The organism is Hydrocarboniphaga daqingensis, from assembly GCF_900129825.1.
Taxonomy (GTDB): domain Bacteria; phylum Pseudomonadota; class Gammaproteobacteria; order Nevskiales; family Nevskiaceae; genus Hydrocarboniphaga; species Hydrocarboniphaga daqingensis.
The window spans coordinates 115,344-171,317 of record NZ_FQWZ01000007.1 but is presented as its reverse complement, the minus strand read 5'-3'; the positions used below and the strand labels follow the sequence as shown (position 1 = coordinate 171,317).

At 66.1% G+C, this 55,974-nt stretch carries 54 protein-coding genes and 1 other RNA gene (1 of these 55 cut by a window edge); 11 read left to right on the top strand and 44 right to left on the bottom strand.

Annotation, left to right across the window (positions count from 1 at the left end):
• Together BUB09_RS14450 and BUB09_RS14445 are read right to left on the bottom strand one after the other, a co-directional pair.
• Window positions 1-262, bottom strand: partial view of a YybH family protein gene (locus BUB09_RS14450; protein ID WP_084083466.1) — the 5' portion only. It extends 194 nt beyond the left edge of the window; only the first 262 of its 456 coding nucleotides appear in the window; its start codon is at window positions 260-262; its stop codon lies beyond the left edge, outside the window.
• On the bottom strand, window positions 259-795 hold the full coding sequence (locus tag BUB09_RS14445; RefSeq protein WP_072898653.1) for a protease complex subunit PrcB family protein: 537 nt from the start codon (window positions 793-795) through the stop codon (window positions 259-261). Before BUB09_RS14445 ends, BUB09_RS14450 begins: the two co-directional genes overlap by 4 nt.
• Before the next feature lie 45 nt (window positions 796-840).
• Here BUB09_RS14445 and tfpB point away from each other — a divergent pair, with 45 nt between their 5' ends.
• From tfpB to BUB09_RS14415, 6 genes are all read left to right on the top strand, one after another.
• Window positions 841-2,667, top strand: a complete 1,827-nt coding sequence (tfpB, locus tag BUB09_RS14440) for a type IV pilus assembly ATPase TfpB (protein WP_072898651.1) — start codon at window positions 841-843, stop codon at window positions 2,665-2,667.
• Between the two features lie 48 nt (window positions 2,668-2,715).
• Entirely contained in the window at window positions 2,716-3,438 is a 723-nt protein-coding gene (locus BUB09_RS14435; RefSeq protein ID WP_072898650.1) for a response regulator, read from the top strand.
• Between the two features lie 28 nt (window positions 3,439-3,466).
• Window positions 3,467-4,639, top strand: coding sequence for an ATP-binding protein (locus tag BUB09_RS14430; protein ID WP_072898648.1), 1,173 nt, complete (start codon window positions 3,467-3,469; stop codon window positions 4,637-4,639).
• A gap of 168 nt (window positions 4,640-4,807) precedes the next feature.
• Complete coding sequence (locus BUB09_RS14425; RefSeq protein ID WP_084083465.1) at window positions 4,808-6,004, top strand: NHL repeat-containing protein; 1,197 nt, start codon at window positions 4,808-4,810, stop codon at window positions 6,002-6,004.
• A 59-nt stretch (window positions 6,005-6,063) separates the two neighbouring features.
• Complete coding sequence (locus tag BUB09_RS14420; RefSeq protein WP_139250301.1) at window positions 6,064-7,314, top strand: hypothetical protein; 1,251 nt, start codon at window positions 6,064-6,066, stop codon at window positions 7,312-7,314.
• Window positions 7,298-8,182, top strand: coding sequence for a DUF4382 domain-containing protein (locus tag BUB09_RS14415; protein ID WP_175550214.1), 885 nt, complete (start codon window positions 7,298-7,300; stop codon window positions 8,180-8,182). The genes BUB09_RS14420 and BUB09_RS14415 overlap by 17 nt, the downstream gene beginning before the upstream one ends.
• A gap of 3 nt (window positions 8,183-8,185) precedes the next feature.
• Here BUB09_RS14415 and BUB09_RS14410 read toward each other — a convergent pair whose 3' ends face one another.
• Window positions 8,186-9,238, bottom strand: a complete 1,053-nt coding sequence (locus BUB09_RS14410) for a Leu/Phe/Val dehydrogenase (RefSeq protein WP_072898642.1) — start codon at window positions 9,236-9,238, stop codon at window positions 8,186-8,188.
• A 195-nt stretch (window positions 9,239-9,433) separates the two neighbouring features.
• On the opposite strand from BUB09_RS14410, the gene BUB09_RS14405 reads away from it, so the two are divergent.
• Together BUB09_RS14405 and BUB09_RS14400 are read left to right on the top strand one after the other, a co-directional pair.
• Entirely contained in the window at window positions 9,434-12,787 is a 3,354-nt protein-coding gene (locus BUB09_RS14405; RefSeq protein ID WP_072898640.1) for a transglutaminase family protein, read from the top strand.
• A 150-nt stretch (window positions 12,788-12,937) separates the two neighbouring features.
• The gene (locus tag BUB09_RS14400; protein WP_072898638.1) at window positions 12,938-13,099 is read left to right on the top strand and encodes a YqaE/Pmp3 family membrane protein; all 162 of its coding nucleotides are present in this window, start codon (window positions 12,938-12,940) and stop codon (window positions 13,097-13,099) included.
• Window positions 13,100-13,138: 39 nt separating this feature from the next.
• On the opposite strand, the gene BUB09_RS14395 is transcribed toward BUB09_RS14400, so the two are convergent.
• From BUB09_RS14395 to BUB09_RS14380, 4 genes are all read right to left on the bottom strand, one after another.
• Window positions 13,139-13,516 carry a hypothetical protein gene (locus BUB09_RS14395; RefSeq protein ID WP_072898636.1) on the bottom strand — a complete coding sequence of 126 codons (378 nt, stop codon included), beginning with the start codon at window positions 13,514-13,516 and terminating at the stop codon, window positions 13,139-13,141.
• A 137-nt stretch (window positions 13,517-13,653) separates the two neighbouring features.
• A complete protein-coding gene (locus BUB09_RS14390; RefSeq protein WP_072898634.1) occupies window positions 13,654-14,448 on the bottom strand; it encodes an MOSC domain-containing protein in 795 nt (264 codons plus the stop codon).
• A gap of 53 nt (window positions 14,449-14,501) precedes the next feature.
• Window positions 14,502-17,264, bottom strand: a complete 2,763-nt coding sequence (secA, locus tag BUB09_RS14385) for a preprotein translocase subunit SecA (RefSeq protein WP_072898632.1) — start codon at window positions 17,262-17,264, stop codon at window positions 14,502-14,504.
• 159 nt (window positions 17,265-17,423) lie between these two features.
• A complete protein-coding gene (locus BUB09_RS14380) occupies window positions 17,424-18,359 on the bottom strand; it encodes a M23 family metallopeptidase (RefSeq protein WP_072898630.1) in 936 nt (311 codons plus the stop codon).
• 16 nt (window positions 18,360-18,375) lie between these two features.
• On the opposite strand from BUB09_RS14380, the gene BUB09_RS14375 reads away from it, so the two are divergent.
• Complete coding sequence (locus BUB09_RS14375) at window positions 18,376-18,690, top strand: hypothetical protein (RefSeq protein ID WP_072898628.1); 315 nt, start codon at window positions 18,376-18,378, stop codon at window positions 18,688-18,690.
• 110 nt (window positions 18,691-18,800) lie between these two features.
• On the opposite strand, the gene lpxC is transcribed toward BUB09_RS14375, so the two are convergent.
• From lpxC to rsmI, 19 genes are all read right to left on the bottom strand, one after another.
• Window positions 18,801-19,718: a UDP-3-O-acyl-N-acetylglucosamine deacetylase gene (gene lpxC / locus BUB09_RS14370; RefSeq protein ID WP_072898626.1), complete on the bottom strand. Its 918-nt coding sequence runs from the start codon at window positions 19,716-19,718 to the stop codon at window positions 18,801-18,803.
• A 163-nt stretch (window positions 19,719-19,881) separates the two neighbouring features.
• Window positions 19,882-21,105 (bottom strand): cell division protein FtsZ, encoded by a 1,224-nt coding sequence (gene ftsZ / locus BUB09_RS14365; RefSeq protein WP_084083463.1) that lies wholly within the window; start codon window positions 21,103-21,105, stop codon window positions 19,882-19,884.
• Window positions 21,106-21,301: 196 nt separating this feature from the next.
• Window positions 21,302-22,531, bottom strand: coding sequence for a cell division protein FtsA (ftsA, locus tag BUB09_RS14360; RefSeq protein ID WP_072898624.1), 1,230 nt, complete (start codon window positions 22,529-22,531; stop codon window positions 21,302-21,304).
• 1 nt (window position 22,532) lies between these two features.
• Window positions 22,533-23,378 (bottom strand): cell division protein FtsQ/DivIB, encoded by an 846-nt coding sequence (locus BUB09_RS14355; protein ID WP_072898623.1) that lies wholly within the window; start codon window positions 23,376-23,378, stop codon window positions 22,533-22,535.
• Window positions 23,359-24,348: a D-alanine--D-alanine ligase gene (locus BUB09_RS14350; RefSeq protein ID WP_072898621.1), complete on the bottom strand. Its 990-nt coding sequence runs from the start codon at window positions 24,346-24,348 to the stop codon at window positions 23,359-23,361. Before BUB09_RS14350 ends, BUB09_RS14355 begins: the two co-directional genes overlap by 20 nt.
• A complete protein-coding gene (gene murB / locus BUB09_RS14345; RefSeq protein WP_072898619.1) occupies window positions 24,345-25,247 on the bottom strand; it encodes a UDP-N-acetylmuramate dehydrogenase in 903 nt (300 codons plus the stop codon). Before murB ends, BUB09_RS14350 begins: the two co-directional genes overlap by 4 nt.
• On the bottom strand, window positions 25,244-26,710 hold the full coding sequence (gene murC, locus BUB09_RS14340) for a UDP-N-acetylmuramate--L-alanine ligase (protein WP_366486485.1): 1,467 nt from the start codon (window positions 26,708-26,710) through the stop codon (window positions 25,244-25,246). Before murC ends, murB begins: the two co-directional genes overlap by 4 nt.
• The gene (murG, locus tag BUB09_RS14335) at window positions 26,704-27,783 is read right to left on the bottom strand and encodes an undecaprenyldiphospho-muramoylpentapeptide beta-N-acetylglucosaminyltransferase (RefSeq protein WP_072898617.1); all 1,080 of its coding nucleotides are present in this window, start codon (window positions 27,781-27,783) and stop codon (window positions 26,704-26,706) included. The genes murC and murG overlap by 7 nt, the downstream gene beginning before the upstream one ends.
• Window positions 27,780-28,997: a putative lipid II flippase FtsW gene (ftsW, locus tag BUB09_RS14330; RefSeq protein ID WP_072898615.1), complete on the bottom strand. Its 1,218-nt coding sequence runs from the start codon at window positions 28,995-28,997 to the stop codon at window positions 27,780-27,782. Before ftsW ends, murG begins: the two co-directional genes overlap by 4 nt.
• Window positions 28,994-30,334: a UDP-N-acetylmuramoyl-L-alanine--D-glutamate ligase gene (gene murD, locus BUB09_RS14325; protein WP_072898614.1), complete on the bottom strand. Its 1,341-nt coding sequence runs from the start codon at window positions 30,332-30,334 to the stop codon at window positions 28,994-28,996. Before murD ends, ftsW begins: the two co-directional genes overlap by 4 nt.
• A 5-nt stretch (window positions 30,335-30,339) precedes the next feature.
• Entirely contained in the window at window positions 30,340-31,425 is a 1,086-nt protein-coding gene (mraY, locus tag BUB09_RS14320) for a phospho-N-acetylmuramoyl-pentapeptide-transferase (RefSeq protein ID WP_072898613.1), read from the bottom strand.
• Entirely contained in the window at window positions 31,425-32,843 is a 1,419-nt protein-coding gene (locus BUB09_RS14315) for a UDP-N-acetylmuramoyl-tripeptide--D-alanyl-D-alanine ligase (protein ID WP_175550213.1), read from the bottom strand. Before BUB09_RS14315 ends, mraY begins: the two co-directional genes overlap by 1 nt.
• The gene (locus BUB09_RS14310; protein WP_072898612.1) at window positions 32,840-34,321 is read right to left on the bottom strand and encodes a UDP-N-acetylmuramoyl-L-alanyl-D-glutamate--2,6-diaminopimelate ligase; all 1,482 of its coding nucleotides are present in this window, start codon (window positions 34,319-34,321) and stop codon (window positions 32,840-32,842) included. The genes BUB09_RS14315 and BUB09_RS14310 overlap by 4 nt, the downstream gene beginning before the upstream one ends.
• Window positions 34,322-34,338: 17 nt before the next feature.
• Window positions 34,339-36,189 (bottom strand): peptidoglycan D,D-transpeptidase FtsI family protein, encoded by a 1,851-nt coding sequence (locus BUB09_RS14305; protein ID WP_084083462.1) that lies wholly within the window; start codon window positions 36,187-36,189, stop codon window positions 34,339-34,341.
• Window positions 36,189-36,530, bottom strand: a complete 342-nt coding sequence (gene ftsL / locus BUB09_RS14300; protein WP_084083461.1) for a cell division protein FtsL — start codon at window positions 36,528-36,530, stop codon at window positions 36,189-36,191. The genes BUB09_RS14305 and ftsL overlap by 1 nt, the downstream gene beginning before the upstream one ends.
• Complete coding sequence (gene rsmH / locus BUB09_RS14295) at window positions 36,527-37,492, bottom strand: 16S rRNA (cytosine(1402)-N(4))-methyltransferase RsmH (RefSeq protein ID WP_175550212.1); 966 nt, start codon at window positions 37,490-37,492, stop codon at window positions 36,527-36,529. The genes ftsL and rsmH overlap by 4 nt, the downstream gene beginning before the upstream one ends.
• 18 nt (window positions 37,493-37,510) lie before the next feature.
• Entirely contained in the window at window positions 37,511-37,951 is a 441-nt protein-coding gene (locus BUB09_RS14290) for a division/cell wall cluster transcriptional repressor MraZ (protein WP_072898611.1), read from the bottom strand.
• A gap of 325 nt (window positions 37,952-38,276) precedes the next feature.
• Window positions 38,277-38,668, bottom strand: an RNA gene (rnpB, locus tag BUB09_RS14285) — RNase P RNA component class A.
• 4 nt (window positions 38,669-38,672) lie between these two features.
• Window positions 38,673-39,581, bottom strand: coding sequence for a 16S rRNA (cytidine(1402)-2'-O)-methyltransferase (gene rsmI / locus BUB09_RS14280; RefSeq protein WP_084083486.1), 909 nt, complete (start codon window positions 39,579-39,581; stop codon window positions 38,673-38,675).
• 63 nt (window positions 39,582-39,644) lie between these two features.
• On the opposite strand from rsmI, the gene BUB09_RS14275 reads away from it, so the two are divergent.
• Window positions 39,645-41,489, top strand: coding sequence for a penicillin-binding protein activator (locus BUB09_RS14275; protein ID WP_084083459.1), 1,845 nt, complete (start codon window positions 39,645-39,647; stop codon window positions 41,487-41,489).
• A gap of 2 nt (window positions 41,490-41,491) precedes the next feature.
• Complete coding sequence (locus BUB09_RS14270) at window positions 41,492-41,836, top strand: YraN family protein (protein WP_072898607.1); 345 nt, start codon at window positions 41,492-41,494, stop codon at window positions 41,834-41,836.
• Window positions 41,837-41,848: 12 nt separating this feature from the next.
• Here the strand turns inward: BUB09_RS14270 and BUB09_RS14265 are convergent, their stop codons facing one another.
• The 18 genes from BUB09_RS14265 to BUB09_RS14180 form a co-directional block, all read right to left on the bottom strand.
• Window positions 41,849-42,274, bottom strand: coding sequence for a ClpXP protease specificity-enhancing factor (locus BUB09_RS14265; protein WP_072898605.1), 426 nt, complete (start codon window positions 42,272-42,274; stop codon window positions 41,849-41,851).
• A gap of 47 nt (window positions 42,275-42,321) precedes the next feature.
• Window positions 42,322-42,903 (bottom strand): glutathione S-transferase N-terminal domain-containing protein, encoded by a 582-nt coding sequence (locus BUB09_RS14260; RefSeq protein WP_072898603.1) that lies wholly within the window; start codon window positions 42,901-42,903, stop codon window positions 42,322-42,324.
• A 187-nt stretch (window positions 42,904-43,090) separates the two neighbouring features.
• Window positions 43,091-43,834: a cytochrome c1 gene (locus BUB09_RS14255; protein WP_072898601.1), complete on the bottom strand. Its 744-nt coding sequence runs from the start codon at window positions 43,832-43,834 to the stop codon at window positions 43,091-43,093.
• Window positions 43,831-45,084, bottom strand: coding sequence for a cytochrome b (locus BUB09_RS14250; RefSeq protein WP_072898599.1), 1,254 nt, complete (start codon window positions 45,082-45,084; stop codon window positions 43,831-43,833). The genes BUB09_RS14255 and BUB09_RS14250 overlap by 4 nt, the downstream gene beginning before the upstream one ends.
• Window positions 45,085-45,097: 13 nt before the next feature.
• A complete protein-coding gene (petA, locus tag BUB09_RS14245; RefSeq protein ID WP_072898597.1) occupies window positions 45,098-45,739 on the bottom strand; it encodes a ubiquinol-cytochrome c reductase iron-sulfur subunit in 642 nt (213 codons plus the stop codon).
• Between the two features lie 159 nt (window positions 45,740-45,898).
• A complete protein-coding gene (gene ptsP, locus BUB09_RS14240) occupies window positions 45,899-47,644 on the bottom strand; it encodes a phosphoenolpyruvate--protein phosphotransferase (RefSeq protein WP_072898595.1) in 1,746 nt (581 codons plus the stop codon).
• 47 nt (window positions 47,645-47,691) lie between these two features.
• Window positions 47,692-47,958, bottom strand: coding sequence for an HPr family phosphocarrier protein (locus BUB09_RS14235; RefSeq protein WP_139250300.1), 267 nt, complete (start codon window positions 47,956-47,958; stop codon window positions 47,692-47,694).
• Window positions 47,959-47,968: 10 nt separating this feature from the next.
• A complete protein-coding gene (locus BUB09_RS14230; RefSeq protein ID WP_072898593.1) occupies window positions 47,969-48,382 on the bottom strand; it encodes a PTS sugar transporter subunit IIA in 414 nt (137 codons plus the stop codon).
• A complete protein-coding gene (gene rapZ / locus BUB09_RS14225; RefSeq protein WP_072898591.1) occupies window positions 48,379-49,242 on the bottom strand; it encodes an RNase adapter RapZ in 864 nt (287 codons plus the stop codon). The genes BUB09_RS14230 and rapZ overlap by 4 nt, the downstream gene beginning before the upstream one ends.
• Window positions 49,239-49,820, bottom strand: a complete 582-nt coding sequence (locus BUB09_RS14220) for a hypothetical protein (protein ID WP_072898589.1) — start codon at window positions 49,818-49,820, stop codon at window positions 49,239-49,241. Before BUB09_RS14220 ends, rapZ begins: the two co-directional genes overlap by 4 nt.
• Before the next feature lie 17 nt (window positions 49,821-49,837).
• Window positions 49,838-50,296: a PTS IIA-like nitrogen regulatory protein PtsN gene (gene ptsN, locus BUB09_RS14215; RefSeq protein WP_072898587.1), complete on the bottom strand. Its 459-nt coding sequence runs from the start codon at window positions 50,294-50,296 to the stop codon at window positions 49,838-49,840.
• Window positions 50,297-50,461: 165 nt separating this feature from the next.
• The gene (gene hpf, locus BUB09_RS14210; protein ID WP_072898585.1) at window positions 50,462-50,788 is read right to left on the bottom strand and encodes a ribosome hibernation-promoting factor, HPF/YfiA family; all 327 of its coding nucleotides are present in this window, start codon (window positions 50,786-50,788) and stop codon (window positions 50,462-50,464) included.
• A gap of 89 nt (window positions 50,789-50,877) precedes the next feature.
• Window positions 50,878-52,332: an RNA polymerase factor sigma-54 gene (locus BUB09_RS14205; protein ID WP_072898583.1), complete on the bottom strand. Its 1,455-nt coding sequence runs from the start codon at window positions 52,330-52,332 to the stop codon at window positions 50,878-50,880.
• Window positions 52,333-52,547: 215 nt separating this feature from the next.
• Complete coding sequence (lptB, locus tag BUB09_RS14200) at window positions 52,548-53,291, bottom strand: LPS export ABC transporter ATP-binding protein (protein ID WP_072898581.1); 744 nt, start codon at window positions 53,289-53,291, stop codon at window positions 52,548-52,550.
• Window positions 53,288-53,869 carry a lipopolysaccharide transport periplasmic protein LptA gene (gene lptA, locus BUB09_RS14195; RefSeq protein ID WP_072898579.1) on the bottom strand — a complete coding sequence of 194 codons (582 nt, stop codon included), beginning with the start codon at window positions 53,867-53,869 and terminating at the stop codon, window positions 53,288-53,290. Before lptA ends, lptB begins: the two co-directional genes overlap by 4 nt.
• Entirely contained in the window at window positions 53,850-54,419 is a 570-nt protein-coding gene (gene lptC / locus BUB09_RS14190; RefSeq protein WP_072898578.1) for an LPS export ABC transporter periplasmic protein LptC, read from the bottom strand. The genes lptA and lptC overlap by 20 nt, the downstream gene beginning before the upstream one ends.
• Before the next feature lie 3 nt (window positions 54,420-54,422).
• A complete protein-coding gene (locus BUB09_RS14185) occupies window positions 54,423-54,959 on the bottom strand; it encodes a KdsC family phosphatase (RefSeq protein ID WP_084083457.1) in 537 nt (178 codons plus the stop codon).
• On the bottom strand, window positions 54,959-55,906 hold the full coding sequence (locus tag BUB09_RS14180) for a KpsF/GutQ family sugar-phosphate isomerase (protein WP_072898576.1): 948 nt from the start codon (window positions 55,904-55,906) through the stop codon (window positions 54,959-54,961). Before BUB09_RS14180 ends, BUB09_RS14185 begins: the two co-directional genes overlap by 1 nt.
• Window positions 55,907-55,974: the final 68 nt, after the last annotated feature.

The window sequence follows — 55,974 nt, the reverse complement described above, 5'->3', positions numbered from 1 at the left end:
GCTCGGTCTGCCGGGCGAACTGGTTGGCGTCCGCCAGTTGGCGGCTGCCCCAGTCGTCGCGGCTGTTGTCGGTGAAGCCCTGCTCGTAGATCGTGACGTCCGGCAGCAGAAACGCCAGCGCCGCACGGCCATCACCGACCTTCAGTGCCTTGTGAAAGGCTTCGACGGTGTCCGACGGCGTGCTCGGCGCTTCGGCGGCGGCCGGCATGGCCACGCCCAGCGCCAGCATCACGGCCGCCAGTCCGCGCAGCAGGCGGCTCACGGGGTAACGCCGGTGCTGGCGCGGACCTTGCCGGTCTGGTCGACCAAGCGCAGCGACTTGAACTCCACCGCCGGCAGACGCACCAGCGCGCAGGGGCTGGTGATGACCTGGGCGCTCATCGCATCGGGGCGCGGCGCAAACGTGGTCGCCTTCAGCAGCAGCACGCCGTCGCGCAAGCCGCCCTGGCGGCTGACGGCCAGGCCGTGGCCGGCGGTGCTGCGCTGGCCCAGATCGACCACGACGTAGCGCGCTGGCGTCAGCGCGGCCTGCGATATCAGCGCAACGCCGCGGCTGGACTGCCACTGCATGACCGCATCGGCGCTGGCCAGCAACTGCAGGCGCGTTTCGCCGTCGGGCGCATTGCACTGGCTGTCGTTACCGACTTCGACGACGGCAACGGCGTTTTCGCGCGTGAACCAGCTGGACACGTCGGGCGCCGAAACCTGGGGAACCCAGCTCTTGGACGACGCGCAAGCAGAGCCGAGCAACGCGGCGGCCAGCACGATCGGCAGGCCGGTATTTCGTAGGATCATGTCGAGGCAGGCATCGAAATTCGTCGCCGATGCTAACGTAACGCGATGAACAAGTCCCCGAGCCCCACCGCCGCCGGCGTCATCCGCGATCAGCGGCTGACGCTGACCGAGGCGCTCGACGCGCTGATCCGCGACCAGCGGATCACGCGGGAACAAGCGCAGCTGCTGCTCGGCCGCAGCGCGGGTGATCCGCGTCATCCGCTGGTCGTGATCGCCGACTGCGAATGGGACGACGCCCGGACGCCGGGCCAGCGGCTGACGCTGGACACCCTGGTGCAGTGGCAGGCGCAGCAGGCCGGTCTGCCCTATCACCGGATCGACCCGCTGGGGCTGGACGTGGCGCGGATCACGCAGCTGATCCCGTATGCCTACGCGGCGCGGGCGCGCATCCTGCCGGTCAAGGTCACGCCGACCGAAATCGTGATCGCCACCGCCGAGCCGTGGTTGCGCGACTGGGAACGCGACCTGGCACCGGCGCTGAAGCGCGACGTGCACCGCGTCTTGGCCAGCCCGGCCGATCTGGACCGCTACATCGTCGAGTTCTATGCGCTGGCGCGCTCGGTCAAGGCGTCGAGCGAGCAGCGCGGACGTCAGCCCGGCGGTGGCGTGCAGAGTGGCATCCAGAATCTGGAGCAGCTGACCGAACTCGGCCGCAGCGGCAAGCTGACCGCCGACGACCAGCACGTGATCGCGATCGTCGACTGGCTGCTCAGCTACGCCTTCGAACAGCGCGCCAGCGACATCCACATCGAGCCGCGCCGTGAACGCGGCAATGTGCGCTTCCGGATCGATGGCGTGCTGCACGAGGTCTATCAGATCCCGGCGACGGTGATGCCGTCGGTGACCAGCCGGATCAAGATCCTGGCGCGGATGGACCTGGCCGAAAAGCGCAAACCCCAAGACGGCCGCATCAAGACGCGCTCGCCGTCGGGCAAGGAAGTCGAGCTGCGCGTGTCCAGCCTGCCGACGGCGTTCGGCGAAAAGCTGGTGCTGCGGATCTTCGACCCCGCCGTGCTGCTAAAGGACTTCAACGAACTGGGCCTGACCGCCGACGAGGCCGCGCTGTGGCGACAGATGATCGGCGCGCCCAACGGCATCATTCTGGTCACCGGCCCAACCGGCTCGGGCAAGACCACGACGCTGTATTCGACGCTGCGCCATCTGGCCACGCCCGACGTCAACGTCTGCACGATTGAAGACCCGATCGAGCTCGTCGAACCCGCGTTCAACCAGATGCAGGTGCAGGCCAACATCGACCTGAGCTTTGCCAGCGGCGTGCGCGCGCTGCTGCGCCAGGACCCGGACATCATCATGGTCGGCGAAATCCGCGACCTGGAAACCGCTGAGAATGCGATCCAGGCCGCGCTGACCGGCCACCTGGTGCTGAGCACGCTGCATACCAACGACGCGCCCAGCGCGATCACCCGGCTGCTCGACCTGGGCGTGCCGCCGTATCTGATCAAGGCCACCGTCGTCGGCGTCGTCGCGCAGCGACTGGTGCGCACGCTGTGCCCGCACTGCAAGCAGCCGGCTGCCGTCGATGCGAAGCGCTGGCAGGAGATGGTCGCGCCATGGCCGCTCGCGCTGCCGACGACGGCGCAGCAGGCCAGCGGCTGCCTGGAATGCCGCGAAACCGGCTACTTGGGCCGCGCCGGCGTCTACGAGATTCTGCGAATGACGCCCGCGCTGCGCGCCGGCATCCACGCCAGCGCCGACCCGGCCGAGCTGCGCACGCTGGCCGTCGCCGACGGCATGCGGCCGCTGCGGATTGCCGGCGCCAGCAAGATCGCCGAGGGCCTGACGACGATCGACGAAGTGCTGCGCTGCTCACCGGACGCGCCCCCACCCGCCGGCACCGAGGCGCGCAACTGATTGGCGTCAGCGTTGTCAGACGCTGACTCCCGGCCCGCCCCTCGCCTCATGACCGCCACGCCACGCCCGCATATCGTCGTCGTCGACGACGACCAGCAGATCCGCGAACTGCTCAGCCAGGTCCTCGACCAATATGGCTTTGCGACACGCGCCGTCGCCGACGGCGCTGCGCTGCGCCGCGCGTTGGCCGAGCAACCTGCCGACCTGATCGTGCTCGACCTGATGCTGCCCGGCGAGGATGGGCTGGCGATCTGCCGCGATCTACGCACTCGCTCGAACACACCGGTGATCATGCTGACCGCGCGCGGCGAATCGATCGACCGCATCGTCGGCCTTGAAGTCGGCGCCGACGACTACGTCGCCAAGCCGTTCGACCCGCGCGAGCTGATCGCGCGCATCCGCACTGTGCTCCGGCGTGCCAGCGCGATGCCGGGCGCCACGCCGACGCGCTTGCGCGGCTGGACCTTCGACGGCTGGACCTTCGACGCCGTGCGCCGCGAACTGCGCGATCCCGACGGCGCGATCGTCGCGCTGTCGAGCCTGGAATTCCGGCTGCTGGAACTGCTGCTGCAAAACGCCAATCAAGTGCTGACGCGCGACCGCATCATGGAAGCCACGGCCGGACGGCCGGCCGATCCGTTCGAGCGCCGCATCGACATCGCGATCTCGCGACTGCGTGCGCGGCTGCGCGACGACGGCCGCGAGCCCCGGCTGATCAAGACCGTGCGCAATCGCGGCTACGTGCTGACCGCCGACATCGGCAGCAGCTGAGTCCTCCACCGACCGGGCGCCGGCGCTGATGACGACCTTGATGGCGCGCCTGCGCGCCGTGCTCCATCACACCTACGGCCGCATTCCGCTGTCGCTGCGCGTGGCGCTGCTGATCTCGCCGGTGATCGTCGTCGGCCAGTATCTGACGATGCGGCTGCTGTGGGAGATGCAGCCAGTGTCGGTGTTGCAGGCCAGCAGCGACTTCGGCATGCCGCGACCGCCGCCGCGTTTCATGCCCGAGCCCGGCTTCCGGCTGCCGATGCGGGATTACGATCGGGGTCCGCCAGTCCCCTGGGACAATCCGCCGCCGATCGACAGCAGCGGCAAGAAGCTCACGTTCGCCCGGCGCAACTTCATTCCCCCATGGCAGAGCTTGGGCGGAATCTTCCTGATCACGACGCTGATCGTCTGGTTCGCGGCCTGGTGGGTCATGCGGCCGTTGCAACGACTGTCGCGCGCCGCCGAAGCCTTGGGCCGCGACGTCGGTAGCGAGCCGCTGGCCGAGCGCGGGCCGCCCGAAGTGCGCCGCGCCGCAGCGGCGTTCAACCGCATGCAGGACCGGCTGCTGCGCTTTCTGCGCGGACGCAGCGATGCGCTGCTGGCGATGTCGCACGACCTGAAAACGCCGATCACGCGGTTGCAGCTGCGCTTGGCGCTGCTGCCCGAAGCGCTGCAGGCGCCGATCGCCGACGACATCGGCACGCTGCAGAAGCGCGTCGAAGAAGCGCTGACGTTCATGCGCGGCGTTCATGGCGGCGAGCCGATGCAGGACGTCGACGTCAACGCGCTGGTCGCGATCATCGTCGAGCGCTTGCAGGACACCGGTGCCGACATCGAGTTGCGCGGCAGCGCGCGCACGCTGGCCTGCCGCCCAGGGCAACTGGAGCGCGCGATCGCCAATGTGCTCGAAAATGCGGTGCGCTACGGCGGTAGCGCCGTGCTGACGATCCGCGACCGCAGCGACGCGCTGACGATCCGCATCCGCGACCGCGGCCCCGGCATCCCCGAATCGCTGCTGCCACGCGTCACCGAGCCGTTCTTCCGCGTCGAGTCGTCGCGCAACCGCGACAGCGGCGGAACGGGCCTGGGGCTGGCGATCACCAAGGACTTGGTCGAGTCGATGGGCGGGCATCTGCTGCTGCGCAACCATCCCGACGGCGGCTTGGACGTGCAGATCACGGTGCCGCGCCAGACGCGCTGACGCAGGCGCAACCAACACAGCGCGTTCCAGCGCGTTACATCAAACCGCTACGGCGTTACCGGCGGTTGCAATACCGCAAAGCTGGTCAACACGATGGGCCCCTATCGTCTCGGCTCGACAGCGCCGCCGCAACGGCGCTGATTTTTCGACCCGTTACGAGAGATCTTCATGCCCGTGTTCCCCTCGACGCCGCTGCGCCGCGCCACTTCCATCCTGTGCCTGTCGACGCTGATGTTGTGGGGCTTGAGCGCCTGCGGCGGCAACAGCAGCGACGACGACGATGTCGACATGCCCGAAGCGTTTGCGCTGCTGGGTCAAGACAGCTTCACCGGGTCGCAATCCAACCGCGGCAACAGCGTCAACGCGCTGGGCTTGGCGCAACCACTGGGCGGCGTCGCCACCAATGGCAGCCTGTTCTACTTGGCCGACTACAGCAATCACCGCATCCTGGGCTGGAACAGCATTCCGAGTAGTAGCGCGGTGGCGCCCGACTTCGTGATCGGCCAGAGCGATTTCACCAGCAATAGCTCGGGCACCTCGTCGTCCAAGTTGGCGCTGCCGGCCAGCGTGTCGATCACCGACAGCCGCCTGGTCGTGGCCGACGCCGGCAACAATCGCGTGCTGATCTGGAACAACCTGCCGACCGCCAATACGCCGGCCGACGTCGTCGTCGGCCAGAGCGATTTCAGCGGCAACGATCCGGGCACCGGCAGCGGCGCGCTGAACTTTCCGATCGCCGCGACGATCGCCAACAACAAGCTGTTCGTCGTCGACCAGTACAACAATCGCGTGCTGATCTGGAACAGCGTGCCCGACGCATCGGGCAGCGACGCCAGCGTCGTACTCGGACAACCGGATTTCACGACGGCGACCGCGGCCGACGAAGAAGACGGTCTGACCAATCCCGCCAGCTTGTGGACCGACGGGCTGCGGCTGCTGGTGTCCGACAGCGGCAACAACCGCGTGATGTATTGGTCGTCGATTCCACGCAGCAGCGGTAGCGACGCGACCTACGTGATCGGCCAGACCGACTTTTCGCGCACAGCAGCCGGCGTCGGACAAGCCGCGCTGCGGACGCCGTACGGCGTGACCTCGGACGGCACCCGCATCTACATCGCCGACGCCGAAAACAACCGCGTGATCAAGTTCGACTCGTTCCCGATCGCCAACGGCGCCTCGGCCGTCGACACCTATGGCCAGGACAGCTACAGCGCACGCACGCCCAACGACGACGATCAGGACGGCGCCAGCGACGACGAGCCGTCGTCGCGCACGCTCAGCTCGCCGACCGGCGCGACCTATTTCAACGGCGTGCTTTACGTCACCGATCGCAGCAATCACCGCGTGCTGTTTTTCCCGGATTGATCACCGACGCTCGTCTTGCCGTCGTCACCCACCCCACGATCAAACCGGGCTTTTTATTCATGAGGTTTTCCCGTTTGCTATCGGGCAGTACGGCGCTGCTGTGCGCCTGCTCGGTCAATGTCGGTGAAGGCAGCCGGCCGACGCAGCTGTATCTCGGCCTCGATGGCGAGCAGGCGTCGGCCAACATGTCGGAGTGCACGACGGTGCAGCTCAACGCCTACGTCGTGTTCACCTCCGACAGTGGTACCAACACCGGCACCTACAACGACCGCGTGCAATGGACGTCGCAGAACCCGTCGATCGTCGTGGTCAGCGACGGCGTCACGCCCAGCCCCGATGGCCATCAGTACAGCGCCGGCACGCTGATCGCGCTACGCCCCGGCGCGGCGACGATTTCAGCGGCGTATCTGGACTTCCAGGCGTCGATCACCGTCGATGTCGAGCCCTTGTACGACTTGCGTATCGACAACCCGCTGACCGATATCGGCGCCGGGCTGGACCAAGCCTTCGCGCTGAAAGCCGTGATCCGCCAAGGCCAGCCGGAGCAGGACATCAGCAGCAGCGGCGTCTGGCGATTCGACCCGGCAACGGCCCAGGCTTACGTCGACGACGCCAGCGGCCTGGTGCACGCCAATTCGAGCACCGACGGCGCGGCGCTGCGCTTGGTCACGCGGCTGCCGGAATGCGATCGCGAAGTCTCGACCCAGTTTCGTATCTCGCCGGTCACGACGCTGCAGATGGACTACGTCGAGCGCGGTGACGCTACGGAACTGCCCTATGGTTTCTCCGAAGCGTTTCAGGTGACGGCTGGATTTGCCGATACCAGCGCGCCGCGGCAGAACATCACCACGCAGACCTCGCTCGATGCGATCGACGACGACTACCTGAGCGCAACACTCGGCGAGGATGCGTGGTACGTCACCGCTCAAGACCGCGCTGGCAGCGGTGCGCTGCGGCTGTCGATCGACGCGCTCGACCGGAAGCTCGACAGCAAGCAATGGCAGGTGCGTAACACGCCGCTGCGCGCGATCACGCTGACGCCCGACGACCTGTCGATCACCTATCCCGATACCGGTCAGCTGCAGGTGCTCGGACGATTCGAAGACGGCCTGGAGATGCCGGTGACCCGCCACGTCAGCTGGAGCAGCAGCGACAGCAGCCTGGGCACCGTCAATGGCGGCAGCGACGATGCCGGTGAAGTGACGACGTTCGATATCGACGGCGATTTCGAAGTCACCGCGTCGATCGTCATCGACGACGAAACCCTGGACGAAACGGTCATGGTGCATGCGTATGCCAACCGCGATTGAGCGTTTGCGAGACAGCGCCCTGGCCGCCGCGCTGCTGGCACTGCTGACTGGCTGCGAGGCGCGCGTCAGCGTCGATCTGGCCGCGTCGGGCCACGGCAGCACCGACGAAGTGAATCTGGCGATCGACGGCGTGGATCTGCTCGACGAGGACGGCAGCAATCATGAGTTGGATCGCGACGGCGATGACGATACCGTCGACGTGCTCGACTACATCGACGGCGATTCGGTACGGCTGGTCGACGAGGCCCGTCTGGCGCAGGGACGCTATACCGGGCTGCGACTGCGCTTTGCCGACAGCGGCTCGACGCTGGTCACCGCCAGCGGCGCGAGCTACCCGATCGACGTGATCGGCAACGCCAGCTTTGCCGACATCGACATCGAACTGGGCGAAGACGACAGCGCCGAGCAGCAAGTGATCCTCGAAACGCGCTTCTCGCTGTATCCGTCGACCACGGTGAACGGCCATTACAGCCTGCAACCTGTCATGCGGGTGGTCGACACGCAGCGCAGCGGCAGCATCACCGGCAGCGTCGACGCCGAGCTGATGCGCAGCAGCAACTGCCGCCAAGGCCGCGCACTGGGCGAAGGCGCAGCGGTATACGCCTACAGCGGCGCCAACGTATCCCCACGCGATTACTTGCAGGACACCGGCGGCAGCCCGGTGGCGTCGGCCGATATCGTCGTCAACGACGACGCCGCGTCGTTCTCGTATCAGTTCGCTGCGCTGAAGGCGGGGCGCTATACGCTGGCGCTGACCTGCAACGCCGACGGCGACAATCCGACCGTCAGCGATGCGATCAGCTTCTTGGCGACCGCAAGCGTGCAGCTGTCCGAGCAGGATTCGGAGTCGGTGACGCTGTCGCAGTAGCGCTCAGCGGCGGCGGAAGATCTCTTCGGCCATCTTGTCGGCGATGCTGCCGGTCGGACGATGCTCGGCGGCGCTGCGCTGGAAGATCGCGGCCAGCGTCGTGCCGATCCGCTGCAGATGCGCGTCGACGACCGCTGCATCGTAGTGCTCGCCTTCGTAGTAGATGTCGATGATGCCGCCGGCATTGATCACGTAGTCCGGCGCATACAGGATGCCGCGCTCCATCAGCACATGATCGTGCCGCGGCTCGGCCAGCTGGTTGTTCGCGGCACCGGCGATCACGCGCGCCTGCAGCAGCGGGATCGTGCGGTCGTTGAGCACGGCGCCGAGCGCACACGGCGCAAACACGTCGACATCCAAGCCGTAGATTTCGTTCATCGCCACCGCGCGCGCGCCATAGGCCGCGACGCAGCGGTCCACCGACGGTGCATACGCGTCGGTGACCCATAGCTCGGCGCCAGCTGCATGCAGATGCCCGGCGAGCCGATGGCCGACGTTGCCGACGCCCTGGATCGCCACGCGCAAGCCGCGCAGATCGTCGCGGCCGAGCTGATGGCGCACTGCGGCGCGCAAGCCGTAGAACACGCCGAGCGCGGTTGCAGGCGATGGATCGCCGGTACGGCCGGCAGCGGTCGATGCGGCATCGGCCAGCCCGCCGACGTGGCGTGTGAACGCGGCCATGCGACGGATGTCGGCAACGCTGGTGCCCGAATCTTCGGCGACGACGTACTGGCCGCCGAGGCGCTCGACGAAGCGGCCCATCGCGTCGATCAGCTCCGGTGTCTTGGCGGCGCGCGGGTCGCCGATGATCACGCTCTTGCCGCCGCCCTGGCGCAGACCGGCCAGCGCGGCCTTGTAGGTCATGCCGCGCGACAGCCGCAGCACGTCGGTCAGCGCATCGTCGTCGGTGGCGTACGGGAACATCCGGCAGCCGCCCAGGCCCTGGCCAAGCTGGGTGTCATGGACGGCGATGATCGCCTTCAGGCCGCTGGCGCGGTCGTGGTGGAAGGCGACGATTTCGTGGGCGTCGAACTCGGGGTGCGCAAATACCGACATGGCGGGCTCGCTGGGCGCGCCGATGACGGCGCCGGGTGGCCGCTAGTCTAGCCACCGGCCGGCGCCGCTCCCTGAGGGATATCCGGTCGGGGCGCCTTCGATCTGCGACAATTCTTGCTTACGCTTCTGCGCACATCAGCGAACCCCGCGGCAGGGCACGTCCCCGCCGCCTGCCTCAAGGCCGACCGCGACCCTATGACCCTCCACGCTGCGCTGTTTCACCAGACGTTCTATCGCTACGACCGTCAGGTCACGTTGTCCCCGCAGATCATCCGTCTGCGCCCGGCGCCGCATTCGCGCACCCGCGTCATGAGCTACTCGCTGAAGATCGAGCCCGAGCCGCACTTCCTGAACTGGCAGCAGGACGCGTTCTCGAACTGGCTGGCGCGCGTGGTGTTTCCGGACACGGTCGACCAGTTCAAGGTTACGGTTGACCTGGTGGCCGACATGGCCGTCTACAACCCGTTCGACTTCTTCGTCGAGCCCGAGGCCGAAGAGTTTCCATTCGCGTATTCCGACACGCTGAAGGACGAACTCAAGCCGTACTTGCGCAAAGACGAGCTGACGCCGCGCTTCAAGGCGTTTGTCGAGTCGATCGATCTGTCGCCGCTGCGCACGGTCGACTTCATCGTCGGCCTGAACACGCGCATCCAGCAGACCGTGAAGTACCTGATCCGGATGGAGCCGGGCGTGCAGACGCCCGAAGAAACGCTGGACCTGGGGTCGGGATCGTGTCGCGACTCGGCTTGGCTGCTGGTGCAGACGATGCGCCACCTGGGCCTGGCCGCGCGCTTCTGCTCGGGCTATTTGGTGCAGCTGACGCCCGACGTCAAATCGCTGGACGGCCCCAGCGGCACCGAAGTCGACTTCACCGACCTGCACGCCTGGTGCGAGGTGTATCTGCCGGGCGCCGGCTGGATCGGCCTGGACCCGACGTCCGGCCTGCTGACCGGCGAAGGCCACATTCCGCTGTGCGCCACGCCCGAACCGAGCAGCGCAGCGCCGATCTCGGGCTCGATGAGCTTCCTGAAAAAGGACGAAGACGACGAGCTCGACACCGAGTTCGGCCACGAGATGAAAGTGACCCGGCTGGTTGAGACCGCGCGCGTCACCAAGCCGTACACCGAAGACCAGTGGGCCGCGATCGACACGCTGGGCCAGGCCGTCGATCAGACGCTGGTCAGCGGCGACGTGCGTCTGACGATGGGCGGCGAGCCGACGTTCATCTCGATCGACGATCGCCAGGGCGCCGAATGGAACACCGCTGCGGTCGGGCCGATGAAGCAGGGCTTGGCCAATACACTGATCCGGCGTCTGCGTGACCGCTTTGCGCCCAACGGCCTGCTGACCTACGGCCAGGGCAAGTGGTACCCCGGCGAGCAGCTGCCGCGCTGGGCGTATGCGCTGTACTGGCGCGGCGACGGCAAGCCGATCGTCCGCACCGACCTGTCCGAGGGCTCGGCCAAGGCCACGCCGCTGCTGGCGCGGGAGCTGATCCGCGGGCTGGCGCAGCGGCTCGAAGTCGACCCGGACAACGCGCTGCCCGCCTACGAGGACGCGTTCTACTACCTGCACCGCGAAGGCCGGCTGCCCGACAACGTCAGCGCCGACGACAACAAGCTCAAAGACCCGGAAGAGCGCGCCCGCATCGCGCGCACGTTCTCGCGCGGGCTCGACCAGCCCAAGGGCTACGTGCTGCCGGTGCAGCGCTGGCAAAGCCGCGCCTGGATCAGCGAGCGCTGGAGTTTTCGCGGCGGCCGCATGTACCTGATCCCCGGCGATTCGCCGGTCGGCTTCCGCTTGCCGCTCGATTCACTGCCCTGGATCCCGGCCTCGCAGTATCCGCACGTGATTCCGTACGACCCGATGCGTCAGGTCGACCCGCTCGACGACGTCGACATCCGCCGTCAGCCGTTCCTGCAAGCGCCGATCACCGAGCAGGAAAAGCGTCGCCGCGAACGCCAGCAAAAGCTGATCGCCGAGCGCGACCAGCCCGAGCCCGCGCGGCGCGGCGCCTATCTGCAAGGCGGCAACGTGCGTACCGCGCTGACGGTGGAGCCGCGTGACGGCTTCCTGTGCGTGTTCATGCCGCCGACGTCCGGCGTCGAGGACTATCTGGAGATCATCACCGCCGTCGAAGACGTGGCCGCCGAACTCGATGCGCCGGTGCGTATCGAAGGCTACTCACCGCCGGCCGACAGCCGCATCAACGTGCTCAAGGTCACGCCCGACCCCGGCGTGATCGAGGTCAACATCCATCCAGCGCACAGCTGGCAGGAGCTGCGCGAGATCACGCTGACGGTCTACGAAGAAGCGCGACTGGCGCGGTTGGCCACCGAGAAATACCTGATCGACGGCCGCGCAGTCGGCAGCGGCGGCGGCAATCACTTTGTCGTCGGCGGCGCCACGCCGGCCGACTCGCCGTTCCTGCGCCGTCCCGACCTGCTCGGCTCGCTGGTGCGCTACTGGCAGAACCACCCGGCGCTGAGCTACTTCTTCAGCGGCTTGTTCATCGGCAGCACGTCGCAGCATCCGCGCGTCGACGAAGCGCAGGACAACATCCTGTACGAGCTGGAGATCGCGCTGTCGCAGCTGCCGCCGCCGGGCCAGCAAGTACCGCTGTGGCTGATCGACCGCATCATGCGCAACCTGCTGGTCGACGTGACCGGCAACACGCACCGCACCGAAATCTCGATCGACAAGCTGTACTCGCCCGACGGCCCGACCGGCCGCCTCGGCCTGGTCGAATTCCGCGCGTTCGAAATGCCGCCGCATCCGCGGATGAGCCTCACGCAGCAGCTGATGCTGCGCGCGCTGATCGCCTGGTTCTGGAACAAGCCGTACACGCGCCCGCTGACGCGCTGGGGCACACGCCTGCATGACCAGTTCATGCTGCCGCATTACTGCTGGCAGGACCTGAAGGAAGTGCTCGGCGATCTGCGCGGTGCCGGCTTTGCGTTCAAGGACGAATGGTTCCTGCCGCACTTTGAATTCCGCTTCCCGCTGCACGGCGTGCTGCTGCACGAAGGCATCGAGCTGGAACTGCGCCACGCGCTGGAGCCGTGGCCGGTGCTCGGCGAAGAAGCCGCTATCGGCGGCACGTCGCGCTACGTCGACTCGTCACTCGAGCGGATGCAGATCAAGGCACGCGGCCTGACCCCGGGCCGCCACTTCGTGACCGTCGGCGGCCGCAAGCTGCCGCTGCGCGAAACCGGCGTCCGCGACGAATTCGTCGCCGGCCTGCGCTACCGCGCCTGGCAGCCCGCGTCTTGCCTGCACCCGACGATCGGCGTGCACACGCCGCTGGTGTTCGACCTGTACGACGACTGGAACAAGCGCGCGCTGGCCGGCTGCACCTACCACGTGATGCACCCCGCCGGCCGCAGCTACGAAACCTTCCCGGTCAACAGCTACGAAGCCGAAGCCCGCCGCCTGTCGCGCTTCGCCCCTTACGGCCACACCCCGCAAACGTACTGGCCGCAAGACGAAGCCCCGAACCCGGACTACCCGTACACACTGGACCTGCGCCGTCCGCCGATGGGGCGGTAGCGGCGGCAGCTTCATGCGGTGCGCGGGCGGCGAAAGTCGAGCCGCGCAAGCCGGCGAGCTGAGCGATCGAAAGGCAGCCGGATCGATCGTCCAGCACGCGGTTTCGCGTTACCTTGTCAGCCTGACCACAAGCCGAGAACGTGAACGACCATGGACGTCATCCGCATCCTGCTGGCGATTCTGCTGCCCCCGCTGGGCGTGTTTCTGCAGGTCGGCATCGGCCTGCAGTTCTGGATCAACATTCTGCTGACGCTGCTGGGCTACATCCCCGGCATCATCCACGCGGTGTACATCATCCTGTCGCGGGAATAGCCGCAACACGGTCCGCTGCGTCAGCAGCGGATCGCTCGGCTACATGTGGATCACAAAGCCTGCGTGGCTTTCGTGGTTGATCGTCACGTCGACGCGATAGTCGCCAGCCTGCAGCGCCACGGCGGTGTCGAAATGGCCGCGCAGGTCGGCGCGGTGGTGCGGCGCCAGCACCAGCTCGCTCAGCGAATACACCGGCTGCGCCGCTTGTGCGTGCAGCGGATGGAAGCCGACGGCGACATCGGCGTCGTCGACCGGGCGGCCGTCGCGCAGCAGCTCGACGCTGACGCGATGCAGCGCCTTGCGCGACGGCTTGACCGGCTGTTCGGCGATCGCCAGCTTGACCGTGTAGGGCGAGCCGCTGTCGGTACGGGTTTCGAGATTCAGTTCGTTGAGCGGGGCATGCAGCAGCGTGTTCATGGTCGACTCCGTGTTGCGTCGTTCACTTAGGACTTCAGTGATTACGAACAGCTTGTCGGCTTGGACGCTGCATAACTTGAATCGACGACTGAAGGCGCAGTCACTGGCGACGGAGGGCGCCGTCGAGGCCGTGTACCTCAGCGCAGCAACTCGACCGGGTCGCCGATGCGCAAGCGGCCGGCGCTGCGCGCGATCACGTTCATGCCAAAGGTGACGCCGCGCGTGCTTCGGCGATAGCCCGCCAGCGTGCGCAGGGGTTCACCGCTGGGGTCGAAGGCGCCGGTTTCGGGCACGACGGTCGTAAAACCGCAGCGGACGCAGGGCTTGACCAGTTCGAACTCGACGGCGCCGATGCGCAGCCGCCGCCAGCCGTCCTCGGCATGCGGCGGGGCGCCGTCGATGACCAGGTTCGGACGGAAGCGCAGCATCGGCACCGGCATCACCAGCCGGGCATTGAGCGCGTCGAGCGACGCCTGGCCGATCAGCAGCAGCGGGTAGGCGTCGGCAAAGCTGACTTCGTCGCCGGGCTGGGCGTGGTCCGGGTCGACGGCGCGCGCGGCCGCGGCGTCCATGTAGACCAGGCGGCAATCGGAGCGCAGGAAGCGCGACACCCAGCGATGCGCGTCATCGGGCGCCAGTGCGGCGCTGACGCGGCTGCGCCAGATGTCGACGGTCAGTCGTTCGCCGCCCTGCGGCGGCATCACGAACAGGTCGGGCATGCCGGGCGCGCGCAGCAGCAGGCCTTGCGGCGTCGGCTCGGCGCGGATCAGCACCAAGCGCGGTTGTTCGCGTCCGGTGATGAAGCGGGCGCCGGCATCGACGATCAGCCAGCGCCGGTCATGAGCCAGCCCGCGCCGCTCGACATCAGCCTGCTGCGGATACAGCGGTGCGCAGGATTTGACCGGATAGATCAGCAGCGAGGTCAGCTGCATGGCGATCGATGCGTCGAGCGGCGCCGGCCTGCGTCAGCAGCAGCGCCGGCTCATCAGGCCAGCGCGCCGTGGCAGTTCTTGAACTTCTTGCCCGATCCGCAGGGGCAAGGGTCGTTGCGGCCGACTTTCTGCTGGTCGCGGATGAACGTCTCGGGGCGCGGCGCCGCCGGTGCGGCGGGCGGCAACGGCCGAGGGGCAGCGGCAGCCGGTGGTGGCGGCGGCGGTGCGACCGGCTCTTCGGCCAGCGCCTCGGGCGCCGCGTCATGCTGGAACTGCAGCGGACGCGCTTCCTGCTGGCGGCGCTGCTCTTCCATCGCGGCCACTTCGGCCTCTGTCTGGATCTGCACGCGCGCCAGCATCGAGATCACTTCGTGCTTGAAGCGCGCCAGCATGTCGTTGAACATCGTGAACGCTTCGCGCTTGTACTCCTGCTTCGGATCCTTCTGCGCATAGCCGCGCAAGTGGATGCCCTGGCGCAGGTAGTCCATCGACGCCAGATGCTCGCGCCAAAAGTTGTCGAGCACCTGCAGCGACACGGCCTTCTCGAAGTGCTCGAGCACGTTGGCGCCGATGCGTTCCTTCTTGTCGGCGTAGGCCTTGGCCAGCTCGTCGGCGATGCGCCGGCGCAGCCCTTTCTCGTCGAGGTCCTTCTCGTTTTCGAGCCAGTCCTTAACCGGCAGCGACAGCGCAAAGTCGCGGCGCAGCGCTTCTTCAAGGCCGGGCACGTTCCACATGTCTTCGATCGACTGCGGCGGGATGTGCGCATCGATGACCGCCTGCACGACGTCGCCACGGATGTCGTCGATCATCGGCGTGACGCGCTCGGCGCTCATCAGCTCGTCGCGCAGTTCGTAGACCGCCTTGCGCTGGTCGTTGGCGACGTTGTCGTATTCGAGCAGGTTTTTGCGGATGTCGAAGTTGTGCGCTTCAACCTTGCGCTGCGCGGTTTCGATCGCGCGCGTCACCCAGCGATGCTCGATCGCCTCGCCCTTTTCCATGCCCATGCTCTTGAGCATGTTGCGCATCCGCTGCGGCGTGAAGATGCGCATCAGCTGGTCGTCGAGCGACAGATAGAAGCGCGTCGCACCCGGATCGCCCTGGCGGCCCGAACGGCCGCGCAGCTGGTTGTCGATGCGCCGTGATTCGTGACGCTCGGAGCCGATCACCAGCAAACCGCCCGACTTGAGCACCTCTTCGTGGCGCTGCTGCCACTCGGCCTTGGCCGCTGCGCGCGCATCGACGTCATCGGCCGGAATCGCATGCAGCGTGGCTTCCAGCGAACCGCCGAGGACGATGTCGGTACCACGGCCGGCCATGTTGGTGGCGATCGTGACCGCGCCTTTGCGACCGGCCTGCGCCACGATGTCAGCTTCGCGCTCGTGCTGCTTGGCGTTGAGCACTTCGTGGACGATGCCTTCCTTCTTCAGCAAACCCGACAACAGCTCGCTGGTTTCGATGCTCGCCGTACCGACCAGCACCGGCTGACCCTTGGCGTGCGCTTCCTTGATGTCGTGGATCACCGCGTCGAACTTTTCTTCGGCGGTCATGAACACCTGGTCGCCGCGATCGACGCGGATCATCGGCCGATTGGTCGGGATCACGACGACTTCGAGGTTGTAGATGTTCTGGAATTCGTAGGCTTCGGTATCGGCCGTGCCGGTCATGCCGGACAGCTTTTCGTAGAGCCGGAAGTAGTTCTGGAACGTGATCGACGCCAGCGTCTGGTTTTCCTGCTGGATCGTCACCCCTTCCTTGGCCTCGATCGCCTGATGCAGGCCGTCGCTCCAACGGCGCCCGGCCATCATGCGCCCGGTGAACTCGTCGATGATGACGACCTGGCCGCCGCGGACGATGTACTCGACGTCGCGCCGATACAGGTTGTGAGCGCGCAACAGCGCGTTCAAGTGATGCATCAGCACGATGTTCGACGCGTCGTACAGACTGTCGTCGTCGCCGAGCAGGCCGGCTGCGCGCATCGCATTCTCGACGCTCTCGTGGCCCTGCTCGGACAGGTGGACTTGCTTGGACTTTTCGTCTGCCCAGAAGTCGCCTTCGCCTTCTTCGTCCTGCTGCCGCTTCAAGCGCGGAATGATCGCGTTGATCTTGCGGTACAGCTCGGGGTCGTCGTCGGTGGGGCCGCTGATGATCAGCGGCGTGCGCGCTTCGTCGATCAGGATCGAGTCGACTTCGTCGATGATCGCGTAATGCTGGCCGCGCTGGACCTTGTCGCCGCGCGAGAACGCCATGTTGTCGCGCAGGTAATCGAAGCCCAGCTCGTTGTTCGTGGCGTAGGTGATGTCGGCCGCGTAGGCCGCCCGCTTTTCGGCAGGACTCTGCCCCGGCACGACGACACCGACGCTCATGCCCAGGAAGCGGAAGATGCGCCCCATCCATTCCGAGTCACGGCGGGCCAGGTAGTCGTTGACGGTGACCACGTGGACGCCCTTGCCGGTCAGCGCGTTCAAGTACGCCGGCAGCGTCGCCATCAGCGTCTTGCCTTCGCCAGTGCGCATTTCGGCGATCTTGCCGTCGTTGAGCACGGCGCCACCGATCAACTGCACGTCGAAGTGGCGCATGCCCATGACGCGCTTGCCGGCTTCGCGCACGGTGGCGAATGCTTCGGCACGGATCGCGTTGAGCGACTCGCCCTTGGCCAGGCGCTCACGCAAGCGGTCGGTCTGCGCCGCCAGCGCCTCGTCACTGAGGGCCGCCATTTTCGGCTCCAGTGCGGCCACCGATTTCACCACCGACTGCAAGCCGCTGATGATGCGTTGATTCCGGCTCCCGAAAACGCGAGCAAGCCAGGTATTCAGCATAGGGTTTCTTGATCCATGTGGCTGCGGACGCGGCAGCGAGAAGGCAGGGGCAGCAAACGGGCGTCAAAACAGCGATCCAGCTGCCCTAGCTCCCTATTATGCACTGGCAATGGGGCCGTTCGTGCGGCCGTTCAAGGGCCGATGCCGGGCGCGCGGGTGTCAGCGCGCTGCTTCGATGTAGCGCGACGGATTGACCACCTGGCCGTTCAGCAGCACTTCGAAATGCACGTGTGGGCCAGTGGACCGGCCGGTGCTCCCGATCTTGGCGATCGGCTGCCCCTTGATCACCCGGTCGCCCACTTTGACCGCGATGCTCGAATTGTGGCCGTAGCGGGTCACGTAACCGTTGCCGTGATTGATCTCGACCAGCTTGCCGTAGCCCTCATGCTCACGATCGCCGGCATCGGTGACGATGCCCGCTGCGACGGCCACGACTTCGGCGCCGACCGGCCCGGCAAAGTCGATGCCCTGATGCATCGCGACGCGACCGTCGAACGGGTCGCTACGTGCGCCGAACACCGACGAGATGTAACCGTTTTCGATCGGCCAGCCGGATGGCCGCACCTGCTTCTGCAGCCGACTGGCGAGCAGCAGATCTTCAAGAACCTGCATTTGGCGCTCGCGCGCTGCGAGACGACGCTCGAACAGGTCGAGGGATTGCATCACCGGGTCGCCAGAAAACGCTTGCGCGGCCAGCGGGATTTCCGGGCCACCCATCGGCGGTGCCGAGCTGAAGTCGAATTCGCCGGCCTCAAGGCCCGCGATTTCGGTGAGCCGCTGCCCGGCCGCATCGAGACGGATGATGTGGGACTGCAGCCGCGCGATGCGGCGCGAAAAAGCCTGGGCGTTTTCCTGAACCGTGGTGCGAGCTTGGGCCAGCTCGGCCTTCTGGGCTTGAACCTCGCGCGACCACGTCTTGACCAGGCTGGCCGGCATCACCGAGCCCTCGTCGCGGCTGGCGTAGCCGGCCAGAAACGACACCGAGCAGACCGCGGCCACGACCAATACGACGGGCAACCATGCGAGGATATTCTCTGGCGCCAGCTTCAGGCGCCAGGTTCGTCCCCGTTTGTAGCTGACCACAATAATATCCATTGAAGCTTCAACCCTCATGCAAGACGACGCCCGGCCCCTGCTGACGCAGTTGCGAGCGCAAGCCAGTCCCTTGCGCGACCTGATTGGTCACGCCGAGCGGATCGCCGCTCTGGATGTCGCTTTAAGGCGGTGGACGTCAGAGCCTTGGTTCCAGTCGATCCGGCTCGCCAACATCCGGGGCGACACGGCGGTGCTGTTCGCCACGAATGCGGCGGCTCTGGTCCCACTGCGATATCGACAGCAAGCGCTTTTGGACTACATGCGCGAACAGCTTCGACTTCCGTGCACGAAGCTGGAGACGAAGGTGCGGCCGAAACTGACTGGCCGCTGAAGCCTTCAGCCCGAATATACGCAGGGGGAACAACGCTAGGCAACCGGGAAAAACCCGGTGCCTTGTGACGATTGCTTCAATAAAGAAGTTTAAATAAGGCTTTTATCGCATCAAGCGTGCGCGAGCGCGCCGCGGACGTAGGCGATCGGCGGCTCGGCGCGGTCGCTGTCGAAGCTGACGAATTCCCAGGCCGACTCGTCGGCGAGCAAGGCGCGAAGCAGCTTGTTGTTCAGCGCATGGCCCGACTTGTATGCGGTATACGCGCCGATCAGGCTGTGGCCGCACAGATACAGATCGCCGACCGCGTCGAGAATCTTGTGACGGACGAACTCGTCCTCGAAGCGCAGGCCTTCCTGATTCATGACGCGGTATTCGTCGAGGGCGACGACGTTGTCCAGGCTCGCGCCCAAGCCGAGGTTGTGCGCGCGAAGCTGGTCAAGTTCGCGCATGAACCCGAACGTGCGCGCTCGCGACACTTCGCGCACATACGACGTCGTCGAAAAATCGACCACCGCGCTCTGCCGGGCCGTCTTGAACACCGGGTGCTTGAACTCGATCGAGAAGCTCAGGCGGAAGCCGTCGAACGGCTCGAAGCGGGCGAACTTGTCGCCGTCCTGAACTTGGACCGGCTGCTTGATCCGGATGAAGCGCTTGGCCGCGTCCTGCTCGTGGATGCCGGCCGACTGGATCAGGTACACGAACGGGCTGGAACTGCCGTCCATGATCGGAATTTCGGGCGACGACAGCTCGATATAGCAGTTGTCGATGCCCATGCCGGCCAGCGCCGACATCAGATGCTCGACCGTGGCGACACGCGTCTCACCTTGAACCAGCGTGCTCGACAGCGTGGTTTCGCGGATCAGGTCGGCTTGGGCGCGGACCTCGACGGGAGGCGACAGATCGATGCGGCGGAATACGATGCCGGTATCGGGAGCGGCCGGCAGCATCGACATAAAGACTTTCTGCCCGGAGTGCAGACCGATGCCGGTGGCGCGCACGGCTTTCTGCAGGGTACGTTGCTTGACCATTCTGTTCATGCTTCCCGACCAGGCGGAGGCACTCGAGCAAAGCGAACGGGCACGACCGCATCAGAAACTGTAGTAGCCGGCAGCTTATCACGCGGCCCCGGCACGCCGTACCGCGGCGTAGGTTGGGCGCCGATGCCGCACGCCCAACCTCACGAGTGCGTCGTCAGTCGGCCTGCTGGCGCAGGAACGTCGGGATGTCGAGCAGGTCTTCGTTGTAGTCCAGCGACTGCAGGTACGACGGCATCGGCTTAGCGGCAGCGGCGGCGCTACCACCGATACCGCCCATCGTCGGCTCGGCGCGGCTGCGCTGCGGCACGCCGGTCAGCGTCGGCACGCTGCTGGTGTCGGGACGCACGAACGGCGCGACCTTCGGCGACGCATGGACCGCCGGCTGCAGCGCGGCGGCCGGACGCATCGTCAAGCCGGTGGCGACGACGGTGACGCGCAGCTCGTCGCCCATCGCCGGGTCGATCGACACGCCGAACTTCATGTCGGCATCGTCACTGCCGATCGTCGAGACGCGCTCGTTGACCAACTGCAGTTCCTTGCGCGTCAGCGAGCCGCCGTGGGTCAGCGTGACCAGGATGCCGCGGGCACCGTTGAGCTCGATGTCGTCGAGCAGCGGGCAGGACAGCGCCGCTTCGACCGCACGCTCGGCACGGCCTTCGCCGCTGGCGGTGCCCAGACCCATCATTGCCATACCGCGATTGCTCATCACGGTCTGCACGTCGGCGAAGTCGACGTTGATTTCACCCGGGTTGGTGATCAGGCCGCTGATGCCCTGGACCGCGTTCATCAGCACTTCGTCGGCCTTCTTGTGGCACTCGGTGACGGTCATGTCTTCCGGCAGCACCAGCTGGAGCTTTTCGTTGGGGATGACGATCAGCGAGTCGACATGCTTCTGCAGCTCTTCGATGCCGCGCCGGGCGACTTCCATCCGCTTGCCGGACTCAAAGCTGTAGGGCTTGGTCACGACGGCGACGGTCAGGATGCCCATTTCCTTGGCGATCTCGGCGATCACCGGAGCGGCGCCGGTGCCGGTGCCGCCGCCCATGCCGGCGGTCAGGAACAGCAGGTCGGTGCCTTCGAGCAGCTCGCGGATCAGGTCCTTGCTTTCGAGTGCAGCGGCACGGCCCTTCTCAGGATTGGAGCCGGCGCCAAGTCCACGCGTCAGGCTGGCGCCGAGCTGGACGATATTGGTCGTCTTGCACTTTTCCAGGTGCTTGCGATCGGTGTTGGCGGCAAACAGCTCGATGCCGTCGATCTTGGCCGCGACCATTTCGTTGACGGAGTTGCAACCACCGCCGCCGACCCCGATGACGCGGATCACGGCATCCATCGGCTGGCCGTCAACAATCTCGTACAGCTCGTTCATTCTTCCTGCCATGGTGAACCTCCATCGCTTTGCAACAATCCAAAAAAACCAATGCAGGTTGTGACGATAAATCGACAAATATGCAGTGTTTGCTGTTATTTAGTCTGCCCAGAAGCAGCACCGAATGCAACACTTAATAACACTTCGCGCGACTTCGCCGGAACCGTCCCAACCTTCCTGTTTTACCTAGAGTTTTCTATTGATCGGGCTAAAAATTGCCCTTAAACCACTGACTTACACGTTCAATCCAGTAACCCGCACCGCCTTCGCTACGTGACTCGCGCGGCGGCTGGAACTGGCGGCCATAGGCCAGCAGGCCGACCGCACTGGCGTAGGCGGGGTTACGGGTCACGTCGCGCACGCCGCTGATGTTCTGCGGCAGGCCCAGACGCACCGGCAGCTCGAACACCTCTTCGGCCAGTTCCTGCACGCCCGGCAGGTAGCAACCGCCGCCAGTGAGCACGACGCCGCCGGCGATCTGGTCGTACCAGTCGCTGCGGTGCAGCTCCTTGCGCAGCAGCCGGAACAGCTCCTCGTAGCGCGGGCGGATCACTTCCGACAGCGTCAGCCGCGACAGCCGCCGCGGCGGGTTCTCGCCGACGCTGGGGACTTCGATCTCCTCGTCGAACGCAATCAGCTGCGGCAGCGCGCAGCCGTACTTGAGCTTGATGTCCTCAGCGGCCTGGGTCGGGGTGCGGAAGGCCACGCTGATGTCGTTGGTGACCTGTTCGCCGGCCACCGGCAACACGGCGGTGTGCCGCACCGAGCCGCCCTTGAACACGGCGATGTCGCTGGTGCCGCCGCCGATGTCGATCATCGCGATGCCCAGCTCGCGCTCGTCCTGCTGCAGCACCGCGTAGGCGCTGGCGAGGTGGTTCAGGCACAGCTTGTCGACGTGCAAGCCGCAGCTCTCAACGCATTTCTGCAGGTTCTGGGCTGCCGACACCGAGCCGGTGACGATGTGGACGCGGGCTTCGAGCCGTACGCCGAACATGCCGACCGGCTCCTGGATGCCTTCCTGTCCGTCGACGACGAATTCCTGCGGCACGACGTGCAGCACTTTCTGGTCGGCTGGAATGGCCATCGCACGGCCGCCTTCGATGACCGACTCGACGTCCTTCTCGCTGACCTCGCGATTGCGTACCGGCACGACGCCGACCGAGTTATGGCTCTTGATGTGCGTGCCGGAGATGCCGACGTAGACCGACTGCGCGCGGCAGCCGGCCATCAGTTCGGCCTCTTCCACGGCGCGGCGGATCGACTGCGTGGTGGCGTCGATGTTGACGACGACACCGCGCTTGAGACCGCGCGACGGGTGCGTACCCAGCCCGACGATCTCGATATGGCCCTCGGGCATCACCTCGCCGACGACGCAGACGATCTTGGACGTGCCGATGTCCAGACCGACGAGCAGATTGCGCGCTTCGCGCTTGACCATCCTAAAGTCCTCCGTTGTCAGTCGCGGAACGTGCCGATGCACGCCCCGGTGACGATGCGGCCGATCCTGCCGCGTCGGTGCGGTTGCGCGCCGCCCAGCCGATCGCAAAACCATTGGTGTAGCGAAGGTCGACGTAGGCGACTTCGCCCAGCCGTTCGCCGAGCGCTGCCGGCAGCGCGCCGCGCAGCACCGGCAGCTTGTCGGCCGCGTTGCCCGGCCCAAGCCGCAGCTCGATGCCGCGACGGGTCTGGGCCGTCCATTCACCACGGGCATCGAGCTGCAAGCCGGCCAGCGCCAGCGGCGAACCCGCCAGCGCGTCGGCCATCTGCCGATAGGTGTCGCTGACCAGCTTCTCGTTGCCGGGCGTGCCGCCCAAGCGCGGCAGCGTGGCCAGCTTCGGGTCCTGCAGGTCATCAGCCTCGGGCGTGAACGACGCCGACTGCGTATCGAGCAGTGCCGCATCGTTCCAGCGTGCAAACGGCTCGCGCTCCCAGACGCGGATCAGCACGCCGGCCGGCCAGACGCGCTCGACGCGGGCACGCTGCACCCAAGGCAGCTCGGCGACATCTTGCCGGATCTGCGCCAGATCAACGCTGAAAAAACCCTGGGCCAGCCGCATCGCCGAAACCCGGCGCACCGACTCGGGCGTGACCCGCTGGAAGCGACCCTCGACCTGCAGCTGGTTGAGCATCGGCTGCTGCCAGCGCAGTGCAGCCACCAGCAGCACCAGCAACAGCAGCCCCAGTCCCACGCGGAACAGGTGCGGCGACAGGCGCAGGCTCAGCGGGGCCGCCAGCGGCATCGCCGGCAGCGCACGCGGCGCGCGATCAAACGTGGTGACCGGCATGGTCGACCTCCGAAGTAGCAGACGAATGAACAAGAACCGTGGTTTCGAGAATCCGCCAGCACAGATCCTCGAAGCTCAAGCCGACGGCGGCGGCCGCCATCGGCACCAGCGAATGGGAGGTCATGCCGGGGACCAGATTGGCTTCGAGCAGCCAGGGGCGGTCGTCGCCGTCGAGCAGAAAATCCACGCGACCCCAACCGCTGGCACCCAGGGCTTCGAACGCGCGCAGGCACAGCGCCTGGATCTCGGCTTCCAGATCGGCCGGCAGGCCGCTGGGGCAGTGGTAACGCGTGTCGTCGGACAGGTACTTGGCGTCGTAGTCGTAGAACTCGCCGGGCGGCACGATGCGGATCGTCGGCAGCGCGCTACCGTCGAGAATCGCGCAGGTGAATTCCTGGCCATAACGACCGCCGCCGATGAACTGCTCGGCCATCACCACCCGACCCCGCTCGCCACGCGCCAGCTGATACGCCGCTGCGAGTTGATCGCGCTGCTTGACCTTGCTGATGCCGACGCTGCTGCCCTCTTCCGACGGCTTGACGATCAGCGGCAAGCCCAGTGCGTCGGCTGCCGCCAAGGCGTCAGCCTCGCTGCGCAGCACGCGCCAACCGGGCGTCGGCAGCCCTTCGACCTGCCAGATCCGCTTGGTGCGCAGCTTGTCCATCGCCAGTGCCGACGCGAGCACGCCGCTGCCGGTCACCGGCACGTCGAGCAGCTCCAGCACCGCCTGCACACGTCCGTCTTCGCCGCCGGTGCCGTGCAGCACGTTGAACGCGCGGTCGAAGCCTTCGGCCTTGAGCTGGAACAGTCGATCCGGCGTCAGGTCGACGGCGTGAGCGTCGACGCCGCGCGCGCACAGCGCGCGATGCACAGCGTCGCCACTCCACAGCGCCACTTGGCGCTCAGCCGACCAGCCGCCCATCAGCACGGCCACTTTTCCAAACGCGCGCGGGTCGTCGACGCGGCTCATGCGGGTACTCCGATGATTTTCACTTCCGGCTGCAACTCGACACCGGTCTGGGCGTGGACGCGGTCACGCACCTGCTCGATCAGCGCTTCGACATCGGCGGCGCGCGCTGCGTCGTCCGTGACGATGAAGTTGGCGTGCATCGTCGAGACTTCGGCACCACCGATGCGCAGCCCCTTCAAGCCGCAAGCCTCGATCAGCCGGGCAGCGTGATCGCCCGGCGGATTGCGGAACGTGCTGCCTGCCGTCGGCTTGCCGACCGGCTGCGTGGCCTTGCGACGCGCCAGCCACTCGCGGGTGACGCGTTCGTGCTCGCCGTGTTCGTCGGCGCCCACGCGGAAGCGCGCGCCTAAAAATCCAATCACGCCCGCCGGCAACTCGACGTGCCGATAGCGCGCGTGAAAATCAGCCGGGTCGCGCCATTGCGCATGGCCGTCGCGGCCGACGACTTCGACCGCCACCACCTGAGCCCAGGTTTCGCCGCCCCAAGCGCCGGCATTCATCGCCAGCGCGCCGCCGACCGTGCCCGGAATGCCGGCCATGAAGCCCAGTCCGGCACGGCGCTGCGTCTGCGCATACTTGGCCAAGCGCGCGCAGTGCACGCCGGCTTCGGCATAGATCTCGTGTTCACCGGCCGCCGCCAGGCCGTCAAGTGCGCCGTGCAGGCCGATCACGGTGCCGCGCACACCACCGTCACGCACCAGCAGATTGCTGCCCAAGCCGACCCAGGTCAGCGGCTCACGCGCCGGCAAGCCGGCGATGAAGGCCAGCAGATCGTCGCGGTCGGCCGGCTCGAAGTAACGATCGGCCGGGCCACCGACACGCCAGCTGGTGTGCGCAGCCATTGGCTCGTCGTACTTGAGCAAGCCGCGCACGGTGCTGCGGCGATGCGCGGCGCTCATGACGCGGCTCCAAAGGCCTTGAGCAAGGTCGCCGGCAGGCCGCCGATGTCGCCAGCGCCCAGGCCCAGTAGCAAGTCACCGTCCTGCAGCATGCTCGACAGCGCCTCGGGCAGCTCTGCCACGGTCTTGACGAACACCGGCTCGACCTTGCCGCGCGAGCGGATGCAGCGCGCCAAGCTGCGGCTGTCGGCATTGGCGATCGGCTCTTCGCCTGCGGCGTAGACCTCGGTCAGCAGCAGCGCATCGGCGTCGGACAAGATCCGGCAGAAGTCGTCAAACAAATCGCGCGTACGCGTGTAGCGATGCGGCTGGAAGGCGACCACAAGCCGCTTGTCCGGATGCGCGGCGCGCATCGCCTGGAACGTCGCAGCGATCTCGCGCGGATGATGGCCGTAATCGTCGACCAGCCAGGCGCGCCCGCCGCGCGGCAATGCGATCGCGCCATGCGGCTCGCAGCGCCGGCCGATGCCCTGGAATTCCAGAAATGCCTTGCGGATCGAGTCGACATCGACGCCCAGTTCGAGGCCGATCGCGACCGCTGCCAGTGCGTTCTGCACGTTGTGCAAGCCCGGCAGGTTCAGATGCAGCTCGGCCCGGATGTCGACGCCGGATGCGTCCTGCGTCACCAGCGTGAAGTCGCTGCCGCTGCCGACCGGACGGACGTTCTCGGCGCGCACGTCGGCGTCGGCATGCAGGCCATAGGTGCGCGCCGGCCGGCCGATATCGGCAATCAACTCGCGGATCACCGGATCATCGACGCACAGCACCGTCAGTCCGTAGAACGGCAGCCGGTGCAGGAACTCGATGAACGTCGCCTTCAAGCGGTTGAAGTCGCCGCCGTAGGTTTCCAGATGATCGGCGTCGATGTTGGTGACGGCCGCGATCACCGGCGACAGATGCAGGAACGACGCGTCGCTCTCGTCGGCTTCGGCGACCAGGTAGTGCCCGGCGCCGAGCCGCGCATTGGTGCCTGCACTCTTGACCTTGCCACCGATCACGAACGTCGGGTCGAGCCCGCCTTCGGCGAGCACCGCGGCGACCAAGCTGGTCGTCGTCGTCTTGCCATGCGTGCCGGCGATCGCGATGCCGTAGCGGAAGCGCATCAGCTCGGCCAGCATCTCGGCACGGCGCACCACCGGAATCCGGTGCGCGTGCGCGTACTCGATTTCGGGATTGCCGGCCTTGACCGCCGTCGAGCACACGACGACGTCGGCACCGACCGTATTGGCCGCATCGTGGCCGAGAAAAATCTGCGCACCGAGATCGGCGAGACGCTGCGTGGCCGCGCTGTGCTTGAGGTCGGTACCCGACACCGTGTAGCCGAGATTGATCAGCACTTCGGCGATACCGGCCATGCCGCTGCCGCCGATGCCGAGCATGTGCACGCGGCGTACGCGGCGCATCCGCGCCGGCGTTGCGGGATGCGATTCGGCGGTTGCGTTACCGACGATGCCGTTCACCATGATTGCCCTCCGGCGGTCAGCACTTCGGCTGCGATTTCGCGCGTCGCGCGCGGCCAGGCCTTGGTCCGTGCGATCTGCGCCATCCGCAGCAACTTGGCGCGATCGGCCAGCAAGTCGCGCAATAGCGCCGCGAGCCGCTCGGGGTCCAGATCACGTTCCTGCATCAACACGGCCGCGCCGTCGTCGGCCAGATGCCGCGCGTTCGCGGTCTGGTGGTCGTCGACGGCGAATGGGAACGGCACCAACACCGATGCGCAGCCTGCGGCGCACAGTTCGGCAATCGTCGAGGCGCCGGCACGGCACACGACCAGATCGGCCCAGCCGTAGGCCGACGGCATGTCGTCGATGAAACTTTCGATGCGCGCCATCACGCCAGCATTGGCGTAGGCAGCGCGAGCCAGATCGTAAGTGCGACCAGCCTGATGGCGGATCAGCGGACGCGCGGTTTCGGGCAGCAGCGCCAGCGCGGCCGGCACCAGTTCGTTGAGCGCGCGCGCGCCTTGGCTGCCGCCGAGAATCAGCAAGCGCACCGGGTCGCGACTATCGGCGGCGCGGGCTGCCGCACGCTCGGCCGGTGCCGGCAATTCCGCGATCGCCGAACGCACCGGATTGCCCACGGTCGTCGCATGGCGGAAGGTCTTTGGAAACGCTTCAAGCACCTTGCTCGCCAGCAAGGACAACGCGCGGTTGGTCAAACCCGGCGCCGCGTTCTGCTCGTGCACGACCAACGGAATCCGCATCAGCCGCGCGGCCAATCCGCCAGGGCCTGCGGCGAATCCGCCCATGCCGAGCACCACATGCGGACGGCGACGCTGCAAGATGCCGCGCGCCTCGCGTACCGAGCGCCACAGCAGCAGCGGCGCGCTCAGCAGTGCGCGCAGTCCCTTGCCGCGCAGACCGCGAACCGGAATCGTGTCGATCTCAAAGCCATGCGGCACCACAGTGCGCTGCTCGAACGAATCCGGCGCACCGATCCACGTCACGTCGTGACCGCGCGCGCGCAGTTCGTCGGCCACCGCCAATGCAGGAAACACATGCCCACCGGTGCCACCCGCCATGACGACAATCCTCATGCCCGGCCTCCGCTGCGCAGCATCGATGGCGAGGTCACCGGGAAATCGCGCGAGCGCGTTGCGCCGCCGCTGGCATTCAGACGGTTCTCGTAGTCGACGCGCAGGATCAGCGCCAGCATCACCAGTACGCAGACCAGCGATGCACCGCCATAGCTGATCAACGGCAGCGTCAGCCCCTTGGTTGGCAGCGCACCCATGTTGACCGCCATGTTGATCAGCGCCTGCAAGCCCAGCCAGGTCGACAGGCCATAGCAGACGTAGGCCTTGAAGCGTTCGTTGGCACGCTCGGCGGCGCCACCAATGACGAAGCCGCGCCAGACCACCAGCGCAAACAGCGACAACAAGATCAGCACGCCGAGCAGGCCGAATTCTTCGGCGAGGATCGCGAAGATGAAGTCGGTGTGCATTTCGGGCAGATACAGCAGCTTCTGGATGCTGTTGCCCAAGCCGACGCCGGTCCACTCGCCGCGACCGACGGCGATCAACGAGTTGGCCAACTGCCAGCCGCTGCGATTGATGTCGGCGAAGGGGTCGGTGAAGCTCATCATGCGGCGTACGCGATACGCCTCGGCGAAGGCGATGATCGTCAGCAGACCGCCGCCGGTCACCATCAGCACCAGCAGATGCCAGAGCTTGGCGCCGCCGAGAAACAGCATTACGAACGCCACCGTCAGCAGGATCACCGTGGCGCCGAAATCGGGCTCGAGAATCAGCAGTGCACCCGCAATCAGCAGCGGCAGGAACGGCAGCAACAAGCCGCGCCACTGGTTTTGCAGGCGCGCCTGACGGCGCACGATGTAGCTGGCCAGGTAGACGATCAGCGCCAGACGCGCCAGTTCAGACGGCTGGATGCGGATCACCTTGATGTCGATCCAGCGACGTGCGGCGTTGACCTTGATACCGATCCCCGGGATCAGCACCAGAATCAGCAGCAGCAGCGCAACGAACATGATCGTCGCGCTCTTGCGCTCCCAGACATGCATCGGCACCAGATAGGCGCCGAACGCCATCACGCCGCCGATGCCGACGAAGATCAGCTGGCGCCAGAAGTAATAGAACGGCGCGCCGGTCATCTTCTCGGCCTGCGCCACCGATGCCGACGCCACCATGACCAGGCCCCAGCACAGCAGCAGCGCGATGCCAGCGCACATCGGCCCGTCGAGCCCGACACGCGCGCGTGGCAGCGACTGCGATGTCAATGCGGCGAGGTTCATGCCGTCAGGCCCCCGACGTATTGAGCAAAGCGCTGACCGCGCTCCACATAACTGCGGAACTGGTCGAGGCTGGCGCAAGCCGGCGACAACAGCACGCGGTCACCGGCCATTGCCAGGCGATGCGCCAGCGTGACCGCTGCGTGCAGATCGCCGACGCGATGCACCGGTAGCGCCCCGGTCAGCGCACGTTCGATCGCATCGGCGTCGGCACCGAACACGATCGCCGCGCGGCCTTTGTCGGCCAGCAGCGGCGCCAGTGGCGCAAAGTCTTGTCCCTTGCCTTGCCCGCCACCGATCCAGACGATCGGACCGTCCAGGCCCTGCAGCGCAGCCAGCGTCGCGCCGACATTGGTGCCCTTGGAATCATCCAAGTAGCTCACGCCGGCGATTTCGGCGACCAGCGCACAGCGATGCGGCAGACCGCGGAACTCGATCAAAGCCTGCAAGCTGCCACTGCGCGCGATACCGGCCGCGTCGGCCAGTGCCAGCGCCGCCAGTGCGTTGACCGCGTTATGCAAGCCCTGAATCTTCAATTCACTCACCGGCATCACAGCGACGCCGCGATGAACCAGTTGCTGCTCGGCGTTGATGCCGTAGTCGCCCGACGAATCGACGCCGAAGCTGATCGCATGGCGCGGCGCATGGCGCATCACCAGCGGGTCATTGCGATTGACCACTGCATGTTGGCAATGCGCAAAGATGCGTGCCTTGACCGCGGCGTAGTGATCCATCGTGCCGTGGCGGTCCAAGTGGTCTTGCGACAGATTCAGATTGGCTGCCGCGACCAAGGCCAAGTTGTAGGTCGTTTCCAGCTGGAAGCTCGACAGCTCCAGCACGTAAAGCTCGGCATCGTCGGTCAGCAGGTCGAGTGCCGGCGTGCCCAGATTGCCACCGACGCGCACACGCAGTCCGCCGGCGCTGGCCATGTGGCCGACCAAGGTCGTCACCGTGCTCTTGCCGTTGGAGCCGGTGATGCCAATCACCGGTGCGTTGGCGGCGCGCGCAAACAACTCGATGTCACCGATCACCGGCACGCCGGCAGCGGTCAATGCACGTACCAGCGGCTCGTCCAGCGATACGCCCGGCGATACGATCGCCTCGGCGAACTGCTCCAAGGGCGGCAGTGCATCAAAGCTGCCAAGACGGAATTCCACGTTTGGATACGCACTGCGCAGCGCATCGATGCCGGCGGGCGCCAAGCGCGAGTCACAGACCACCAGATGCGCGCCGGCCGCGGCCAAATAGCGCAGCGCCGACGTACCGGATGCGCCGAGGCCGACGATCAGCAATCGCTGGTCGCGGTAGCGCTCGGCAATGGCGGATAGAGTCGAGGACATGCGGATCAGCGGATCTTCAACGTGGACAGGCCGATCAACACCAGAATCAGCGTGATGATCCAGAAGCGGACGATAATCTTGGGCTCGGGCCAGCCCTTGAGTTCGTAGTGGTGATGCAGCGGCGCCATGCGGAAGATCCGCTTGCCGCCCGAATACTTGAAGTAGCCGACCTGCAGCATCACCGACAGCGTCTCAGCGACGAACACACCGCCCATGATGACCAGCACCAGTTCCTGCCGGACCAACAAGGCTACCACGCCCAGGGCCGCGCCCAGCGCCAGCGCGCCGACGTCGCCCATGAACACCTGCGCCGGATATGCGTTGAACCACAGAAAGCCCAAACCTGCACCGCCGATCGCCGTGCAGAACACCGCCAACTCGCCAACGCCGGCCACGTACGGGATGCCAAGGTAGTTGGCGAACTTCACGTTGCCGGTCGAGTACGCGAACACCGCCAGCGCCGAGGCCACCAGCACGCAGGGCATGATCGCCAAGCCGTCGAGACCATCGGTCAGGTTGACCGCGTTGCTGGTGCCGACGATCACCAGATAACCCCAGATCACGAAGAAGCCGCCCAGCGGAATCGTCACGTCTTTCAGCAGCGGAAAGATCAGCGTGGTTTCAGCCGGCGTCTTGGCCAGCAGGAAAATCGACAGCGATGTGCCGAAGCCGGCCAGCGACAGCCAGAAGTACTTCTGACGCGCGGTCAGCCCCAGATTGCGGCGATGCTTGATCTTGATGTAGTCGTCGGCGAAGCCGACTGCACCAAAGGCCATCGTCACCAGTAACGCGAACCAGACGAAGCGATTGGTCAGATCGGCCCACAGCAGCGTCGCGATCGCGATCGCAGCCAGAATCAACACACCGCCCATCGTCGGCGTGCCGGTCTTGGCCTGATGCGACTTGGGCCCGAGTTCGCGGATCACCTGCCCGAACTTGAAGTCGTGCAGCTTGCGGATCATCAGCGGCCCGAACACGAACGAGAAGATCAGTGCGGTCAGCACGCCCAAGATGGCGCGCACCGTCAGGTAGCCGAACACGTTGAAGCCGCTGACATGCGGCTTCAGATACTCGGCCAAGTGATAAAGCATTAGTGCATCTCCGATTGATTCGGTGCGTCGTCGCCGGTCAGCGCCTTGACGACGACATCCATGCGCGCCGAGCGCGATCCCTTGACCAACAACGTCACGCTGTCGGCCCCCTGTTGTTGAAGATCGGCGTCGAGTGCGGCGATCAACGATGAGTGATCGGCAAACACCGCCGCGCCGCTGCCAAAACCGCTGGCATAGCGCGACGCGAAGGCGCCTTGCGCATAAAGCCGATCGATGCCGAGCGCGCGCGCCGTGCGGCCTGCGGATTCGTGGATCGCAGCGGCGTCGGCGCCGAGTTCGCCCATGTCGCCGAGCACGGCCCACCGCCGGTTGCGGCGCGCCGCCAGCAGTTCCAGCCCGGCCTGCAACGAAGTCGGATTGGCGTTGTAGCTGTCGTCGATGATCTGCACGCCGTGGCGGCCGAGCTTGAGGCCGACGCGGCCTTCGGCAGGCTGCACGCGGGCCAGTCCGGCGGCGATGGTGTCGGCGTCCATGTCCAGCGCAACGGCGCAGCCGGCAGCGGCCAGCGCGTTGGCGATGTTGTGACGCCCTGGCAGCGGCAGCAGCACGTCGGCGCGGCCGCTGGGCGTGACCAGCGTGAATCGCGAACCATCGCGACCATCGGCCATCGTCATCATCTGCGGCGCGAGCGCCCGCACATCGGCATGGTCGGCAAAGCCGAAAGTCAGTTGACGCGCAGAGCCGGACAGCGAGTGCCACAAACCTGCGTAGGCGTCGTCGGCATTGATAACCGCCGTGCCGCGACGGCCCAGTGACTGGAACAGCTCACCCTTGCTCTTGGCCACGCCTTCGCGCGAGCCGAAACCTTCAAGATGGGCGTCGCCGGCCTGCGTGATGACGCCGATATCCGGCTGTGCGATCGACGACAGCAGCGCGATCTCATGCGGATGGTTGGCGCCCATCTCGATCACCGCGGTGCGGTGTTCGCTGCGCAAACGCGCCAGCGTCAGCGGCACCCCGATGTGGTTGTTCAGATTGCCAAAGGTCCACAGTACGGGGCCACGCGCGGCAAACAGCGCCGCCAGCAGTTGCTTGGTCGTGGTCTTGCCGTTGCTGCCGGTGACGCCGACCACCGGCTGACGGAAGTCGCTGCGCCAGCTGCGCGCGTAGTCCTGCAGCGCACGCAAGGTATCCGGCACTTGCAACTGCGGCAGCGCGACGTCAACCCGCCGCGACACGATGGCACCCGCAGCGCCCAGCTCCAGCGCACGCGCCAGAAACTCATGGCCGTCGAAGCGCGGGCCGACCAGGGCGACGAACAGATCGCCACGCTGCAACTGGCGGGTGTCGGTGATCACGCGTGCGAAGCCGGCGTCGGCACCGACGAGCTGCGCGTCGATGCGCCTGGCTGCTTGCGACAGCGTTTCCATGATGATGTCGGTGTTCAATCCGCTCATGTCAGCCCCTCGAGCCGGCGGGCGACGACAACGCGGTCCGAGAACGCGCGGCGTTCGCTGCCGACGATCTGATAATCCTCATGCCCCTTGCCGGCGACGACGACGACGTCACCGGGTTGTGCCGCGTCGATCGCGGCATGGATCGCGGCTTGCCGGTCATGGATCACGCGGAATGTGGCGCCGGCGGGAATCCCCTGCACGATCTGCGCGACGATGGCTTCCGGTGCCTCGGTGCGCGGGTTGTCGTCGGTGACGATCAGCGCATCGGCATGGGCCGCAGCGGCAGCGCCCATCAAGGGGCGCTTGCCCCGATCACGGTCACCACCGCAGCCGAACACGCACCACAGCCGGCCGCGCGTGTGCGCACGAACCGCGGTCAGAATCTGCTCCAGCGCTTGCGGCGTGTGCGCGTAGTCGACGACGACCAGCGCATCGGCTGCAGGCCCGCGGAACCCTTCGATACGGCCCGGCACCGTGTGCGCCGCCTCCAGCGCCGCGACGACCGCGTCGAGCGGGATGTCGGCGCACAGCAGCGCGGCGGCTGCCGCTATCAAGTTGTAAGCGTTGAAGCGACCGAGCAACCGCGCATCGAGTTGCGCTTGACCCTGATGCGTATCGAGCAGCAGCGACAAGCCGGCGCCATGCAGTTGCAGCTGGCGGCCAATGACCCAGCGCGGCGTGTTGGCGGGCTCACCATCAAGACCGTATACAACGACGCGATCGCGCGCCGGGCTGGCACTGAGTTCGGCGATCCATTGCAGACCGTAGACGTCGTCACGATTCAGAATCAGCACGCGCGCGTCGTCGGCTTCGAACAGCCGCCGCTTGGCTGCCGCATAACGCTCCTGCGTGCCGTGATAGTCGAGATGGTCGCGTTGCAGATTGGTCAGCGCGACCGCGTCGAACGCAACGCCGGCAACGCGATGCTGATCGAGTGCATGCGAGGACACTTCCATCGATATCGCCACGCAGCGATCGTGGTCGACGCTGCGCGCCAGATACGCCTGCAGCGATACCGGATCAGGGGTTGTGTGGCTGGCGTCGGCCAGCGCCTGGATGCGGCCGTAGCCGATCGTGCCCAAGTACGCGCAAGGACGCTGCAAGTGCTCGAAAGCCTGCGCCACCAAGTGCGCGGTCGACGTCTTGCCATCGGTGCCGGTGACGCCGAACACGAAAGCGCGCTGAGACGGCTCGCCGTAGAAGCGCGATGCGATCACGCCGATTTTCTGCGACAGCAGCGGCACCGCGAACTCAGGTACCGCGCAGGTCGGCGCCGCAATGCCGGGCGCCGGCTCCCAGGCAATGGCAGCGGCACCGCGCTCGATCGCTTGTTCGACATGGCTCAGGCCGTGCGCGGCCGAGCCCTGCGCCGCCAGGAACAGGTCGCCGACCGCCACTCGACGAGAATCGAGCGCAAGACCGGTGACGGATGCGGCCGGCGCGGCTGCGCCCAAGCCTGCGAGTAGCTCGGTCAACAAGACAGGATGCCGCACGCTCACGGCGCACCTCCGACACGGGCCAGCACCTTGCCGTTGCCGCTGCCGCCGTCACCGCTGGCCACAGTCTGCGGCGGCAAGGGCTCGTTGTCGGGCAGTGACGGCGTCGGTGACAGCGGCATCGACGGCAGCTGGGCGCCGGGGTCGTCCGGTGCGATTTGCAGCAAGCGCAGCGCGCCCTGCAGCACGGTCGAAAACACCGGTGCTGCCACGACGCCGCCGTAATAACCTTCGACCGCATGCGGCTCGTCGATCAACACCAGGCCCACCAAGCGCGGATGCTCGGCCGGCACCATGCCGATGAACAGTGACTGGTACTTGTCGGCAGCGTAGCCGCCGCTATCGGCGACCTTGTGTGCAGTGCCCGTCTTGCCGGCGATGCGGTAGCCCGGAATCGCAGCGCGAATCGCCGTGCCCTCGCGCGACACCACGCCCTGCATCAGCCGCCGCACTTCACGCGCGGTCGCCGCACTGATCGCACGCTGCGGCGGCGTCACCGGCGCATCGGCGATCAAATGCAACTGCGGCATCAGACCGTCGTTGGCCAAGCCGGCGTAGGCGCGCACCAGATTCAGCGCTGTCAGCGAAAGGCCGTAACCATAAGACGCGGTCGCGGTCGCAATCTGGCCCCATTGATTCCAGTTGCGCAGCAGCGGGCTTGCTTCACCCGGGAAGCCGCTGTGTACCGGCTCGCCGAAACCAAACTTCTGGTAGCCGCTCCACACCGCTTCGGCGCCGATCTGCAAGCCGATCTTGGCTGCACCGACGTTGGACGATTTGGTCAGGATCATGCCCAGATCCATGTCGCCATGCGGATGCACGTCGCGCACGGTCAGCGCACCGACTTTCCACCAGCCGGGGCCGGTGTCGTAATGCGAGCTGGCATTGACCGCGCCCATCTCCAGCGCTTGCGCGATCAGCAGCGGCTTGACCGTCGAGCCTGGCTCGAAAGTGTCGATGATCGCGCGGTTGCGTACTGCGCCGGGTTTGCGCTCTTCGGGATTGTTCGGGTTGAAGCCCGGCTGGCTGGCCATCGCCAGGATTTCGCCACTCTGCGCATCGGCGACGACGACCAGCCCACCCTTGGCCTTGAACTTGCCGACGGCGTTCTTCAGCTCGCGATAGGCCAGATACTGCAGGCGCAAGTCGATCGTCAGGCTCAGATCCTGGCCGGGCTGCGCAGGCTTGGCATCTTCGGTGTCTTCGACGACGCGGCCGCGCGCATCGCGGATCACGCGACGCGCGCCCGCCTTGCCGGTCAACAACACGTCGCGCGCGGCTTCCATGCCCTCCTGACCGCGCCCGTCCAGATTGGTGAAACCGACCAACTGGCCCGCGACTTCACCAGCCGGGTAATAGCGGCGGTACTCGCGCTGTGCGAACACGCCCGGCGCCTTGATCGCCAGCACGCGCTTGGCGTCGTCCGGGTTCATCTGGCGCTGCAGGTAGACGAACTGTTTGCTGCTGCGCTCTTTGAGGAAGCGTGTCAGGTCGGCCGCCCGCAAGCCGAGCACCTGCGCGATCGCGGGCACGTAGTCGGGCGCCGCCAGTAGTTCGTTGGGCACGGTCCAGACTGAGTCCACCGGCGCCGACAGTGCCAGCGGCTCGCCGCGGCGATCGCGGATCGCGCCGCGATGGCCTTCGAGCGTCACCGTGCGCACATGGCGCTTGCTGCCCTCGCGCGCCAGGAAGTCGTTTTCGACGATCTGCAGATGAAATGCGCGGCCGAATACCGCGGTTGCGCCGACGCCGAGTAGGCCGAGCACGACCCAGCGGCGCCACGCCGGCACCGGCTGCACTTTCGGCGGCGCAGCGAGACGATGGGCATGAGCGCGCGGCAACGCGGCCATCAACGCGGCTCCAGCGGCGGCTGAACCGACTTCTGCGGTTGCTCGACGACGATGTAGTCGCGCGGCTCGGACATGCCCAGCTGACTGCGCGCCAACGTCTCGATCCGCGCGTGATGCGCCAGCGCGGCTTCTTCCAGCTGCAGCTGCGACCATTCCATCTGCAAGCGGTCGCGCTCGGTGCGCAAGCGCTCGATCTCGGTGTTGAGCAGCCGGTTCTGATGTTTGACGTAGACCACGCCCAGCGCCATTAGCATCGTCAGCACCGCCATGAATAGCGGCAACGTCAGGCTCTGGCTCGACATCGGCGACGGCATCGTCGGCTTGGCTACGGGCGCGCTCATGCGACGCGCTCGGCAACACGCAACACGGCGCTGCGCGCACGCGGGTTTTCGGCGCATTCGGCGTCGGACGGAAACGCGCGCGACACGCGGCGCAGCTCAGGCCGCGCCGGCTGGCCCGGCTCGGCACCGCGTGCATCGCGGATGAAGCGCTTGACGATGCGATCTTCCAACGAATGGAAGCTGATCACGGCGAGCCGGCCACCGGGCGCGAGCACGTCGGCCGCCGTGGCCAGCACTTGCGGCAACACGTCGAGCTCGCGGTTGATGAAGATGCGGATCGCCTGAAAGCTGCGCGTCGCCGGGTGAATCTTCTGGCGCGGGCCCGGCATCGCGCGGGCGATGATCTCGGCCAGCTGCGTGGTGCGCGTGATCGGCGTCTCGTCGCGCGCGGCGACGATGCGGCGCGCGATGCGGCGGCTGGCGCGCTCTTCGCCGTACTGGTACAGCACGTCGGCGATCTCGTCGTCTTTGGCGCGGTTGATCCACGCCGACGCCGGCTCGCCGGCCGACGGATTCATCCGCATATCGAGCGGGCCGTCACGCATGAACGAGAAGCCGCGCTCGGCATCGTCGAACTGCGGCGACGACACGCCCAGATCGAGCAGGATGCCGTTGATGCGGCCGGCGATGCCCTGCTCGACCGCCAGCGCCGCCAGCTCGCCGAAATTGCGGTGGTGGATGCGGAAGTTCGGGCAGTCGCCGAACCGCTGCTGCGCGACCGCGCAAGCCTGTGGATCCTGGTCGAATGCATGCAGCACGCCGGTGCCGCCGAGCGCGTCGAGGATTGCCGCGCTGTGTCCGCCGCGGCCGAACGTGCCGTCAACGTAGATCGCGTCGGAATCGGGTCGCACCGCCAGGCCGGCCAGGGATTCATCGAGCATCACCGGGCGGTGCGAGTCGATCACGGCGTCGTCAGTGCGTAACGAATCGGCGGCGCCGCTGGGCAGCGCGGCATGGGGCATCGGAGGGCGCAAGGACGATCACCGCTTGATCAGCTTGAGCGCCTGCTTCAGGCGCTCAGGCTCGGCACGGCGCGACTGATAGCGCGCCTCATCCCAGATATCGAAGCGACTGATCTGCCCTTCGACGACGACCCGGCCGTTGGCCAGGCCCGCTTCTTCGCGCAGCCATTGCGGCAGCACGATACGGCCCTGCGCATCGAGTTCGACAGCGACCGAACGGCCGAAGATTTCCTGCTTGAGCAACTCGGCCTGTTCGCTGTCCTCGATCGCCTGCACCTGCGCGGCGAGCTTGGCGAATTCCGGGGCCGGGAACACTTCGAGATGCGGCTTGTCGTCGTGCGAAAACGGCGTCAGGTACAGCGGGCCGCCTTCACTTTTGGCCAACGTATGCCGAAACGACGCCGGGACCGCGATGCGGCCCTTGTCGTCCAGAGAAACGGCATACCAGCCTGAGAACACCGCGCGCTCGCTTTGAGCCCCAGCGGGCTCATCTTGTGACTCGGGACGACCAGCAGGAACCCAATATCCGTTCGTTGCCCCACTTCGCCCCACTCCGCACCACTATATGCCACCACCCAGGGCCGCGCAACCGAAACCATAGCCGAAACAATGGCTTGCGCTTCAGCTGATGTTCAGCAAGATATTGACGAAGAAACAGCCACTTACGGCGCAGACTTAAAGTCCGGCCTGATTGTCGGGGTGGCAGTGGAGCACGGTGGCGGCGCCGCAGCGGGGCGCTCGACCAAGCGGCAGCGCTGCCGGTATCGGCAGCGCTGCCTGAATTAAAACGAGTCGGCCTGTAAGCCGGGTTCTGTCTGGGGCCTTGCGACCCCGCAACAACCATTCCTCTAGGCCCTGGATCACTCCAGGGCTCCAGCAGCCTACCCGGTGAGCGCGCGGACCACGCGTTGCAGCGATGACTCGCTGCGTCCCACCCTATTTGGCCTTGCTCCGAACGGGGTTTACCGTGCCGGTCCATTGCTGGACTCGCGGTGCGCTCTTACCGCACCGTTTCACCCTTACCTGATCCCTGCTTGCGCGGGGCCATCGGCGGTTTGCTTTCTGTTGCACTGGCCGTAGGCTCGCGCCTCCCAGGCGTTACCTGGCGTTCTGTCCTGCGGAGCCCGGACTTTCCTCCCCCACGGCAAGCATGGCGGCGGTTGTTCGGCCGACTCACCGCCTATTCTACGCCCTCGCTGCCACCAAGCTGCATCGCCAGTGCGTACAGCTCGCTCTTGCGGCCGCCGCTGAGCTCGGCGGCGACCTTGGCCGCCTTGCTCGGCGACAGTTCTCGCAGCAACACGCGCAGCAGTCGCTCGTGTTCGGCGCGGCCGGCATCGGCCGGTGGCGCACCTTCGATCACCAGCACGAACTCGCCACGCACGCGGTTGGCATCGGCCAACAGCCAGGCTGAGAGTTCGGCGGCCGGCAATGTGATGCTCTGCTCGAAGCGCTTGGTCAGCTCGCGCGCCAGGCAGACACGGCGCGCCGGGCCGAGCACGGCGACCAGATCGTCGAGGCAATCGGCGATGCGGTGGCTGGATTCATAGACGATGACCGTGTCGGGCGAGGCGCCCAACTCGCGCAGCCGCTCGCGCCTTGCGCTGCTCTTGGACGGCAGAAAGCCGGCAAATCGGAACGCATCGGTGGCGATGCCGGCGATCGACAGCGCCGTAACAGCCGCGCAGGGGCCCGGGATCGCGATCACCGGCACCCCCGCTTCGCGAGCGGCGCGCACCAGCACGAAGCCCGGATCGGAGATCAGCGGCGTGCCGGCGTCGGACACTAAGGCCAGGCTGCGGCCGGCGCGCAACTGCTCGACGAGTCCGCCGACGATGCCGCTCTCGTTGTGTTCGTGCAGCGCCGTCAGCGGCTTGGCGACGCCAAAATGCGCGAGCAACTGGCCGCTGGTGCGCGTGTCCTCGGCGCAGATGCGGTCGACGCTGCGCAGCACCGCCAAGGCTCGCGGCGCCAGATCACCCAGATTCCCGATCGGGGTGGCGACCACGTACAGGTGCCCGGCCTGGGCGCCTTGCACGTCGGCGAGCAGGTTGGTGGCAGGAGCAGCGGCGTCGAGCGGATCGCTCATCGTGGACTCGTTGGCGGGCGGCAGCGACACGAAGCAGGAAGGTCGCCATGCGATACTTTACCGATGCAGCCGCGCGTCCACTCCGCCCCGTACTCGCCCCGCCTGATGGCGGCCGTGTTTTGCCTGATGTTGCTGGGTCCGATCGCGCATGCGGCCGACCCGGTCCGCAATGGCGAGCAGCAGCTGGCGGCGGCCGAGGCCGCGATGAATGTCGGCGAGGATCGCAAGGCTGAGTCCTTACTCAGCGCGGTGCCGCCGTCATCGCTGTCGCTGCCGCAAATGGCCCGGGCACAGTTGCTACGCGCCGAGATCAGCCTCAAGCGGGGCATGCCGATGGCGGCGCTGCGGGCGCTGCCGTCCGGGTCCGACCATGTGCCGCTGTACGGCGAGCGGATCGAAGCCTTGCGCGCCGAGGCCCTGTTCCAACTCGGCGATGCCGTCGCCGCAACCCGCTCACTGGTGCAGCGCGAGCGCTTTCTGCAGGGCGATGCCGAAGCGATCGCCGACAATCGCGAGCGAATCTGGCAAGGCCTGATCCGCGCGCCGCTGACGCGCGACGACGCGGCCAAGATTGCAGTCCAGGATGCGATCAGCCGCGGCTGGCTGGATCTCGCCTTGCAACGTCAACTCGGGGCTGCGGCACGCTACGACACGTGGACACGACAGTACCCGCACCACCCAGCGACACCACGCGTCGCCGCACTGAGCCGGGTCCAGAGCGCGGCATCGGTCGCCAGTCCAGTCGCGGGAATCACGCCGGCGATGACGGCTACGACGATGACGACGACGCTGTCGTCGCCCCCAGCGATCAGCAGTCCGCGCGGTAGCGGCGGCGGCGTGGCGCTGCTGGTGCCGCTGACCGGCCCGCTGGCCGGGACGGGTGAAGCCGTGCTGGCCGGCGCGATGGCAGCGGCGGGCACGGGAAGCGTCGATCTGCGCCACTACGACGCCGGCGCGACGCCGGATCAAGCGCTGGTTGCCTATCAGCAGGCCTTGGCGGACAACCCAGCTGTGATCATCGGGCCGTTGCAACGCGAGGCCGTGGCGGCGATCGCCCGCCTGGGTACGCCGACGGTCCCCGTCGTGGCACTGAACGCGTTGGACGACGACGCGGTCGCACCGGCGAACTTCCTGCAATTCGGTCTGGCCCCGGAGGACGAGGCGCGCGCCGCTGCCGAACAAGCCGTCGCCCGCAATCTGCGCCGCGCAATCGCGCTGGTGCCGAGCAGCGACTGGGGACGTCGCGTATTCGCCGCGTTCGCGACCCGCTTGCGCGACCTCGGCGGCGCCGTAACCGCCTCCGACACATTCCAGTCCGGCACCGTCGATCCATCCAAGCTGATCAAGCGCCTGCTCGGGCTCGAAGCCAGCGAAGCTCGGCACAAGGCACTGACCACGGTGCTCGGCCGCGACACCGAGTTCGACGGCCGCCGCCGCGGCGATGTCGATTTCATCTTTCTGGCCGCCAAGCCGAGCGACAGCCGCGTGATCCTGCCGCAACTGCGCTTCTTCCGCGCCGGCAACCTGCCGATCTATTCCACGTCGCTGATCTACGAAGGGCACGGGATCGATTGGGGTTCGATGCAGGTCTGCGACATGCCGTGGATGCTCGACACCAACGGCCCTTGGGTGGCCGCGCGCACGGCCGCCGTGCAACAGCAGACCGACGCGATGCGCAGCTACCCGCGACTGGTCGCGCTCGGTGCCGACGGCTGGCGCTTGGCCAACCAGATCCGCGAGCAGCGCGGCCTGGGCGCAGCACGCATCGACGGTGCAACGGGCGCACTGACGGTCGGCGGCAGCGGCCGCGTCAGTCGCAGCCTGAGCTGTGCCGCACCCCATTCGGCGCTCAAGCAAGCGCTGGACGCGATACCCGCGACCACCGCGGCCTTGCCAGCCTCGGACTAACCGTGAAAGGCGCCGACGCCGAAGACCGGGCGCTGCACTACCTCCAGCGCCAAGGATTGACGTTGGTTCGGCGAAACTTCCGCGCACGCGGCGGTGAAATCGACCTGGTCATGCGCGAGCGTGATCTGCTGGTATTGGTCGAAGTGCGTAAGCGCAGCAGCGCCCGCTACGGCGACGCTGCGGAATCGGTGGACGCGCGCAAGCGTGGCCGCATCGTGCTGGCCGCGCGCTGGCTGCTGATGCAGCAACCGGCTCTGGCGCGACTGGCGACCCGCTTCGACGTGATCGCGATCGACGGTGACGACCGGATCAACTGGATTCGCGCGGCGTTCGACGCCGGCGACTGAGTCAGCGCACGGCTATTTGACGACGCGCAGGTTCGGTCGACCGCTGGGGCGCGGCGGCGTCTTGGGCGCATCGTCATCGCCGCTGCCGTCGGACTTGGGCTTGTCGCCTTCGGGCGGCGGCTCCACCTCGCCAAACACAATGCCTTCGCCGTTTTCGCGCGCAAACACTGCAAGCACGGCACCGCTAGGCACCTGTACATCGAACGAACGACCGGAAAACCGAGCCGAAAACCAGATCGGGTCACCGCTGAGGTCCAGTGCCTGGACTGCCATGCCACTGATGTTCAACGTGATCCGGCCTTCCTGGACGTACTCGCGCGGCACCACGACACCCTCGTAGTCGGCCGCCACCAGCAAATGAGGCGTGTAGCCGTTATCGGTCGCCCAGTCGTAGATGGCGCGGATCAGATAAGGGCGGCGTGAACGGGAAGACGACATGGAAGCGCAGCAGCCTAGCGAAAGCGGACCCGCAGTTTAGACCTTCGTCACCGCGGCGGCACGACGCGCTGGAACGGTGCACGCATAAACACGCGCTGAGCGTAGCGCCGTACCGGGTCTGCCGAGGGCGGCAACTCGAGCTTGAGCTCGGCTGCACGCCAGAACAGCGCGGTCCAGGCACTGTCCACCAGCGAATGATCCAGGCCGAGAAACCAGCCGCGGTTTGGGAACAACGGCGCGCTGCTGACGATCAGGTCGATCAGCCGCTTGCGCGCCGCTTTGGCAGCCGCGGGCGTCGCGGTTTCGACCAGACGTAGCGTCGGGAAGAAGTCCAGCTCGAGTCGATCCAGTGCCATCCGCAGCCGGGCTCGCTGCGCCGGCTCGGCCGGCATCATCGGCGGGTGCGGGTAGCGCTCGTCGAGGTATTCGGCGATCACGCGCGCCGGATAGATCACCAGATCGCGATCGGCGAGTGTCGGCAGCGTTTGCGTGGGGTTGAGCAGCAGCAAATCTTCGCTGATGCGTCCGGGCCGCTGGATCTCGAAGCGGGCGCCTTCGACGTCCTTCTCGGCCAGCACCAGCCGCACCCACAGGCAGGTGACCGCCTCGGCACTGCAGTACAGCGTCATGCCAGCATTCGGGGCGGGCTTATGCGGCTGTACGTATTTGCTCTTGGCGCGTAGGGACATAGCGCCTGACTGTACGGCGTTGCGTGGACAAAAGTCGACCAGCGTCGTTCAAGACCGCGTTCGGCAGCAGAAAAACGCAAAAAAAACGCCGCCCGAAGGCGGCGTTGGTTCAGCGGTATGACCGGCGTCAGTGGACGTCGCGCCAGAATTCCTTCTTCAGGAAGTAGCACAGCACCAGCAACAGCAGCAGGTACATGATTGCCTTGGGGCCGATGCCCATGCGCAGGCTCTTGCCCGGCTCGGCGGCGTAGCTCATGAAGTTGACGATGTCGCCGACGAACTTCTCGTACTCGTCGGGGCTCAGCGTGCCGGCCTGGATCAGCTTCAGCGGCGCACCATGGTGCTCGCCTTCGCCACCGTGAGCCGCCGCATCGCCATGCGCCTCTTCCTTGACCTGCCAGCCCTGCAGCTCCCACAACACATGCGGCATCGATGCGCCAGGCAGCACGATGTTGTTCACGCCCAACGGACGCGTCGTGTCGATGTAGAACGTGCGCAGATAGCTGTAGACCCAGTCCGCACCGCGGGCACGGGTTTCCAGCGTCAGATCCGGCGGCGTCTGGCCGAACCAAGCCTTCGACGGCTCGGCCGGCATCGCCGAGTTCACCGTGTCGCCCAGCTTGGACGACGTGAACATCAGGCTGCTCTTGAGCAGGTCTTCCGGGATGCCCAGGTCGTTGCCGATGCGGTTGTAGCGCAGGTACTTCATCGAATGGCAGCCGGAGCAGTACGCCATGAAGTTACGCGCACCACGCTGCAGCGAGGCCGGGTTCGACGTATCGGCCTGGTAGCTGTACGGGAGGGCTTCGGACGACGCCAGCGCGGCGCCCGACATCATCAGTCCCGCAATCGCGAGCAATACACGCTTCATTCCGTCACCCTTTCCGGAACCGGCTTGGCTGTTTCGAAGTTATGAATAAACAGCAGGCTCACGAAGAACCCGAAGTAATAGACCGAGCCGATACGCGACAGCAGCGTGTACAGCTCGCTCGGCGGCTGCATGCCGAGGTAGTTCAGCATCACGAAGTCGATCGCGAACAGCAGCGTCAGGGCCTTGGTCAGGTTGCCCTTGTAGCGGATCGACTTGACCGGGTTGCGGTCGAGCCACGGCAGCGTGAACAGGATCAGCACCGCACCGAACATCACGATGACGCCCGGCAGCGCCGACGAGAACATCGACGGCGTGGCGCGCAACATCGCGTAGAACGCGCCGAAGTACCAGGCCGGCGTGATGTGCGGCGGCGTCACCAGCGGGTTGGCTTCCTGGAAGTTCGGCTTTTCGAGCAGATAGCCACCGCCGTCGGGCGCAAAGCAGATGACGCCGACGAAGATGATCAGGAACACCGATACGCCGACCAGATCCTTGACCGTGTAGTACGGGTGGAAGCCGATGCCGTCGAGCGGGATGTGGGTTTCCGGATCCTTGAACTTCTTGATGTCGACGCCGTCGGGGTTGTTCGAGCCGACTTCGTGCAGCGCGATCAGATGCGCGACGACCAGGCCGACCAGCACGAACGGCAGCGCGACCACGTGCAGCGAGAACAGGCGGTTGAGCGTCGCGTCGGCCGGGATGTAGTCACCCTGAACCCAAGTGACGATGTCCGGACCGATGAACGGAATCGTGCCGAACAGCGAAATGATCACCTGCGCGCCCCAGTACGACATCTGGCCCCAGGGCAGCACGTAGCCGCAGAACGCTTCGGCCATCAGCACCAGGAAGATCAGGCAACCGAACACCCAGATCAACTCGCGGGGCTTTTTGTATGAGCCGTAGATCAGGCCGCGATACATGTGCAGGTAGACGACGATGAAGAACGCCGAGGCGCCCGTCGAATGCATGTAGCGAATGATGTTGCCCCAGGGCACGTCACGCATGATGTATTCGACGCTGCCGAAGGCTTCGGCGGCGCTGGGCTTGTAGTGCATCGCCAGCAGAATGCCGGAGATCAGCTGGTTGACCAGCACCAGCAGTGCCAGCGAGCCGAAGTAGTACCAGAAGTTGAAGTTCTTCGGCGCGTAGTACTGCGACAGGTGGTCGCGGTACAGCTTGGTCAGCGGGAACCGGTCGTCGATCCAGCCGAGCACACCGGTGGTCTTGTAGGGATTGGGTACGATGGCCATGTGTGGATGCCTGTTAAGCCGCGACCTGGTCTTCGCCGATGACGATATTCGTGTCACCGTCGAAGCGGTACGGCGGAACCAGAAGATTGATCGGTGCCGGAACGCCCTTGTAGACGCGGCCCGCGAGGTCGAACTTGGAACCGTGGCAGGGGCAGTAGAAGCCACCCTGCCAGTTCGGCGCGATTTCCGGAGCCGGGTAATCGGGACGGAACGTCGGCGAGCAGCCCAGGTGGGTGCAGGACCCGACCATGACCATGATGCCCGGCTTGATCGACCGCGTTTCGTTCTTCGCGTACTCGGGCTGCTGCTGAACCGACGACTCGGGGTCGGCGACCTCGGCCTTGACCTTGGTCAGGCTCTCGATCATCGCGGGCGTCCGCTTGATGATCCAGACCGGTTTACCACGCCAGGCCAGCGTCAGCATCTGGCCATCTTCAAGGCCGGCGATGTCGGCTTTGACCGGAGCGCCGAGCGCTTTGGCGCGTTCGCTGGGTTTGAGCGACGCCAAGAAGGGCCAGACAACGAAGCCGGCGCCAACGGCACCGACGCCGGAGGTGGCGAGCGTCAGGAAACGACGACGGCCTTGGTCAACCTCGGAACCCGGGCTCGCGCCCTCGGGGCCAATGCCTTTCGGGCCAGCAGCAGCATTTTGCATAGATCTGGATTCGGTAGATGTTCGTGGCGGCGGGCGCAGAGCCGGGTTCGGCTCATGCAGCTAGCGGGCTACACCCGAAGCCCTGCGATTATAAGGTGCTGAACCGTCCGCCGTCACAAGGTTTGTGTATGGCCCGGCCCGTTGGGTGGTGCGGCGCGGTCAGCTCGCGGGTCGCAGCAGCTCTTCGAGCGGGTCGGCGCCGGTCTCGCCGCTCATGATCCGCTCCAGCAAGCCGCCAACGCGGCCGCGCAACTCGCCGACCGACGATTCGCGGACCACGCTTTTGACCTCGAGCACGCTGCTAGGATGCATCGAGAATTCGGTCAGCCCCAACCCCAACAGCAAGCGCGTATAGCGGGGGTCGCCGGCCATTTCGCCGCACATCGCCACACTGATACCCGCAGCCTCACCCGCCTGTATGGTCATGCGGATCAGCTGCAGTACCGCTGGATGCAGCGGGTCGTACAGATAATTGACCTCGTCGTCGACGCGGTCGATGGCCAGCGTGTACTGGATCAAGTCGTTGGTGCCGATGGAGAAAAAGCGCGCATGGCGGGCGATCATCGGCGCCGCGATCGCGGCGGCGGGGACTTCGATCATCGCGCCGATCGGCACCTTGCCGGCCATCGGCACGCCCTGAGCACGCAACTCGTCGCGCGAGGTGTTGATGATCGCCGCTGCCTGGCGGAACTCGGCGAGGTTGCTGATCATCGGCAGCATGATCTGCATCTGCCCGTGCGCCGAGGCGCGCAGCAGCGCGCGCACCTGCGTACGGAACATCTCGGGCTCTTTCAGGCACAGCCGGATCGCACGCAATCCCAGCGCCGGGTTGTTCGGCGTCGGGCCGTGGCTGCGACCGGAGTCGACCTGCTTGTCGGCGCCCAGATCGAGCGTGCGGATCGTGATCGGCCCGTTCACGGCCGATACCACTCGCGCGTAGGCGTCGTACTGCTCTTCCTCGCTCGGCTGATCCTTGCGATTCATGAACAGGAATTCGGTGCGGTACAAACCGACGCCCTCGGCGCCGTTGGCGGCTGCGACGGCTGCGTCTTCGGGCAGTTCGATGTTGGCCAGCAAGTGAATCAACTCGCCATCGCGTGATTCGGCTGGCTCGTCACGCAGCAGCGTCAGCTTCTTGCGCGCCTGGGCCTGGCTGCGCTGCTTGCGCCGGTAGAACGCCAAGGCCAGCGACTCGGGATCGGCCAATGCATGGCCCAGCTCGCCGTCGATGATCGCCTGCTCGCCTTCGCGCATCAGACGCCGGGCGTTGTGCACGCCGACGACGGCCGGGATACCCAAGCTGCGCGCCAGGATCGCCGTGTGGCTCAAGGGGCCGCCGTACTCGGTGACGAAGGCCACCACCGACTGCTGCGACAGCAGGATGATGTCGGCCGGCGTGATGTCATCGGACACGATCACGGTCGGCTCGGAGATGCTGTCCGACTTCATCGCCAGCGCGCGGTCGGTCTTCATCAGCACGCGCAGAATTCGCGTGCAAACATGCTCGACGTCGTCACGGCGGGTGCGCAGATACGGATCTTCCATCTGCTCGAACACCTCGACCAGCGCGTCGCGCGCGCGGCGCAACGCGGCCTCGGCATTGCAGCGCTGGCTGCGGATGTGGCTGACCGTGGCCTCGGTGATCGAGCGGTCGTCCATCATCAGCAGATGGGTGTCGATGAAGGCCGCAATGTCGCCGGGCGTACCGACCGGGATCTTGCTGCGCACTTCGCGCAACTGCTCCTTGGCGCGGCGCTGAGCGCCATAGAAGCGCACCACCTCGCCGTCGATATCCGACGGCGGCAAGCTGTACTCGGGAATCTCCAGATCGCCGCCGTGCAACTTTTGCACGCGGCCGATCGCGATCCCGCGCGACACGCCGATACCGGTCAGCCACAGGCTCATGTGCGGCTACCGTCGGTTTGGCGAATCGCAACCATCATCATCCGCCCTCAGGCCTCCTCGCCGAAGCGATCCGCGACCAGCGCGGAGAGTTCGTCGAGTGCGGCTTGGGCATCGTCGCCTTCCGCGATCAGGGTGATCTGGCTGCCTTGGGCGGCCGCCAGCATCATCACGCCCATGATGCTCTTGCCGCTGACTTCACGCTGATCTTTGCGCACGCGAATGTCGGCGCTGAACTTCGACGCCAGCGTCACCAGCTTGGCGGCGGCACGCGCATGCAAGCCGAGACGATTAACGATGCTGACGGTACATTCCACGACGATCTCCTTAAATAGAGGCCCGAGGGCATAGCGTGACGCCCTTCTGGCCACCTTCGACCGCGGCGCGCGCCATCACATCCAGGCTCAACGTCGGGTAGTTAAAAACACGGACCAGCATCGGCAGGTTGACGCCGGCCACGACCAGCGTCGGCGTTCCGATCGCCAACTTGTTGGCAATGTTCGCCGGCGTCGAGCCGTAGGCGTCGGTCAGCATCAGCACGCCGGCACCGGCGTCGAGCCGCTCGATCATGCGGGCGCCCTGCCGCAGCAGCACTTCGGTTGCCTGGACGCGGCGCACTTCGAGCACGTCGCAGGCCATCGGCAGCGGGCCGAGCATGTCGCTCATGGTCTCCAGCAACAGATGACCGAGTTTGCCGTGGGTAACCAGCAGCACACCGACGGCAGGACCTGCCGCGCTCAAGATTGCAGCTCCCGATGTTTGTGCATGATCTGATCGGTGTGGCGGGCGAAGTGCTCCGCGAGACGCTCGACGATGTAGACGCTGCGATGCTGGCCGCCGGTACAACCGATGGCGATCGTCAGATAGGCGCGATCCTGGGCGCGGAATGCCGGCAACCACTTTTCGAGGAAGTCGGCGATATCGGTCACCATCGCCGTCACCGGCGTGTGGCTCTTGAGCCAGGTTTCGACTTTGGCGTCGCGCCCGGTCAGCTCACGCAGTGTCGGGTCCCAGTGCGGATTGGGTAGGCAGCGGACGTCGAAGATGTAGTCGACGCCACTGGGCACACCGTTCTTGAAGCCAAAGCTGAGGAACAGCACCGACAGCTTGCCGGCCGCCTGCTCCGACAGTCGCTGGTACACCGCCTCGCGGGCGTCATGGAGATTCATGTGCGAGGTGTCCAGCGGCTCCTCGGCGAAGTTGGCGATCGGCTGCAGCAGCTTGCGCTCGAGTTGCACCGCTTCAAGCAGCGACAGCTTGGCGCTCGACAGCGGGTGCTTGCGCCGCGTTTCGCTATAGCGGCGCATGATCACATCGTCGTCGGCGGTCAGGAACAGCACGCGGACATCGACGCCTTTCTCGCGCAGCTTGGCCAGATAGCTGGGAAAACGGCGAATCTGCGCAGCGGTTTCGCGCGCATCGATGCCCACGGCCATGCGCTCGTAGCGCTTATCGGCCTTTTCACCGAGCGCACGCCGCAGCAGTGGCTCGATCAGCGCCAGCGGGATGTTGTCGATGCAATACCAGCCAAGGTCTTCGAACTGCTTGAGTGCAACGGTCTTGCCGGCGCCGGATAGTCCGCTGACGATGACCAACTTCATGAACGGCGCTCCTCCGACGGTAAAGATGCAGGGTTGATGGCGCGCAACTGGATCGCCACGAAGTCGGCGGCCGCGTCATATCCGGCGCGCTTCAAACGCTGGTCACGACTGGCCGCTTCCGCCAGCGCCGCCAAGTTGTGGCCGAGCCGGATTGGCAGCGCGATCTCCGCGATATCGGCATCAAGGACCCGGCGCAGCGTGCGTTGACCATAGACCCGATCGGGCGCTTCGGCGACATCGCCCGGCGATTGCAGCCGCAACATCAGGTCCAGCGGGCAACTGGCGAGCAACGCGGCAGCGCCGAACATCCGGCCGACATTCAAGATGCCCAGACCGCGCACTTCGAGAAAGCCGCTCAGCAGGGGCGGGCAACGACCCTGAATCCTTCCATCGCTGCCGCGATAGAACTCGGCAGCATCGTCGGCAACCAGACGATGCCCCCGGGCGAGCAACTCCAGCGCCAGTTCGCTCTTGCCCACACCACTGCCGCCGGTTATCAGTACACCCACATCGAATATCTGGATAAAAACGCCATGCAACGTCAGCGACGGGGCGGCGCCTGGTGCGTCGACGCCCATTGCGTCGCGCGCCCTGATCAGGCGGCGGTGTAGCCGGCGAGCAGCGAGTACAGCGCGCGGTCGTCCGGGGCAGCGCGCAACTTGGCGCAGAATTCCTCGTCGGAAAACATCTCGGCGATGGCCGCCAGATGCTTCAAGTGAGCCTCGGTCGCCGCCTGAGGTACCAGCAAGCCGAACACCAGATCGACCGGATTGCCGTCATGCGCGTCGTAATCGACCGGATGCTTGAGCCGCATGAAGGCGCCAACGCTGGAGGGCACGCCGGCCATGCGGCCATGCGGGATCGCCACGCCATGCCCGAGGCCGGTGCTGCCCAGCTTCTCGCGGCCGGTCAGGCTGTTGAACACGTCACCCGGCGCGAGCGCTTCCGCACCTTTGGCCAGCAGCGCGGACAGCTCTTCGAGCGCCTTCTTCTTGCTGGTCACCGACGTGCCGGACGACACCCGCTCTGCCACGAGAATCTCACTCAATTTCATTGAATCGGTCTCCGTACGCGTCGTGTTAGCACACGATTCTATATGAACTGGCAGTCGTCGAAATGACCTCAATACGGACGAGGCCGATTTTGCATTGCATCTCGCGCCGCCAATAAAAAGGCCCCGCGCCGGATGGCGCGAGGCCCGATCAATCAAACGCCTTGGCTACTGCAGCGGCATCCGTTTGACTGCCTCACGGACGTGGTGGTCGCGCAGCTTTTCCTTATGGCGGCGCGTCTGCTGGTCGAGCTTGTCGATCAGGCTGTCGATCGCGGCATACATGTTGTCATCGACCGTCGCTTCCGCGTGCAGGTCGGCGCCGCTGGCGTGAACCGTCGCCTCGGCCTTGTGCCGGAGCTTCTCCACCGTCAGGACCACATCAGCATTGATGAGGTTGTCGAAGTGTCGTTCGATCCGCTTGAGCTTGGTCGTGACGTAGTCACGCAGCGGCGGGGTGAGGTCGACATGATGGCCGGAGATGTTCAGGTTCATTCGGGGTGACTCCTGGTGGGCGGATCCCGGGACGGGATCCGGTAGGTACACCGCTGGCGGCCCCCGCCGCCAACGGGGTAAAGCGAGTTCTATGCGATGGCCTTGCGCTCGTGTGAAGGTGGAATATTGAGCGCCTCGCGGTACTTTGCAACGGTACGGCGGGCAACCTGGATGCCTTCTTTCAGCAACAAGTCGGCCAGTGTCGAATCAGACAGCGGACGGGACGGGTCTTCGCCGCCGACCATGCGCTTGATCATCGCCTGGATCGCGGTCGCCGAGCAGACACCGCCCTGCGTGGTCTGCACGTGGCTGCTGAAGAAATACTTCAACTCGTAGAGTCCACGCGGCGTCAGCATGTATTTGTTGGCGGTGGCTCGGGACACGGTGGACTCGTGAATCCCCAGCTGCTCGGCAACATCGCGCAGCACCAGAGGACGCATCGCCTCTTCGCCGTACTCCAGAAATGCGCGCTGCTCTTCGATGATGCACTGCGACACGCGCAGAATCGTTTCGTTGCGCGATTCGAGGCTGTTGATGAAGTAGCGCGCCTCCTGAAGATGCTGCTTGAGCTGCAACTGGTCGCGCGACTGGTCGGCGCGCTTGATGAAGCCCTGGTAATGCGAGTTGATCCGCAGCCTCGGTGTGTGCTCAGGGTTCAAGGACACGCGCCAGCGGCCGCTTTTCTTGGCGACGATCACGTCCGGCTTCAGGTAATCGGACTCATGCGCCTGGAATGGACGCCCCGGATGCGGTTGCAGGTTGCGCACCAGGGCCGCCCCGATACGCAGCGTCGCCACGTCCAGCCCCGTCGCGCGACGCAGCCCGGCTTCGTCACGGCGCGCCAGCAGCAACAAGTGCCCGTCGACGATGCGCAGCGCAGCCGCATGGCCGGGCGTCGCAGAGTCGAGTTGCAACAACTGAAGCCGCAGACATTCGGCCAGATCGCGAGCACCGACGCCGGGTGGGTCAAAGTCCTGGACGAGCCTGAGTACCGCCTCGACCTGCTGCGGACTGACGTTGAACTGCTGCTCGAGCCGAACGCACAGCTCCGGCCAGTTTTCGAGGTAACCATCTTCGTTGATCGCATCGATCAGGTTGGCTGCGATCTCGGCGTCACGCTCGTTGACCGGCAGCAGCTGCGCCTGCGACGCCAGATGCTCCTGCAAGGTACCGGTCGAACGCAGATTGGCCTGCAGATAGTCCTGCAGCCCCTCGTCGTCAGACCCGGACGTGCTGGGGGCATAGTCGTCGAATACATCCTGCCAGTCGGCGTCGACCGGCATGTCGTCGGGGATGGTTTCCGACGCGGTTACTTCTTCGAGTGCACCGTCGGTGTCGGACGCGGCTTCCGGCGCCGGCTCGGACGCCACGCTGTCCCAATCGGGCTCGTCGGTCTCCGCTTCGAGCATCAGGTTGGAGTCGAGCGCCTGCTGGATTTCCATCTGCAGATCGAGGCTCGACAACTGCAACAAACGGATCGCCTGCTGCAAAGCGGGCGTCATCGTCAGAGCCATCCCAGCTCTAAGCGAGAGGGACTGCTTCATTGCCTGACCCGGTCGGCTTCAATGCCGATAATCGTACGAATTTGGCGGTGCATGGCCCATTCTATACGTCGGTATGAGTCTTGCATCAAGTAGGCTAGACGCCTCTGTTGGGGCGGTGCATACTCGGAAGCTACGCAGGTCCCCAGCTTGTTACCGAGCGGCCCGCTACGCGGTACTACGCCGCCGACGAATCCCCCGTTACGGGTGGGTCCCCGTCAAAGTCGGAACTGATCGCCCAGATACACCTTGCGAACGGTTTCATTGGCCAGCACCTCCGCCGGCGAGCCCTCTGCGATGACCCTGCCCTCGGCCAGAATATAGGCTCGACCGCAGATGCCCAGCGTCTCACGCACGTTGTGGTCGGTGATCAGCACCCCGATGCCACGGCTCTTCAGGTGTTCGACAATGTGCTGGATGTCCGACACCGCCAGCGGGTCGACACCGGCAAACGGCTCGTCAAGCAGGATGAAGCGCGGATTGGCGGCCAGCGCTCGCGCGATTTCGACGCGACGACGCTCGCCGCCAGACAAGGCCTGGCCCTCGCTGGCGCGAATATGGCCGATATGCAGGTCTTCGAGCAGACGCTCCAACTCGTCCATCCGTTGCGCCTTGCTCAAGCCCGGCCGTGTTTCGAGGATCGCCAAGATGTTGTCCGCGACCGACAGCTTGCGGAACACCGAAGCTTCCTGAGGCAGATAGCCGATGCCGAGCCGCGCCCGTGCATGCATCGGCAGCCGGGTGATGTCGCGTCCGTCGAGCTCGATCACGCCGCCATCGGCGGGAACCAAGCCCACGACCATATAGAAGGACGTGGTCTTGCCGGCGCCGTTGGGGCCGAGCAAGCCGACGATCTCGCCCGCCTCGACGCGCAGCGATACATCGCGGACGACGCTGCGCTTCTTGTATTGCTTGGACAAGCCGCGGGCCGACAGCACCGACTTGCCGCCGATCCCGTTCATGGCGTGCCTGCCGCCGGAGCGGCGCGATTATTGGGCTGAATCACAATGCGGACCTGTCCGCCGCTGCCGCCGGCGGCCTGGATGCGACGCTCGTTGACGTTGTAATGGATCGTCTCGCCGGTGATCTCGTCTTCGCCGCGGGTCACGCGGGCATCGCCGCTGATGTCGGCGATGCCGTTCTTGGAATCGAACACCAGCGTGCGGCCGCGAGCGGTGACCGGTGGATCGGCCGGCGTCTCGCCGCTGGCCGGCGTGCCGCTGTGCAGCAGGTGCGCCGGCTTGCCGATGATGCGGGCGCGATATTCGCCGTCACCGAGCTGCTCAAGCTCCAGTCGGTCGCCGTCGAGATTGAGCGTGTCGGACGACAGCTTCACGTCGCCGGTGTAGATCATCATGCCGTTCTTGGCCCAATCGACGCTGGTTGCGGTGACCGTGACCGGCCCGACCGGGCGCAGGCGCTCAGCGGCGCGAGGCCGCGATTCGCGTGTCGGCGACGCGTCCTGGGCCGATGCCGAAGGCACGCCGGACAGCAGCAGCGCCGACGCCAGCAGCAGGGATTCAAGGCTTGCGCGGTACATATTGCATTCTCACATTACCGAGCAGCTGCACGGTCTGTTGTTCCCAGTCGGCCTTGAGCCCCTTGGCCTGGCCGCTGCGACTGGCGCTGTCGAACTGCACGCCGGCTTCGGTGCTCAGCAGATGGCGCGCCGGGTCGACCCACAACTGCGGCGTCGTCATCGTCAGCGCCTCGCCATCCGGCCAGCTGCCGACGACTTCGACCGGGCCCTCCATCGAGATGCGCTTTTCGTGCGCCGGCGCCGAACCCTTGGGCGAACTCAAGCGCCACGGCGCTTGGCCAGCGCGCGGCACGTTCATCCGCAGTTGTTCGTAGCGCGCCGATTCGTCGTCGTAGTAGTCGGCGCTGTCGGCTTCGGCCGTGAACTCGCGCTGGCCGGTGGCATCGACTCGCGTCCATTTGACGCCGCGCAGGCTGTAACGAGGGGCTGCGGCGCCGTCGGCGACCGGCACCGGCTCGGGCTGCATGCCGCGCGACTGAAACAACAGCCACACACCCGCCATCAACGGCAGCATCAGCCAAATCAACCAGGGCTTGATCCGGGCGAACATGCCTCAGCCGGCCATGTCGACGCTCAAGGTCGCGTCACTGCGGCCCTGCGCGTCGAGGATCAGGTCCGAAGCCTCGCGCACCGCGCCCTCGCCTCCGCGGAACGCACTGACCCAATGCGCCGCCTGCATCGCCGTGCGATGGGCATCAGCGACGGTCAGCGCGAGACCAACACGGCGCATCAGGGGCAGATCGGGGGTATCGTCCCCCATCATCGCGCACTCATCGTCGCTCAGCCCAAGGCGCTGCAGCAGCGCCTCATAGGCGGGAAGCTTGTTTTCGGTGGCCAGCACGATGTGCGGCACGCCGAGGTGCTCGAGCCGCCGCTGCATTGCCTCAGAGGGACGGCCGGAGATCACGGCGACTTCGATACCCGCGCGCTGCAGATTCTTGATGCCCAGGCCGTCGCGGACGCTGACCGCCTTGATCTCAAAACCGTCCGGTCCCAAGTACAGCTTGCAGTCGGTCATCACGCCGTCAATGTCGAAGATCACGCAGCGGATCTTGGCGGCACGCAATTGAACCTGTTCCAACGTCAGCATCAGACCACTCCTGCGCGCAGCAGATCATGCATGTGAACCACGCCGACCAGCCGGTCATCGGCGTCAGCGACCAGCAGCGCGGTGATTTTGTGAAGTTCCATCAGCCGCACCGCTTCAGCGGCGAGCCATTCCGGTCGCGCGCGACGGCCGCCCGGCGTCATGACCTGGTCGATCGTCGCCGTGCGCAGATCGACCTGCTCTTCCAGCGAGCGGCGCAGGTCGCCGTCGGTGTAGACGCCGATGATGCGGTCCTGAGCGTCGACCACGGCGGTCATGCCCAGCCCCTGACGCGTCATCTCCAGCAGCGCGACCGTCATCGGCGTACCTGGCGCAACTTTCGGCAGACGGTCGCCGCCGTGCATCACATCGGCAATCTTCAGCAGCAGCCGGCGGCCCAGCGAACCGCCCGGATGCGACATCGCGAAGTCTTCGGGGGTGAAACCACGGGCGTCGAGCAGGGCCACCGCCAGCGCATCCCCCATCGCCAGCGTGGCCGTGGTCGACGCGGTGGGCGCGAGGTTCATCGGGCAAGCCTCCTGGTCGACCGCCACGTTCAGATGGACGTCGGACATCTTCGCCATCGTCGAGTTCGGCTTGCCCGTCATCGCGATCAGCGGCGCGCCCATGCGCTTGATCAGCGGCAGGATCGTCACGATCTCGGCGGTTTCGCCCGAATAGCTGATCGCCAGCACCACGTCCTGGCGCGTGATCATGCCCAGGTCGCCATGGCTGGCTTCGCCGGGGTGGACGAAGAACGCCGGCGTGCCAGTGGACGCCAGTGTCGCGGCGATCTTGCCGCCGATGTGGCCCGACTTGCCCATGCCGGTAACGACGACGCGCCCGGTGCAGGCCATCATGCGCTCGCAGGCGCGGACGAAGTCGGTGTCGATCCGAGACAGCAGGCCCTGCAGGCCGTCGCGCTCAATTTCGAGCACGCGGCGCCCCATGTTCAGTACGTTTTCGGGGTTCAGGCGGTGAGGCACGGGAGCGATCGCAGCAAACGAGGTCTCCCAGT

What these genes read in the sequence shown, in the direction of transcription:
- BUB09_RS14350 (WP_072898621.1), bottom strand. Translation starts at nt 24,348, where the DNA reads ATGAGCCGCGTCGACGACCCGCGCGCGTTTGGAAAAGTGGCCGTGCTG.
- tfpB (WP_072898651.1), top strand. Translation starts at nt 841, where the DNA reads ATGAACAAGTCCCCGAGCCCCACCGCCGCCGGCGTCATCCGCGATCAG.
- BUB09_RS14315 (WP_175550213.1), bottom strand. Translation starts at nt 32,843, where the DNA reads ATGAGCGGATTGAACACCGACATCATCATGGAAACGCTGTCGCAAGCA.
- BUB09_RS14265 (WP_072898605.1), bottom strand. Translation starts at nt 42,274, where the DNA reads ATGTCGTCTTCCCGTTCACGCCGCCCTTATCTGATCCGCGCCATCTAC.
- ftsZ (WP_084083463.1), bottom strand. Translation starts at nt 21,105, where the DNA reads ATGGCAGGAAGAATGAACGAGCTGTACGAGATTGTTGACGGCCAGCCG.
- BUB09_RS14250 (WP_072898599.1), bottom strand. Translation starts at nt 45,084, where the DNA reads ATGGCCATCGTACCCAATCCCTACAAGACCACCGGTGTGCTCGGCTGG.
- BUB09_RS14415 (WP_175550214.1), top strand. Translation starts at nt 7,298, where the DNA reads ATGCCAACCGCGATTGAGCGTTTGCGAGACAGCGCCCTGGCCGCCGCG.
- mraY (WP_072898613.1), bottom strand. Translation starts at nt 31,425, where the DNA reads ATGCTTTATCACTTGGCCGAGTATCTGAAGCCGCATGTCAGCGGCTTC.
- BUB09_RS14410 (WP_072898642.1), bottom strand. Translation starts at nt 9,238, where the DNA reads ATGTCGGTATTTGCGCACCCCGAGTTCGACGCCCACGAAATCGTCGCC.
- murD (WP_072898614.1), bottom strand. Translation starts at nt 30,334, where the DNA reads ATGTCCTCGACTCTATCCGCCATTGCCGAGCGCTACCGCGACCAGCGA.
- BUB09_RS14400 (WP_072898638.1), top strand. Translation starts at nt 12,938, where the DNA reads ATGGACGTCATCCGCATCCTGCTGGCGATTCTGCTGCCCCCGCTGGGC.
- rapZ (WP_072898591.1), bottom strand. Translation starts at nt 49,242, where the DNA reads ATGAAGTTGGTCATCGTCAGCGGACTATCCGGCGCCGGCAAGACCGTT.
- murG (WP_072898617.1), bottom strand. Translation starts at nt 27,783, where the DNA reads ATGAGGATTGTCGTCATGGCGGGTGGCACCGGTGGGCATGTGTTTCCT.
- ftsL (WP_084083461.1), bottom strand. Translation starts at nt 36,530, where the DNA reads ATGAGCGCGCCCGTAGCCAAGCCGACGATGCCGTCGCCGATGTCGAGC.
- BUB09_RS14355 (WP_072898623.1), bottom strand. Translation starts at nt 23,378, where the DNA reads ATGCCGGTCACCACGTTTGATCGCGCGCCGCGTGCGCTGCCGGCGATG.
- petA (WP_072898597.1), bottom strand. Translation starts at nt 45,739, where the DNA reads ATGCAAAATGCTGCTGCTGGCCCGAAAGGCATTGGCCCCGAGGGCGCG.
- BUB09_RS14205 (WP_072898583.1), bottom strand. Translation starts at nt 52,332, where the DNA reads ATGAAGCAGTCCCTCTCGCTTAGAGCTGGGATGGCTCTGACGATGACG.
- BUB09_RS14390 (WP_072898634.1), bottom strand. Translation starts at nt 14,448, where the DNA reads ATGCAGCTGACCTCGCTGCTGATCTATCCGGTCAAATCCTGCGCACCG.
- BUB09_RS14425 (WP_084083465.1), top strand. Translation starts at nt 4,808, where the DNA reads ATGCCCGTGTTCCCCTCGACGCCGCTGCGCCGCGCCACTTCCATCCTG.
- rsmI (WP_084083486.1), bottom strand. Translation starts at nt 39,581, where the DNA reads ATGAGCGATCCGCTCGACGCCGCTGCTCCTGCCACCAACCTGCTCGCC.
- lptA (WP_072898579.1), bottom strand. Translation starts at nt 53,869, where the DNA reads ATGTACCGCGCAAGCCTTGAATCCCTGCTGCTGGCGTCGGCGCTGCTG.
- ptsN (WP_072898587.1), bottom strand. Translation starts at nt 50,296, where the DNA reads ATGAAATTGAGTGAGATTCTCGTGGCAGAGCGGGTGTCGTCCGGCACG.
- BUB09_RS14435 (WP_072898650.1), top strand. Translation starts at nt 2,716, where the DNA reads ATGACCGCCACGCCACGCCCGCATATCGTCGTCGTCGACGACGACCAG.
- rsmH (WP_175550212.1), bottom strand. Translation starts at nt 37,492, where the DNA reads ATGCCCCATGCCGCGCTGCCCAGCGGCGCCGCCGATTCGTTACGCACT.
- ftsA (WP_072898624.1), bottom strand. Translation starts at nt 22,531, where the DNA reads ATGGTCAAGCGCGAAGCGCGCAATCTGCTCGTCGGTCTGGACATCGGC.
- BUB09_RS14430 (WP_072898648.1), top strand. Translation starts at nt 3,467, where the DNA reads ATGACGACCTTGATGGCGCGCCTGCGCGCCGTGCTCCATCACACCTAC.
- BUB09_RS14260 (WP_072898603.1), bottom strand. Translation starts at nt 42,903, where the DNA reads ATGACGCTGTACTGCAGTGCCGAGGCGGTCACCTGCCTGTGGGTGCGG.
- BUB09_RS14420 (WP_139250301.1), top strand. Translation starts at nt 6,064, where the DNA reads ATGAGGTTTTCCCGTTTGCTATCGGGCAGTACGGCGCTGCTGTGCGCC.
- BUB09_RS14185 (WP_084083457.1), bottom strand. Translation starts at nt 54,959, where the DNA reads ATGCTGACGTTGGAACAGGTTCAATTGCGTGCCGCCAAGATCCGCTGC.
- BUB09_RS14395 (WP_072898636.1), bottom strand. Translation starts at nt 13,516, where the DNA reads ATGAACACGCTGCTGCATGCCCCGCTCAACGAACTGAATCTCGAAACC.
- lpxC (WP_072898626.1), bottom strand. Translation starts at nt 19,718, where the DNA reads ATGGTCAAGCAACGTACCCTGCAGAAAGCCGTGCGCGCCACCGGCATC.
- BUB09_RS14275 (WP_084083459.1), top strand. Translation starts at nt 39,645, where the DNA reads ATGCAGCCGCGCGTCCACTCCGCCCCGTACTCGCCCCGCCTGATGGCG.
- BUB09_RS14380 (WP_072898630.1), bottom strand. Translation starts at nt 18,359, where the DNA reads ATGGATATTATTGTGGTCAGCTACAAACGGGGACGAACCTGGCGCCTG.
- BUB09_RS14255 (WP_072898601.1), bottom strand. Translation starts at nt 43,834, where the DNA reads ATGAAGCGTGTATTGCTCGCGATTGCGGGACTGATGATGTCGGGCGCC.
- BUB09_RS14445 (WP_072898653.1), bottom strand. Translation starts at nt 795, where the DNA reads ATGATCCTACGAAATACCGGCCTGCCGATCGTGCTGGCCGCCGCGTTG.
- murC (WP_366486485.1), bottom strand. Translation starts at nt 26,710, where the DNA reads ATGGTGAACGGCATCGTCGGTAACGCAACCGCCGAATCGCATCCCGCA.
- hpf (WP_072898585.1), bottom strand. Translation starts at nt 50,788, where the DNA reads ATGAACCTGAACATCTCCGGCCATCATGTCGACCTCACCCCGCCGCTG.
- ftsW (WP_072898615.1), bottom strand. Translation starts at nt 28,997, where the DNA reads ATGAACCTCGCCGCATTGACATCGCAGTCGCTGCCACGCGCGCGTGTC.
- lptB (WP_072898581.1), bottom strand. Translation starts at nt 53,291, where the DNA reads ATGAACGGGATCGGCGGCAAGTCGGTGCTGTCGGCCCGCGGCTTGTCC.
- secA (WP_072898632.1), bottom strand. Translation starts at nt 17,264, where the DNA reads ATGCTGAATACCTGGCTTGCTCGCGTTTTCGGGAGCCGGAATCAACGC.
- BUB09_RS14180 (WP_072898576.1), bottom strand. Translation starts at nt 55,906, where the DNA reads ATGGGGCGCCGCGTGCTCGAAATTGAGCGCGACGGCCTGCAGGGCCTG.
- ptsP (WP_072898595.1), bottom strand. Translation starts at nt 47,644, where the DNA reads ATGAGCCTGTGGCTGACCGGTATCGGCGTGTCGCGCGGGATCGCGATC.
- lptC (WP_072898578.1), bottom strand. Translation starts at nt 54,419, where the DNA reads ATGTTCGCCCGGATCAAGCCCTGGTTGATTTGGCTGATGCTGCCGTTG.
- BUB09_RS14405 (WP_072898640.1), top strand. Translation starts at nt 9,434, where the DNA reads ATGACCCTCCACGCTGCGCTGTTTCACCAGACGTTCTATCGCTACGAC.
- murB (WP_072898619.1), bottom strand. Translation starts at nt 25,247, where the DNA reads ATGAGCGCCGCGCATCGCCGCAGCACCGTGCGCGGCTTGCTCAAGTAC.
- BUB09_RS14305 (WP_084083462.1), bottom strand. Translation starts at nt 36,189, where the DNA reads ATGGCCGCGTTGCCGCGCGCTCATGCCCATCGTCTCGCTGCGCCGCCG.
- BUB09_RS14220 (WP_072898589.1), bottom strand. Translation starts at nt 49,820, where the DNA reads ATGGGCGTCGACGCACCAGGCGCCGCCCCGTCGCTGACGTTGCATGGC.
- BUB09_RS14375 (WP_072898628.1), top strand. Translation starts at nt 18,376, where the DNA reads ATGCAAGACGACGCCCGGCCCCTGCTGACGCAGTTGCGAGCGCAAGCC.